Origin of the sequence: Streptomyces sp. NPDC048612 (genome assembly GCF_043199295.1) — a bacterium.
Classification (GTDB): Bacteria; Actinomycetota; Actinomycetes; order Streptomycetales; family Streptomycetaceae; genus Streptomyces.
The window spans coordinates 202,797-259,302 of record NZ_JBICVV010000005.1 but is presented as its reverse complement, the minus strand read 5'-3'; the positions used below and the strand labels follow the sequence as shown (position 1 = coordinate 259,302).

Annotated in this window: 50 protein-coding genes (2 of these 50 only partly in view); 34 read left to right on the top strand and 16 right to left on the bottom strand. The window is 73.4% G+C overall.

Features of this window, described 5'->3' with window-relative positions; genetic code table 11:
• Positions 1-557, bottom strand: partial view of a GDP-mannose 4,6-dehydratase gene (gene gmd, locus ACGFN2_RS11325; protein WP_362609018.1) — the 5' portion only. 457 nt of this gene lie to the left of the window's left edge; the window shows 557 of its 1,014 coding nt (coding positions 1-557); the start codon lies at positions 555-557; the stop codon falls past the left edge of the window.
• 179 nt (positions 558-736) lie between these two features.
• Here gmd and ACGFN2_RS11320 point away from each other — a divergent pair, with 179 nt between their 5' ends.
• Positions 737-1,681 carry a GDP-L-fucose synthase family protein gene (locus ACGFN2_RS11320; protein WP_393359337.1) on the top strand — a complete coding sequence of 315 codons (945 nt, stop codon included), beginning with the start codon at positions 737-739 and terminating at the stop codon, positions 1,679-1,681.
• 70 nt (positions 1,682-1,751) lie between these two features.
• On the opposite strand, the gene ACGFN2_RS11315 is transcribed toward ACGFN2_RS11320, so the two are convergent.
• Positions 1,752-3,254, bottom strand: coding sequence for a sugar transferase (locus ACGFN2_RS11315; protein ID WP_393359335.1), 1,503 nt, complete (start codon positions 3,252-3,254; stop codon positions 1,752-1,754).
• 295 nt (positions 3,255-3,549) lie between these two features.
• On the opposite strand from ACGFN2_RS11315, the gene ACGFN2_RS11310 reads away from it, so the two are divergent.
• Complete coding sequence (locus tag ACGFN2_RS11310; RefSeq protein WP_393359333.1) at positions 3,550-4,227, top strand: AIM24 family protein; 678 nt, start codon at positions 3,550-3,552, stop codon at positions 4,225-4,227.
• 562 nt (positions 4,228-4,789) lie between these two features.
• A complete protein-coding gene (locus ACGFN2_RS11305) occupies positions 4,790-5,521 on the top strand; it encodes an RNase H family protein (protein WP_362609012.1) in 732 nt (243 codons plus the stop codon).
• On the opposite strand, the gene ACGFN2_RS11300 is transcribed toward ACGFN2_RS11305, so the two are convergent.
• Positions 5,518-6,741, bottom strand: a complete 1,224-nt coding sequence (locus ACGFN2_RS11300) for a GDSL-type esterase/lipase family protein (protein WP_393359331.1) — start codon at positions 6,739-6,741, stop codon at positions 5,518-5,520. The genes ACGFN2_RS11305 and ACGFN2_RS11300 overlap by 4 nt on opposite strands.
• Positions 6,742-6,843: 102 nt before the next feature.
• Here ACGFN2_RS11300 and ACGFN2_RS11295 point away from each other — a divergent pair, with 102 nt between their 5' ends.
• Positions 6,844-7,824, top strand: a complete 981-nt coding sequence (locus tag ACGFN2_RS11295; protein ID WP_393359329.1) for an NAD-dependent epimerase/dehydratase family protein — start codon at positions 6,844-6,846, stop codon at positions 7,822-7,824.
• Positions 7,825-7,864: 40 nt separating this feature from the next.
• Here the strand turns inward: ACGFN2_RS11295 and ACGFN2_RS11290 are convergent, their stop codons facing one another.
• Positions 7,865-10,051 carry an FUSC family protein gene (locus tag ACGFN2_RS11290; protein ID WP_393359327.1) on the bottom strand — a complete coding sequence of 729 codons (2,187 nt, stop codon included), beginning with the start codon at positions 10,049-10,051 and terminating at the stop codon, positions 7,865-7,867.
• A 458-nt stretch (positions 10,052-10,509) separates the two neighbouring features.
• On the opposite strand from ACGFN2_RS11290, the gene ACGFN2_RS11285 reads away from it, so the two are divergent.
• Positions 10,510-11,049 carry a DUF4232 domain-containing protein gene (locus tag ACGFN2_RS11285; RefSeq protein WP_393359325.1) on the top strand — a complete coding sequence of 180 codons (540 nt, stop codon included), beginning with the start codon at positions 10,510-10,512 and terminating at the stop codon, positions 11,047-11,049.
• A gap of 84 nt (positions 11,050-11,133) precedes the next feature.
• On the opposite strand, the gene ACGFN2_RS11280 is transcribed toward ACGFN2_RS11285, so the two are convergent.
• Positions 11,134-12,090 carry an NAD-dependent epimerase/dehydratase family protein gene (locus ACGFN2_RS11280; protein ID WP_393359323.1) on the bottom strand — a complete coding sequence of 319 codons (957 nt, stop codon included), beginning with the start codon at positions 12,088-12,090 and terminating at the stop codon, positions 11,134-11,136.
• A 162-nt stretch (positions 12,091-12,252) separates the two neighbouring features.
• Here ACGFN2_RS11280 and ACGFN2_RS11275 point away from each other — a divergent pair, with 162 nt between their 5' ends.
• Complete coding sequence (locus tag ACGFN2_RS11275; protein ID WP_393359321.1) at positions 12,253-12,963, top strand: TetR/AcrR family transcriptional regulator; 711 nt, start codon at positions 12,253-12,255, stop codon at positions 12,961-12,963.
• A 101-nt stretch (positions 12,964-13,064) separates the two neighbouring features.
• Here the strand turns inward: ACGFN2_RS11275 and ACGFN2_RS11270 are convergent, their stop codons facing one another.
• The 4 genes from ACGFN2_RS11270 to ACGFN2_RS11255 are packed head-to-tail and all read right to left on the bottom strand — an operon-like array spanning position 13,065 to position 17,229.
• Positions 13,065-13,736 carry a response regulator transcription factor gene (locus ACGFN2_RS11270; RefSeq protein ID WP_362608998.1) on the bottom strand — a complete coding sequence of 224 codons (672 nt, stop codon included), beginning with the start codon at positions 13,734-13,736 and terminating at the stop codon, positions 13,065-13,067.
• Positions 13,733-15,106 carry a sensor histidine kinase gene (locus ACGFN2_RS11265; protein WP_362609072.1) on the bottom strand — a complete coding sequence of 458 codons (1,374 nt, stop codon included), beginning with the start codon at positions 15,104-15,106 and terminating at the stop codon, positions 13,733-13,735. The genes ACGFN2_RS11270 and ACGFN2_RS11265 overlap by 4 nt, the downstream gene beginning before the upstream one ends.
• Before the next feature lies 1 nt (position 15,107).
• On the bottom strand, positions 15,108-16,268 hold the full coding sequence (locus tag ACGFN2_RS11260; protein WP_393359318.1) for an acyltransferase: 1,161 nt from the start codon (positions 16,266-16,268) through the stop codon (positions 15,108-15,110).
• On the bottom strand, positions 16,261-17,229 hold the full coding sequence (locus ACGFN2_RS11255) for an alpha/beta hydrolase (protein WP_393359316.1): 969 nt from the start codon (positions 17,227-17,229) through the stop codon (positions 16,261-16,263). Before ACGFN2_RS11255 ends, ACGFN2_RS11260 begins: the two co-directional genes overlap by 8 nt.
• A gap of 721 nt (positions 17,230-17,950) precedes the next feature.
• Between ACGFN2_RS11255 and ACGFN2_RS11250 the strand changes: the two genes are divergently transcribed.
• The 14 genes from ACGFN2_RS11250 to ACGFN2_RS11185 all read left to right on the top strand — a co-directional run bounded on the left by ACGFN2_RS11250 (position 17,951) and on the right by ACGFN2_RS11185 (position 35,924).
• Positions 17,951-18,889, top strand: a complete 939-nt coding sequence (locus tag ACGFN2_RS11250; protein ID WP_393359314.1) for a hypothetical protein — start codon at positions 17,951-17,953, stop codon at positions 18,887-18,889.
• Positions 18,890-19,221: 332 nt separating this feature from the next.
• Entirely contained in the window at positions 19,222-20,253 is a 1,032-nt protein-coding gene (locus ACGFN2_RS11245) for a hypothetical protein (RefSeq protein WP_362607085.1), read from the top strand.
• 47 nt (positions 20,254-20,300) lie between these two features.
• Positions 20,301-21,020, top strand: coding sequence for a 4'-phosphopantetheinyl transferase family protein (locus ACGFN2_RS11240; RefSeq protein WP_393359312.1), 720 nt, complete (start codon positions 20,301-20,303; stop codon positions 21,018-21,020).
• A 409-nt stretch (positions 21,021-21,429) separates the two neighbouring features.
• Entirely contained in the window at positions 21,430-22,905 is a 1,476-nt protein-coding gene (locus ACGFN2_RS11235; protein WP_362607089.1) for an MFS transporter, read from the top strand.
• Entirely contained in the window at positions 22,905-25,481 is a 2,577-nt protein-coding gene (locus tag ACGFN2_RS11230; RefSeq protein ID WP_393359310.1) for an AMP-binding protein, read from the top strand. The genes ACGFN2_RS11235 and ACGFN2_RS11230 overlap by 1 nt, the downstream gene beginning before the upstream one ends.
• A 111-nt stretch (positions 25,482-25,592) precedes the next feature.
• A complete protein-coding gene (locus tag ACGFN2_RS11225; RefSeq protein ID WP_362607092.1) occupies positions 25,593-27,005 on the top strand; it encodes an MFS transporter in 1,413 nt (470 codons plus the stop codon).
• A gap of 147 nt (positions 27,006-27,152) precedes the next feature.
• The gene (locus ACGFN2_RS11220) at positions 27,153-27,782 is read left to right on the top strand and encodes a dihydrofolate reductase family protein (RefSeq protein WP_362607094.1); all 630 of its coding nucleotides are present in this window, start codon (positions 27,153-27,155) and stop codon (positions 27,780-27,782) included.
• Positions 27,783-28,115: 333 nt separating this feature from the next.
• On the top strand, positions 28,116-28,904 hold the full coding sequence (locus ACGFN2_RS11215) for a thioesterase II family protein (RefSeq protein WP_393359307.1): 789 nt from the start codon (positions 28,116-28,118) through the stop codon (positions 28,902-28,904).
• A complete protein-coding gene (locus ACGFN2_RS11210) occupies positions 28,901-30,511 on the top strand; it encodes an MFS transporter (protein WP_362607098.1) in 1,611 nt (536 codons plus the stop codon). The genes ACGFN2_RS11215 and ACGFN2_RS11210 overlap by 4 nt, the downstream gene beginning before the upstream one ends.
• 277 nt (positions 30,512-30,788) lie before the next feature.
• Complete coding sequence (locus ACGFN2_RS11205) at positions 30,789-31,052, top strand: acyl carrier protein (RefSeq protein WP_362607099.1); 264 nt, start codon at positions 30,789-30,791, stop codon at positions 31,050-31,052.
• Positions 31,052-32,281: a beta-ketoacyl-[acyl-carrier-protein] synthase family protein gene (locus tag ACGFN2_RS11200; protein ID WP_362607101.1), complete on the top strand. Its 1,230-nt coding sequence runs from the start codon at positions 31,052-31,054 to the stop codon at positions 32,279-32,281. The genes ACGFN2_RS11205 and ACGFN2_RS11200 overlap by 1 nt, the downstream gene beginning before the upstream one ends.
• 111 nt (positions 32,282-32,392) lie before the next feature.
• Positions 32,393-33,928, top strand: a complete 1,536-nt coding sequence (gene crtI / locus ACGFN2_RS11195) for a phytoene desaturase family protein (RefSeq protein WP_393359304.1) — start codon at positions 32,393-32,395, stop codon at positions 33,926-33,928.
• Positions 33,925-34,914, top strand: coding sequence for a phytoene/squalene synthase family protein (locus ACGFN2_RS11190; protein WP_393359302.1), 990 nt, complete (start codon positions 33,925-33,927; stop codon positions 34,912-34,914). The genes crtI and ACGFN2_RS11190 overlap by 4 nt, the downstream gene beginning before the upstream one ends.
• Positions 34,911-35,924 carry a DUF5914 domain-containing protein gene (locus tag ACGFN2_RS11185; RefSeq protein WP_393359300.1) on the top strand — a complete coding sequence of 338 codons (1,014 nt, stop codon included), beginning with the start codon at positions 34,911-34,913 and terminating at the stop codon, positions 35,922-35,924. The genes ACGFN2_RS11190 and ACGFN2_RS11185 overlap by 4 nt, the downstream gene beginning before the upstream one ends.
• 52 nt (positions 35,925-35,976) lie before the next feature.
• Here the strand turns inward: ACGFN2_RS11185 and ACGFN2_RS11180 are convergent, their stop codons facing one another.
• Genes ACGFN2_RS11180 through ACGFN2_RS11170 form a run of 3 tightly spaced genes read right to left on the bottom strand, consistent with a single transcriptional unit; the run spans position 35,977 to position 39,502 of the window.
• On the bottom strand, positions 35,977-37,536 hold the full coding sequence (locus tag ACGFN2_RS11180; protein WP_393359298.1) for an FAD-dependent oxidoreductase: 1,560 nt from the start codon (positions 37,534-37,536) through the stop codon (positions 35,977-35,979).
• A complete protein-coding gene (locus ACGFN2_RS11175) occupies positions 37,533-38,279 on the bottom strand; it encodes a class I SAM-dependent methyltransferase (protein ID WP_393359296.1) in 747 nt (248 codons plus the stop codon). Before ACGFN2_RS11175 ends, ACGFN2_RS11180 begins: the two co-directional genes overlap by 4 nt.
• Before the next feature lie 41 nt (positions 38,280-38,320).
• Complete coding sequence (locus ACGFN2_RS11170) at positions 38,321-39,502, bottom strand: lycopene cyclase family protein (protein WP_362607111.1); 1,182 nt, start codon at positions 39,500-39,502, stop codon at positions 38,321-38,323.
• Between the two features lie 202 nt (positions 39,503-39,704).
• Here ACGFN2_RS11170 and ACGFN2_RS11165 point away from each other — a divergent pair, with 202 nt between their 5' ends.
• The 10 genes from ACGFN2_RS11165 to tgmB all read left to right on the top strand — a co-directional run bounded on the left by ACGFN2_RS11165 (position 39,705) and on the right by tgmB (position 48,775).
• Entirely contained in the window at positions 39,705-40,292 is a 588-nt protein-coding gene (locus tag ACGFN2_RS11165; protein WP_362607113.1) for a sigma-70 family RNA polymerase sigma factor, read from the top strand.
• The gene (locus ACGFN2_RS11160) at positions 40,289-41,035 is read left to right on the top strand and encodes an anti-sigma factor domain-containing protein (protein ID WP_393359293.1); all 747 of its coding nucleotides are present in this window, start codon (positions 40,289-40,291) and stop codon (positions 41,033-41,035) included. Before ACGFN2_RS11165 ends, ACGFN2_RS11160 begins: the two co-directional genes overlap by 4 nt.
• Positions 41,036-41,232: 197 nt before the next feature.
• Entirely contained in the window at positions 41,233-42,504 is a 1,272-nt protein-coding gene (locus ACGFN2_RS11155; RefSeq protein ID WP_362607115.1) for an FAD-dependent oxidoreductase, read from the top strand.
• Positions 42,501-43,256, top strand: coding sequence for a DUF1365 domain-containing protein (locus ACGFN2_RS11150; protein WP_393359291.1), 756 nt, complete (start codon positions 42,501-42,503; stop codon positions 43,254-43,256). The genes ACGFN2_RS11155 and ACGFN2_RS11150 overlap by 4 nt, the downstream gene beginning before the upstream one ends.
• Positions 43,253-44,554, top strand: a complete 1,302-nt coding sequence (locus ACGFN2_RS11145; protein ID WP_393359289.1) for a class I SAM-dependent methyltransferase — start codon at positions 43,253-43,255, stop codon at positions 44,552-44,554. The genes ACGFN2_RS11150 and ACGFN2_RS11145 overlap by 4 nt, the downstream gene beginning before the upstream one ends.
• A complete protein-coding gene (locus ACGFN2_RS11140; protein WP_393359287.1) occupies positions 44,551-45,846 on the top strand; it encodes a class I SAM-dependent methyltransferase in 1,296 nt (431 codons plus the stop codon). The genes ACGFN2_RS11145 and ACGFN2_RS11140 overlap by 4 nt, the downstream gene beginning before the upstream one ends.
• Complete coding sequence (locus tag ACGFN2_RS11135; RefSeq protein WP_393359285.1) at positions 45,843-46,670, top strand: DUF1295 domain-containing protein; 828 nt, start codon at positions 45,843-45,845, stop codon at positions 46,668-46,670. The genes ACGFN2_RS11140 and ACGFN2_RS11135 overlap by 4 nt, the downstream gene beginning before the upstream one ends.
• A complete protein-coding gene (locus tag ACGFN2_RS11130; protein ID WP_393359283.1) occupies positions 46,667-47,377 on the top strand; it encodes an alpha/beta fold hydrolase in 711 nt (236 codons plus the stop codon). The genes ACGFN2_RS11135 and ACGFN2_RS11130 overlap by 4 nt, the downstream gene beginning before the upstream one ends.
• Positions 47,378-47,653: 276 nt before the next feature.
• Positions 47,654-47,845 carry a putative ATP-grasp-modified RiPP gene (tgmA, locus tag ACGFN2_RS11125; RefSeq protein WP_026169961.1) on the top strand — a complete coding sequence of 64 codons (192 nt, stop codon included), beginning with the start codon at positions 47,654-47,656 and terminating at the stop codon, positions 47,843-47,845.
• A 6-nt stretch (positions 47,846-47,851) separates the two neighbouring features.
• Entirely contained in the window at positions 47,852-48,775 is a 924-nt protein-coding gene (gene tgmB, locus ACGFN2_RS11120) for an ATP-grasp ribosomal peptide maturase (protein ID WP_393359280.1), read from the top strand.
• Positions 48,776-48,828: 53 nt separating this feature from the next.
• Here the strand turns inward: tgmB and ACGFN2_RS11115 are convergent, their stop codons facing one another.
• The 3 genes from ACGFN2_RS11115 to ACGFN2_RS11105 all read right to left on the bottom strand — a co-directional run bounded on the left by ACGFN2_RS11115 (position 48,829) and on the right by ACGFN2_RS11105 (position 51,597).
• A complete protein-coding gene (locus ACGFN2_RS11115; protein ID WP_393359460.1) occupies positions 48,829-49,296 on the bottom strand; it encodes a hypothetical protein in 468 nt (155 codons plus the stop codon).
• Between the two features lie 241 nt (positions 49,297-49,537).
• Positions 49,538-50,893 (bottom strand): acyl-CoA dehydrogenase, encoded by a 1,356-nt coding sequence (locus ACGFN2_RS11110; RefSeq protein WP_393359278.1) that lies wholly within the window; start codon positions 50,891-50,893, stop codon positions 49,538-49,540.
• A gap of 245 nt (positions 50,894-51,138) precedes the next feature.
• A complete protein-coding gene (locus tag ACGFN2_RS11105) occupies positions 51,139-51,597 on the bottom strand; it encodes an Rrf2 family transcriptional regulator (RefSeq protein ID WP_362607126.1) in 459 nt (152 codons plus the stop codon).
• 144 nt (positions 51,598-51,741) lie between these two features.
• Here ACGFN2_RS11105 and ACGFN2_RS11100 point away from each other — a divergent pair, with 144 nt between their 5' ends.
• From ACGFN2_RS11100 to ACGFN2_RS11085, 4 genes are read left to right on the top strand one after another with little or no spacing between them, the layout of a single operon-like run.
• Positions 51,742-52,278 carry a (2Fe-2S)-binding protein gene (locus ACGFN2_RS11100; protein WP_393359276.1) on the top strand — a complete coding sequence of 179 codons (537 nt, stop codon included), beginning with the start codon at positions 51,742-51,744 and terminating at the stop codon, positions 52,276-52,278.
• 1 nt (position 52,279) lies between these two features.
• Positions 52,280-53,278: an FAD binding domain-containing protein gene (locus ACGFN2_RS11095; protein ID WP_393359274.1), complete on the top strand. Its 999-nt coding sequence runs from the start codon at positions 52,280-52,282 to the stop codon at positions 53,276-53,278.
• Positions 53,275-55,524, top strand: coding sequence for a xanthine dehydrogenase family protein molybdopterin-binding subunit (locus tag ACGFN2_RS11090; RefSeq protein WP_393359272.1), 2,250 nt, complete (start codon positions 53,275-53,277; stop codon positions 55,522-55,524). The genes ACGFN2_RS11095 and ACGFN2_RS11090 overlap by 4 nt, the downstream gene beginning before the upstream one ends.
• A gap of 36 nt (positions 55,525-55,560) precedes the next feature.
• Positions 55,561-56,220: an NAD(P)H-dependent oxidoreductase gene (locus ACGFN2_RS11085; RefSeq protein ID WP_362607132.1), complete on the top strand. Its 660-nt coding sequence runs from the start codon at positions 55,561-55,563 to the stop codon at positions 56,218-56,220.
• 168 nt (positions 56,221-56,388) lie between these two features.
• Here the strand turns inward: ACGFN2_RS11085 and ACGFN2_RS11080 are convergent, their stop codons facing one another.
• Positions 56,389-56,506: the 3' portion of a WhiB family transcriptional regulator gene (locus ACGFN2_RS11080; protein WP_362607133.1), read on the bottom strand. Its footprint extends 140 nt past the window's final position; the window shows 118 of its 258 coding nt (coding positions 141-258); the start codon falls outside the window, past its right edge; the stop codon is at positions 56,389-56,391.

Sequence of the window (56,506 nt, the reverse complement as noted above, 5' to 3'; positions counted from 1 at the left end):
CTCTCGTGGTTGAAGAGAATCCCGTTCACCCCGAACAGGCCATACGCCTCACGGTAGTTGACCGTGGACCAGTAGGCCATCACCTTGGCGCAGCCGTACGGGCTGCGCGGGTGGAAGGGCGTCGACTCGTTCTGCGGCGGCGGGGTGGCGCCGAACATCTCCGAGGACGAGGCCTGGTAGAGCCGGGTCTGCACCCCGCTGGCGCGGATGGCCTCCAGCAGGCGTACGGCGCCCAGCCCGGTCACGTCGCCGGTGTACAGCGGCGCGTCGAAGGAGACCCGCACATGGGACTGGGCCCCGAGGTTGTAGACCTCGTCGGGCCGCACGTCGCGCAGCAGGTTCACCAGCGCCACCCCGTCCGACAGGTCGACGTGGTGCAGCAGCAGCCGCCGGTCGGGGGTGTGCGGGTCCTGGTAGATGTGGTCGATGCGCTCGGTGTTGAAGCTCGACGAGCGTCTCATCAGCCCGTGCACCTCATAGCCCTTGCCCAGCAGCAATTCGGCGAGATACGACCCGTCCTGACCGGTAATTCCGGTGATGACCGCGGTTTTCGGCATGGCTTCCCCCCACGAGAAGTGATGTGCATCGGGATTGGACTTGCTGAGTTACCCACGCGCCGGCGGACCGCGGGGCGTGGACGCTACCCGCTCCGCCGTCGCCGGTCGAGAGCGTCGGGCGGCAGATATTTCCTGAAATAGCCGGTGGTCGTATCGGGTTGACTGACACAATCCGGCCCATGGATGACTTGCTGCCCACACCCGCCCGTGTCTTCGTCGCGGGCCACCGGGGCCTGGTGGGCTCCGCCGTGGCCCGGCGGCTGACCGACCGGGGCTACGACGTGCTGACCCGTACCCGCGCCGAACTCGACCTGCGGGACGCCGGCGCCACCGAGGAGTACCTGCGCTCGGCGCGGCCCGACGCCGTCGTCCTGGCGGCCGCCAAGGTCGGCGGAATCATGGCCAACAGCACCTACCCCGTGCAGTTCCTGGAGGACAACCTGAGCATCCAGCTCAGCGTCATCGCGGGCGCGCACCGGGCCGGGGTGCGCCGGCTGCTGTTCCTCGGATCGAGCTGTATCTACCCCAAGCACGCCGCCCAGCCCATCACCGAAGAGGCCCTGCTGAGCGGGCCGTTGGAGCCCACCAATGAGGCCTACGCGATAGCCAAGATCGCCGGCCTGGTCCAGATCCGCTCCTACCGCCGGCAGTACGGAGCCTCCTTCATCTCCGCCATGCCGACGAACCTCTACGGGCCGGGCGACAACTTCGACCTGGAGACCTCGCATGTGCTGCCCGCGCTCATCCGCCGCTTCCACGAGGCGAAGGAGCAGGGGCTGCCGGAACTCACCCTCTGGGGCACCGGCACCCCGCTGCGCGAGTTCCTGCACGTCGACGACCTGGCCGCGGCCTGCGAGGTGCTGCTGCGCCGCTATGACGGTGACGACACGGTCAACGTCGGCTGCGGCAGTGACCTGACCATCGCCGACCTGGCCTCCTGTGTCGCCGCCGCGGTCGGGTTCGAGGGCCGGATCGCCTTCGACCCGTCCCGCCCCGACGGCACCCCGCGCAAGCTGCTCGACATCAGCAGGATGCGCGCCCTGGGCTGGTCGCCGACCATTCCGCTGGCCGAGGGCATCGCCCGGACCTATCAGGCGTGGCGTGCGGAGCCCGCTTCCGTGTGACCGTTCCTGAACCGTTCCGTGTGCCCGGCGCCCGCCTCTCGGCGAGGCGCCGGACCCACTCCGCGGACCGCTAGTACGCACCGCGCCCGTCCACGACGGCACGCACGGTACGGACCAGCACCCCTATGTCACGGGCGTAGGACCAGTTGTCCACATAGCTCAGGTCCAGGGCGACGGTCTCGTCCCAGGAGAGGTCGGACCGCCCGCTGACCTGCCAGAGCCCGGTCAGCCCCGGTTTCACCGACAGCCGGCGCAGCTCGGTGCCGTCATACCGCTCCACCTCTTCGGGCAGCGGTGGCCGCGGCCCGACCAGGGACATATGGCCGGCCAGGACGTTGAACAGCTGGGGCAGTTCGTCCAGGGAGAAGCGGCGCAGCAGCCGGCCCACGGGGGTCACCCGTGGATCGCGCCGCATCTTGAACATCGCCCCGTCGTGCTCGTTCGCCGCCTCCAGCGCGGCCCGCATCCGGTCGGCGGTGACGACCATCGTGCGGAACTTCCACATCCGGAACGGCATCAGATCCTGGCCGATCCGGATCTGCCAGTAGAACACCGGCCCGTTGGAGGAGAGCCTTATCGCGGCCGCCACCAAGGCGAACACCGGGGAGAGCAGCAGGAGCAGCAGCAGTGCGCCCAGCCGGTCGGTGATCTGCTTCAGCAGCACCGGCATACCGCGCCGCCTCGCGGGGTCTATGTGCATCACCGTCAGACCCGCCGCCTTCGCGAGCCGGACCCGGTGCTGCGACACATCGAGCAGGCCAGGCAGTATGGCCAGATTCCGCCCCCCGTCGTGCAGAGCCCAGGCGAGCCGCCGCACCCGCGCGGCCGACAACTGACGGCCGGGCGCCACGAAGACGACGTCGGCGTCGACTTCGGCGGCGCAGCCCAGGACGGTCTCGCCGTCCCGTGCCGCTTCGGCCGCGTTCCCGTCGGCAGCGAGCCGGGCGGGTACGGGCACCGCCGTGTCGGTGGTCTCCTCGCCGACGAGACAGCTGCCGACGACGACGTACTCATGGTCGGTGCGGTGCGCCAGCTCGGCGAGCACCGTGTCGACGGCGCCGGCCTCCCCGACGATCAGTACCCGGCGCAGCGCCTGCGCGCGACGCCGGATGGCCAGCAGATAGCGGTGTACGAGCCGGCGCCGGGCCACGCCCAGTGCCAGGCACGGCAGCAGCGCCACGACACAGACCTGGAGCGAGACCTCCAGCCGCGCCACGACGCAGACGACGGCCAGGACGCCCAGCATGGTCAGCCAGTCCCGTAAGACGGGCAGGGCGGCGTCGTCCCCGGCGGGCTCCTTCCGGCTGTAACGATTCTTCGATGCACCCACGGCGAGCCACGCGGCTCCCGCCAGCACCGCGATGAGCAGCGGCTGCGGCTGCCGTGTCAGGGCACAGAGCAGCCCCACCGGCAGCACGGCGGCGCCCGCGTCGACGGCCAACGCCAGCTGCCGCAGCCGCCGTTCGGTCGGCCGGCGCCCTTCCTTCGCCTCGCGTTCCGGTGCGCGATCCACCTTGGCTGTACCGGCAGGTGAGTCGATCACCCGTGTCCCGGCAGCTTCGAACAACCCCATGGCCCCCCACTTGGTCGTCCCCTTCACTTCTGGTGCGGTTGGAGCCCCCCGGCCACACAACCGCCCCCGTGTCGGACGTGACGCTAGAGCACGTTGCGCCCGACTGCTGTGGTTTACCTAATTTGAGTGTTGTTGTGTCTCATTGTTTACAAGCTCGTGAACACGTGATCTGGTTTCGGCCGACGCCCGGCGAGGCGCTCCGGAGGCCGGGCGCGGGCCCCGGCCGCGGCCCGGCAGCACCCGCCGCCGTAGGTTTTCCGGTGTGTCAGGTACACCCCTGGATAGCATGCCGGCCATGCACAGTGACCTCTTCGCCTCGGAGAACATGGCCACCCCGGCCACCGCACCCGGCATGACGCAGCAGAACGCCAAATCGCTCAAGTACGCGCTGGACGGCGAGTGTTACGCCCGGCAGGGCTCGATGGTCGCGTACCGCGGTGACCTGCAGTTCGAGAAGCAGGGGCAGGGCATAGGCAACTTCCTCAAGCGCGCGGTCACCGGTGAGGGGCTGGCGCTGATGGCCGTACGGGGCCGCGGCGAGGTGTGGTTCGCGCACGAGGCCGCCAACTGCTTCATCATCGACTTCGCCGCCGGCGACACCCTCACCGTCAATGGCCGGAATGTGCTGTGTTTCGACCCGTCCCTTTCCTACGAGATCAAGGTTGTCAAGGGTGCCGGAATGGCCGGTGGCGGACTCTTCAACTCCGTCTTCAGCGGCCAGGGCAGGCTCGGCGTGATCTGTGAGGGCAACCCCCTCGTCATCCCGGTGTCCCCGCAGTCCCCGGTCTTCGTCGACACCGACGCCGTGGTCGGCTGGAGCAGCACGCTGCAGACCTCGCTGCAGCGTTCGCAGAGCCTCGGCTCGATGCTCCGCGGCGGCTCCGGTGAGGCCGTCCAACTCCGCCTGGACGGCGAGGGCTTCGTGATCGTACGGCCCAGCGAGCTGCGCCCGGAGGAGGAAGCCGGCAACTGATCCGGATCGGGGTCGGTGATCAGCAGCGGGGTGGTGATCCGGTCCGTCAGGGGCGCGACCGTGTAGGCGGAGACCTCCGTGAGCAGTTCGAAGGGGGAAGCGATGCCGTACGGCTTGGCCCGCCGGCACCACATGGCGCCCAGCGCCGGGGACTTCTCCAGCGCCTCGTTCATGACCCGGTCGAAGGTCTCCCGGTCGCCGGAGTCCCACAACGCCCGCAGCTCCGGGCCGAGATTGTGCCACCAGCTCTCCACGACGTCGACGACGCGGTCTCGGCGTCGCCGTCCGCGATGGCGGAAGCGGCGGTCAGCACCTCGCCGGCATCGGCGCCCTGCCGCCACGCCGACCCCAGGCGAGCAGGATCTCGTGGTTGAACTGCTCGTTCTCGCTGAACCGGTACGTCATGGCGACTCCGGGCACACCGTAGGGACGTCCGCCGGCCCCGGCTCGGGGCACGGGCCTGTGGTCCAGCGTAGGAGCCCCGCGCGGAGGCGCACGCCGGAGCCGGGCGGGTGTTCCGCGGCCCGCGGAGGCGGCTTCGCGCGGCGCGCCGCCGCCTGGCATGATCGCGCTCATGGCTGAACGCGTGATCGCCGCCTGTGACGGCGCCTCGAAAGGAAACCCCGGGCCCGCTGGCTGGGCCTGGGTCCTCGCCGACGGTGCGGGAACCGTCGTCCGGTGGGAGGCCGGGCCGCTGGGCACCGCGACGAACAACGTCGCGGAACTCACGGCACTGGAGCGTCTGCTGACAGCCACCGATCCGGCCGTCCCGATCGAGATCCGGATGGACTCCCAGTACGCGATGAAGGCCGTCACCACCTGGCTGCCCGGCTGGAAGCGCAAGGGCTGGAAGACGGCCGCGGGCAAGCCGGTCGCCAACCAGGAACTGGTCGCCGGTATCGACGCGCTGCTCACCGGCCGCTCCGTGGAGTTCCGGTACGTCCCCGCGCACCAGGTGGACGGCGACCCGCTCAACGACTTCGCCGACCGGGCGGCCAGCCAGGCCGCGCTCGCCCAGGAAGCCGCCGGCAGCGCGCTCGGCTCCCCGGAGCCGCCGCCCGCCCCCGACGCCGTACGGCCCGCCGGCACCCGCCGCGCCACCGGCCCGGCGGCGGCGAAGGCCTCCGCACCGCAGCGGCGCTCCCCGGGGAAGTCGGCCCGGACGCTGAAGGCCAAGTTCCCCGGCCGCTGCCGCTGCGGCCGCTCCTACACGGCGGGCGAACCCATCACCAAGAACCCGGACGGCTGGGGACACCCCGCCTGCCGCGCGGGGGCGGGGGACGGGACGGCCTAACCGCGCCCGCCCGAGAACGGCCCGTCCGCGCCGAAGGCCAGGGCGGCGAAGCGTTCGCCGATGCGGCGGTGGGTGGCGGCGTCCGGGTGGATCTGGTCGGGGAGCGGCAGTTCGGCGAAGTCGGCCTCGCCGTAGAGGGCGCGGCCGTCGAGATGGTGGAGGTTCGGGTCGTCGGCCGACCGCTGCTTCACCAGGCGGGTCAGTTCGTCGCGGATGACGTTGAGCGTCAGCTTCCCGGCGGCCCGTTCCGCGGGGTCGCCGGCGGCCGCGAACCGGAGCCTTCCCGCGCCGAGGTCGCTGAAGTCCGGGACGCTGGGGCCGGGGGTGTCCTCGTGGATGGGGCACAGGACGGGCGAGACGACCAGCAGCGGGGTGGTGGGGTGACCCTCGCGGATGGTGTCCAGGAAGCCGTGCACCGCCGGGGTGAAGGCGCGCAGCCGCATCAGGTCGGTGTTGACCAGATTGATGCCGATCTTGACGCTGATCAGGTCCGCCGGGGTGTCCCGCAGGGCGCGGGCGGTGAACGGGTCGAGCAGGGCGCTGCCGCCCAGGCCCAGGTTGGTCAGTTCCACCCCGCCGAGCGCGGCGGCCAGCGCGGGCCAGGTGGCGCTGGGGCTGGCGGCGTCGGAACCGTGGCTGATCGAACTGCCGTGGTGCAGCCACTTCTTGCGGCCCCCTTCCGGGAGCGGCTCGACGGGGGCATCGGTGCGCAGGGCGATCAGCTCGGTGATCTCGTTGTGCGGCAGCCAGATCTCGACGTCCTTGAGGTGGCCCGGGAGGCCGGTGAAACGGGCGGTGCCGGCCGGGCCGGGAAGGGTCTCCGCGGTCCCGTTGGTCATGTCCACCATCAGCACATTGCCGTCACTCACCCCGGCCTGCCCGGCGAGCCGCCCGTCGACGAACAGGTCGTAGACGCCGTCGGGGCGGGGCGGCGCGCCCCGGTAGGCGGTCTTGGTGCGCAGGGCGTCCAGTTCGACGGTGGTGGCCCGGGTGCGGAACACCAGCCGTACGCCGGAGGGCTGGGCCTCCGCCATGGCCAGCTGCCCGTCGGTGCACTGGGCACGGGCGCGGGCCGGCAGCCGGTGGGGCAGCACCCCGCGCTCGGTGCGCTCCAGGTCGAGCGCGCCGCGCAGCAGGTCCGCGGTAACGGGCGTGGTGGTCCAGTCAGTTGCCCGGGGCGTACCGGCGGAGCATGGGGCGGGGTCAGGCCGAGGGATCATGATCCCAGCCTGTCAACCGGATTCCTGATCCGCACATCATTTTCGGGCCCCTCGCCCGCGCCGTGCCGTCCCGTGTAGTGCGGGCCGGTAGCGTCCAGGACCATGCGGATTCTGGTACTGGGCGGGACGTTGTTCGTGGGCCGCGCCATCGTGGAGGACGCCCTGCGCACCGGCGCCGAGGTGACCCTGTTCGGCAGGGGGAGGACCGGGGCCGGGCTGTTCCCCGGGGTGCCGCGGCTCATCGGTGACCGGGAGACCGGTGACTACGGGGCGCTGCGCGACGGCAGGTGGGACGCGGTCGTGGATGTCAGCGGCTATGTGCCACGGCACGTCGGACAGGCGATGGACGCGCTGGGGGACCGTGCTGGACGGTACCTGTTCGTCTCCAGCCACGCGGTGTACCAGCAGATGGGGGTGGGACCGGGCTCGACCGAGGACACCCCGCGCCGCCCGCCCGTGCGGCACACCGAGGAACTCCGTGAGGACACCTACGGCCCGCTCAAGGTGGCCTGCGAGGACGATGTGGTGGCCCGGTACGGGGCACGGGCCACCCTCGTGCGGCCGGGACGGGTGGCCGGGCCGCACGATGCGCAGGGCGCCTTCACGTACTGGGTGCGCCGGGCCGCGCGCGGCGGGCGGGTGGCGCTGCCCGCCGACCCCGGTCAGCCGGTGCAGGTCATCGACTCGCGTGACCTGGCCCGTCTGGTGGTGCAGTTGCTCGTCGACGCGCGTCCCGGCGCGTTCCACGCGGTGGGGCCGGACGAGCCGACCACGCTCGGCGGGCTCATCGAGACCTGTGCGCGGGTGGCGGGCACGGAGGCCGAGATCGTTCCGGTGCCGCCCGAGGGGCGGCCGCCGGTGTTCCCGCTCGTGCGGACGGAGCGGACGGAGTGGCCGACACAGCAGCGCAGTCGGGCGCGCGCCCGCGCGGCGGGCCTGCCCGCGACCCCGCTGGAGGTGACCGCGGCCGACGTCCTGGCCTGGGACCGCGGGTGCGGCGAGCCGCCGCTGGAGGCCGGCTACTCCCCGGAGGAGGAGCGGGCGCTGCTCGCCCGGTACGACGGCGCGGTTCTCGACGGCTGACCGCACGGGCGCCCGGGGCGCCGGACCACGACCGGCCCGCTCAGCCGGTCTTGCCCGCCTTGGGCCCGGACACCGGCACGTCGAGCGGGCGGGCCAGACCCACCACCCCCTCGTCGAGGCGCTGGAGATGCCGCAGCACGCGGAAGGTGACGGTGCCCGACTGCAGCGCCCCCGAGCCGGCGGCTTCCAGCATCGCGGCGATGCTGAAACCGGAGTCGATCTCGCCCTCGGTGGTCTCCTCCAGCACCCGGGCGACGAGGAGATCGATGTTCTGGCCGATGCGCCGCCCGGCGCGGGCGAGGCGCGGGTCGGCCGCGATGGTCTTGCTGTACGGCACGAGTTCCGCCGTCGCCGCCAGGGAACGGGCGTGATAGGCGCTGGTCTCCAGGAGGGCCACCAGATAGCGGACGGTCCGGCGGCGGCCGCGCAGCGGGGTGATCGGGTGGGTCAACGGCTGGGTGGAGGAGCGCAGTTCGTCCAGCGCGGTGTCCAGATCACGCGCCAGGCCCAGCAGGTCGACGGCGGGCCCGCCACTGAGCTGCTCCATCGCGGCGGACACCACGTCCCGCAGCCGCTCCAGCACGGTGGTCAGCAGCTCGTCCGTACGGCGGTCGGTGTGCACCGGCAGGACCACCACGGCGCCGATGATGCCGCAGGCCGCGCCCAGTGCGGTCTCCTCGATGCGCAGCACCAGCACATCGAGGCTGTAGGTGTTGAGCAGGGTGTAGAGCAGCCCGAGCATCGCGGTGGTGAAGAAGGACATCAGCGCGTACGACAGCGGCGCGGTGAACCACATCCCGAAGATGCAGAGCAGCACCAGGGCGAACGCCGTCCAGGTGTGGTTGCCGACCAGCCCGGCCAGCGCCACACCGGCCACCACGCCGAGGACCGTGCCGACCAGCCGGCGGTAGCCCTTCACCAGGATCTCGCCCGTGGACGCGGTGTTGAGGAAGACCACCCAGCAGGTCAGCACCGCCCAGTACCAGCGCTGGCTGGACAGGAACTCGCCCCCGATGATGGCCAGCGTCGATCCCACCGCGACCTGGAACGCGGCGCGGGTGGTAGGCCGTTCGAGCCCGGTGCGGTCGTCCTCCGGGTCCTCGGACTCGTCGGCCCCGACGATCGAGAGGTCCTCGGCGTCGAACTCCTCACGCGAGCGTGTGGTGGCGGGGGAGTCGTCCGACTCGTCCTGCGGTCCGTCCAGCGCCAGCCGCAGACCCAGGACGGCACGCGCGGTCTCACCGAGCCCGCGGAAGACGTCCTGCACGGCGGCCGAGGCGCGCGGCAGATCGTCCTCCTCCCGGTAGCCGAGCAGCCGGTTGCGCACCAGGGCCAGCGCGGTGCCGCGGTCGTCCGGCGCGCGCCGTGCGACCAGCAGCAGCAGCGCGTTCAGGTCCCGGTGCAGGGCGGCGATCGCCTCGTCCTCGGTGCCGATCCGGTTCCCGGTGGCCGGCACGGGGGCGTCCGGCAGGTGCATGGTGATGGTGTCCGCGCGCTCGGCGCTGCGGGCGTTGAGGATCAGCATCCCGAGCCGTTCGGCGGCTATCTCGGCCTCCGCGACACGGCGTTGCACCAGCCCCGCCGTGGCCGCGTCCCGGGTGCCCTCCTCCAGGTGCCCCTGGACCATCAGTGCCGCTTCGTGCAGCCGGGCGGTGTGCCGCCGCAGGTCGTCCAGGACTTTGTCGAGTTCGTCGGGCCCGGCGTCCAGCAACTCCATCTGGGTCGCCAGCAGCTGGGCCAGCCGGGCCCGGAACGCCTCGCGCAGCCGCCGCAGGGTGCGGATGGGGGTCTCCGGCACGACGGCGAACCGTACGACCGCGCTGCATGCGAAGGCGACGCCCAGCGTCAGATACAGCTCGGGCAGGGTGGGGCCGCTGGCCTGCACGAACAGCGAGACGAAGTAGACCTGGAAGCCGATCAGTCCGAGCGCGGTGCCGCGGTCGCCGAACCGCCGGCAGTAGACGGCGGCGAAGATCAGCAGGACGAAGAACAGGTCGCCGGCGATGATCAGGGAGTGCAGCAGCGCCCCCAGCGACATCGCGGCGAGCGCGACGGGCAGGCCCAGCGCGAGGGTGAGCGCCTGGCCGCGCACCTCCTTCTCCTTGATCGCGAAGGTCGCCACCATGGCGGTCATGGCGCCCGCGACCATCAGCGTCACGCCGGTGTCCAGCAGCACCAGGACGACGAGGGTGAGCACGATGGCCCCGACCGTGCGCAGCCCCGCCATCAGCCGCAATAGCCCTGGGTCGGATGCCGCGAAGCGCTCCCACGCGCGCGTCCCAGTCCGCCGTATCGCTGCCAGCACGCCGCCGTACACCCCATTTTTTGCCATGATCCGGAGTGCTCCAGCATCGCACGCCTGCTCGGACCGGCTTCCGCCGCACCGGCCCGGCCCTCCCGCGCCCCTCCCCACTCCTCTCAACTCCGCGCATTCCACTTCTTCCAGGCATTTGCCGCCCACGCCTCATTCCTGGTGTTCCTGGTGTTAGTGAGGCGTTAGCCGTTCATCAGTGGCGGCTCCCAGGGTGGGGGGTGCGCAAACGAACGAGAGCGCGCCGGTCGGCCGCGAGGCCCGGATCGTCCGCATTCCGACCCCCTTCACGGGGTGCCGACGGAGCCGGGCGGGCGGCCGGTGGTGCGCGAGCGATGTTCTCCGGGTGCCGGAGAAGAGGGAGTTGATGACTGATGACGATGCGTGGTCTGCGTTCCGCCGCCACCGTTGCGGCCGCCGTCGCGCTGGTCGCGGGCGCGGGTGCCGGGATGGCCTCCGCGGCGGATGCCACCGGTTCCGCGGTGGCCGGCGCGTGCCGGCCGGGGACGCTGAAGGTCACGACCACCGACGCGGGTTCGAGTCAGGCCGGGATGAATCACCAGGGCACCTACCTGAAGGTGACCAACACCGGCGGCAGCACCTGCGCGATAAGCGGCTACCCGGGGCTGGCGCTGGAGGGCTCCGGACACACGGCGATCAAGACCACGGCGCAGCACGGTGACACCTACTTCGCCAAGGACCCGGGGAGCCACGGGATCACCCTGAAGCCGGGCAAGAGCGCCTACGCGGACCTGGTCTGGACGCACGCCGGGCCGTCGTCCGCGCAGGCCAAGTACCTCCAGGTCGCGCCGACGGGCAGCAACGCGCACAGCGTCGTGCCGTTCGACCAGGCGGTCGACGGCGGCAAGCTGGCGGTGACCGCCTGGGCGGCGACGCCCCCCGGCGCCTCCTGAGCGCTGCCGGAACACGCCGGGGGCCGACGCACCGTGCGTCGGCCCCCGGCCTCTTTCCGCCCCGCCGCCGCTCGTGCGGCCGGGTCAGCTCCGGGTGCCGGCCAGCAGGGCGCGGTACCACTCCACGGTGTCGTCAAGGGTCGCGTCCAGCGGGGTCGGGCGGACGCCGAAGGCCCGCTCGAAGGCCGTGGAGTCCACGATCTGCGGCTCGGTGTGCTGATAGAACATCTCCGCGTACTCGGCCATGAACTCCGCGTCGAACGGCCCGAAGGGGCGGGGTTCGGTGAGCACCGCCCGCTGCAGCGGGCGGCCCACTCGCGTCTCGATCATCCGGTGGATCTCGCGGGTGGTGACGGCGGGCGTGGTGGGCAGATGCCAGACCCGGCCGTCGCCCTCCGGGTGCGTGCCGAGCGTGGCGAGCCCGGCGGCCACGTCCCGGATGTCCGTGTAGCTGTGCGGCAGATCGATGTCGCCCATGGCGAGGACCTCACCACCGCTGAGCGCGGCCGGGAAGACCGCTCCGCCGAGCGTCGAGTTGAGCACTCCGGGCCCGACGAAGTCGGCCGACCGGCCGAGGACGACCCGGGCGCGTCCGTCACGGTGGGCGGCGAGATACCGCTCGTCCAGCTGCGCCCGCATCCGCCCCTTGCGGCTGGTCGCCCGCCACGGGGTGTCCTCCGTCATCACCGCGCCCTGCGTCGGGCCGTACGGATACAGCGTGTCCAGGACGACCAGCCGCGCACCGACGGCCTCGACGGCGCCCAGCACCGCGCACTGGACCCGGGGCATCACCTCGACCTGACGGTGATAGGCGACATTCACGCAGTGGTAGACGACCGCGGCGCCCGCGACGGCGGCCAGCGCCCCGTCGGCCGTGCTCACATCGGCGGCGAACGGCTGGACGCCCTCGGGGGTGGCCTCCGGTGCCGAGCGGCTGACCAGTCGTACGGCGTAGCCGCGGCGTGCGAGCTCACCGGCGAGCGTGGTGCCTGCGGGGCCGGCGCCCAGGACGACGTGCAGCGGGTGTGCGGCAGCGGACATGGTGATTCCTTCTCTCCGGGCCGACGGCCCTGCGTGTTTCGGTGCCTCGCTTCTGTTAGAGACCATAACTTCAGTGATGTGTGATCGCAAGAGAGCTGTTGGCTAGGATCGGCGATGATGCTTCACGCTTGCTTCAGACCGTCGCGAACGCAGGAGGAGACCATGGCCGCCGAGGCACGCAGCCCCCGGGCGCGCTACCGCGAACAGAACCGCGCGGAGATCAAGGCGGCCGCGCTCCAGCAGCTCGCCGAGGGCGGCATCCAGGCCGTCGCGCTCACCCGTATCGCCAAGGACATGGGGCTGTCAGGACCCGCCCTCTACCGCTACTTCGCCGGCCGGGACGACCTGCTGAGCGAGCTGATCCGGGACGCCTACGACGAGGTGGCGCAGGTCGTCGGGCAGGCCGGTGGCGCGCCCGCGGACGGTCCGCGCGCCGCCCTGCACGCCCTCGCCGACGCCTACCGGGACTGGGCCGTCGACCAGCCGCACCGCTATCTGCTGATCCAGGGCACCCCACTGCCCGGATACGCGGCGCCGCCCGACACCCTGCTGCGTGCCCGGGCCGTCCTGGGGCCGTTCCTGAAGGTGTTCGCCGCGGGGACGCCCGCCGAGGCGCTGCGGCCGCTCGCCGAGGAGATGGCCGCCTGGGTCCGCACGGAGGAGGCCGTCGCCGACTGGCTGGCGGAGCACACCGTGCTGGCTCCGCAGGACGCCGCCGCGGGGACCGCGCTGGCCGGCACGGTGCTGGCCTGGTCGCAGCTGCACGGCACGGTCGGCCTGGAAGTGTCCGGACAGTACGCCGGGATGGGGCACCGGGCGCGCACCCTGCTCACCGCGCAGATCGACACCCTGGCCGACTCCTTCCGGCTGTAGCCGCGGACCGGGACGGACACGGGCCCGGCGGGCAGGGCCACCGGGTCCCGTGCGCGCCGGCGCCCGGACCGGTCAGCGGCGGTGGATCAGCGCCGGGCCGCTCAGTATCCGGACGGGCGGACCAGCCCCGACTCGTAGGCGAAGACGGTGGCCTGGGTCCGGTCGCGGAGGCTCAGCTTGTTCAGAATCCGGCCCACATGGCTCTTCACGGTCTGTTCCGCCAGGAAGAGCCGCTCCGCGATCTCGCCGTTCGTCAGGCCCTGCGCGATCAGGGACAGCACCTCCGTCTCGCGCTCCGTCAGCGTGCCGACCCGGTCCTTGAGCGGGGCGCGCGGCGAGCTGGTGACCCGCGAGAACTCGGCGATCAGACGCTTGGTGACGTTCGGGGCGAGCAGGGCGTCACCGGCCGCCACCACCCGTACGGCCTGGGCGAGTTCGTCCGCCGAGGCGTCCTTCAGCAGGAAGCCGGAGGCGCCCGCGCGCAGCGCCTCGTACACGTACTCATCGAGGTCGAAGGTGGTCAGGACGAGTACCTTGACCTCGGCACCGGCCGGTTCGGTGAGGCGGCGGGTCGCCTCGATACCGCCGAGCCGGGGCATCCGGACGTCCATCAGGACGACGTCCGGGGCGAGCCGGCCGACCTGGGCGACGGCGTCGAGACCGTCGACGGCCTGGCCGACGACCTCGATGCCGGGCTCGGCGTTGAGCAGCACGGAGAACCCCTGACGGACCATCATTTGGTCGTCGGCGATCAGCACACGGATGGTTGTCATGGAACGGGCTCACCGGGATCGGCAGGCGTCGCGGCCTGGGCGGGCAGAATCGCGGTCACTTCGTAACCGCCGTCGGGGGTGGGGCCGGTGGCGAGTTCGCCGCCGAGCATGGTGGTCCGCTCGTGCATGCCCAGCAGGCCGTGGCCGGCACCCGGTGAGGGCGGGGCGGGCCGGTGCGGCGCGGAGTTGGCGACCCGGAGGGCGACCCCGCCAGCCCGGTACCCGATGGTCACCCGCACCTCCGCGCCGGGCGCGTGCCGGATCGCGTTGCTGAGCGCTTCCTGGACGATACGGAACGCCGACAGCTCGACTCCCGGGGACAGCGGGCGCGGCTCCCCGGTGACTTCGGTGCTGACCGTGAGCCCGGCGCCGCGCACCGTGCCGACCAGCTCGTCCAGCCGGCCGAGCGTGGGCTGCGGGGCGTGCCGCACACCGTCCGCCGCGGCGTCCTCCGAGCGCAGCACGCCCAGCACCCGCCGGAGTTCGGTCAGCGCCTCGACCGCGTTCCCCCGGATGCCCGCGAGGTTCTCCCTCAGCTCGTCGCTGGGGTCCTTGACCAGATGCGGGGCGACCTGCGCCTGGATCGAGATCACCGTCATGTGGTGGGCTACCACGTCGTGCAGCTCGCGGGCGATCCGGTTGCGCTCCTCCAGCAGGGTGCGCCGGGCCCGCTCCTCGGCGGTGAGCACCTCCAGCTCGACGAGTTGGACGCGCGCCACCCGGCGGGCGCGCAGTGCGGCGCCCACCACCACCGCCAACGTCAGGGTCACGGCGTCCTGGACGACCGTCACGTCCTGGGCGGAGGACGCCAGGACCGGGGCGGCCGCACCCGGCAGGGTGCTGTGGTCCGGCACCGGCGCCATGAAGGCCAGGGCGGACACCGCCACCAGGAGCGAGAACCCCAGCGCCTCGACCGCGACACGGGGCCGGACCCGCAGCGCGAGCAGGAACAGCACCAGGGCGTGCAGGGCGATGCCCGGGATGCTCCAGGACCACAGCGGGGCGTGGCTGACCTTGAGCGGACCGGCGTCCCTGGCCAGGAAGAGCGCGAGCGTCGAAATCCACCAGGCGGGCACCGGGCGGGACAGCGCGAGCACCACGGCGCCCGACTGGAGCGCCGCGAGCCCCAGGGCGGTCGTCAGCGCGGCCGGCCCGAGATCCCCCTCGTACTGCACCGCGTTGAGCCAGCCCATCAGCACCGCCATGAGCACCACATGGCCATGCGGCAGCCGGCCCAGCCAGCGGAACCGGGGCAGGGGGTCCCGCGCCACGGTCCACAGATCCTGGCGCAGGGTACGCGGAACCACCCGCACGGCCGCCCACAACCGCCGACCCACGCTTCTCCGGCCCCCCTGGCTCACATCGTGCATCCTAAACATGCCCCACCGTCCTGCTCCTGACGGGGCGCCCGGGCCGCAGCGCCTGGGTGCCGCCGCGTCGCCCCTGCTCATACGTGCGGAACGCGGCCCAGCACACCAGCAGCGCCAGCGCGAACACCGGCAGCCAGACCAGCCGGGCGAGGACCCAGCCGGCTCCGTCGGGAACGGTGTGCAGACCGGGCAGGAACCCGCCCGTGAGCAGCCCGATCGCGGTGACCGCCATCATCGCCGTCTGGTGCCACAGGAACAGCGTCATCGCCGAGAGGTTCATCAGCACCACCCCCGCCCGGACCGCGGGGCGGCGCAGCAGCCGCCGCAGCGGGCCGAGCAGCAGCAGCGCCGCCCCGGACTGGGCCAGACCGAAGGTGACGGCCGCGAGGGTGGGCGGGTTGAGGTTGGATATGGCGGCGCCGGGCACCCCGACCATGGCCGCCGGGTAGCCGGCCCACAGGACGAGTACGGCGGTGCTGACGGCGCCGCCGAGCAGCAGCCCCCATCCCGTCGCCCGGCTCCGCAGCCGGTCCCGGGCCCAGGCCGTACCCAGGCAGTACGGAACGAGCCAGCCGGCCGCGACATTGACCCAGCCGAGCCAGGCCGGACCGCCCAGGCCGAACCGGATCACATCGATGTGCAGGACGAGGGCGAGCGGCCACAGCGGATGCAGCCGGGCGACCAGTGGAGTCGCGGCCGTCAGCGCGGCGAAGACCAGCAGGAACCAGAGCGGGGACAGCGCCAGCCGGGCCAGCGTGCCGACGGTCTCCAGACCGGCCCCGGCGACCAGCAGCGCGCCCGCCACCAGACTCCAGACCGCGAGGACGGCCACCACCGGCCGGAACAGCCGGGCCGTGCGGGCGGCGAGCCACCGGCGGTAGGTTCCGCCCCGGGCTCGCGCGCCGGACCAGCTCTTCGCCGCCATCCGGCCGCCCACCAGGAAAAAGACCGCCAGGGTCTGGAAGAGCCAGGAGGCCGGGGTGAGTTGCGGCAGCAGGCCGAGGGGGCTGACGGCGCGCACCGTTCCGCTGTCGGCGACCAGTGCGGTCACCAGCCAGTGTCCGAGCATCACCCCGAGAATGGCGAGCGCGCGCAGCGCGTCGACACCCAGGTCCCGGTCGTCCGGCGTCTTGGCGGCGGTCCGCCGGATCAGCTCACGCATCGTGACTCCCCTCGGAGGGCGCCCGCCCGGAGACGATCCGGGCGAGATTGCGCAGGGACACCGAACCCGGCGCGAGATAGTCGCTGTGGCCTCCGGGACCCGCCGGGAAGACCTTGGCGCCGAACGCGGGCGTGACCGGATCGGCACCCAACCCCAGGGTTCCGAAGGGGAGTTCCATCTGCCCGTGCGGCACGTCGGCGATCCAGTCGTCGTCGCCCCGGCCGGCCCACACGGTCGCAGGGGTGTGCAGCGCGGCGACGTTGTCGGCGCCCGCGCCGGGGCTGCCGAACAGGACGAGGTCCGCGACGTCCAGCCCCGGTGCGGCCCGGCCGCAGACCACGGCCGCGTAGGAATGGCAGAGCACGGAGACCCGGGCGCCGGGACGGAGCCTCGCCAGGTCACCGGCGAAGGCGCGGAGTCCGGGAGCGGCCTGTGCCGCGCGCCCGGGGGTGAGCACATCCGGGCTCACCGTGCCCGGCGTCCGGTACCCGAGCCAGGCGATGACGGCGGAGCGGCCGCCCAGCTCCCGCTGGAGCGCCACGGCGCCGTCCCGGAGACGCTTGTACCGGTCGAGGTTGGTGTCCGAGCCCGGCACCAGCACGGCGATCCGCTCGGCGCGCGCCAGGTCGCCGTAGACCTCGGTGGTGCGGCCGCCGTCACGGCCGTCGAAGAACAGGAACTGCCGTTCCGGGGCGGCCATTGCGCGCAGTGCCGCGGCGCGGGCGCGGTCGCCGTGCGCCTCGGCCATCCGCTCCGCCGCGCGGATGCCCTCGCGGTGGGCGGCGTACCGCTCGGCGAGCGCGCCGGGCCCGGCGTCCCGCAGCGGGGCGAGGACCCTCGGGGCGGGGGCCGGGACGGCCGCGGGACGGGCCGCACCCGACACGGGCACCACCACGGAGGTGACGACGAGAGCGGCGAGCAGAGTGCGCAGCGGACGGCTGCCGCGCGGGCGGGACGCCATAGGGGATGGTCCTTCCGTACGGAAGCCGGTCGTGCTTCCGGTAGTGAAGGTAGGGAGCGGGGTACTTGGTCGACGTCCCGCCGGGGAGCGTACTTCCGGGCTGGCTCTCAGGTATCAGGGGTAGGGGAGGGAGCAGCGCACGGCAGTGCCTGCCTGTTGCCATGTCAGGCCGCTTCCACCGGAGGGGCGTTGCGGGTCACTCGACGCGTCACGCGGCTCCGGGGACCGATGAGGAGAACGCCTTCTCACCATCTGAGAGCGCCCTGTGTTCCTAGATCATGTGTGCTTATGATCAGGGCCCGCTCACCAGCGGATACGCGGCACACAAACCGAGGGTCCGGCCCATTGGTTTCGCGTGCCCGAGGCAGAGCGCCGACCCTGTGCGCACTTCCGGCTTTCCGCGTGGCATATCCCGCCGGCGCGGAATGGTTCGCGGCCTCCCTCCCCACTCCGGGAGGGACGGCCGTACGCGGGAAAGCCACCGGTGATGGCCGTCGTCGGCCGGATTCCCCGAGGACTTCTCCCGCCGGTTTGCGACATTGACCCGCTGGCAGCGGTGCCGGTCGAGAAACCCGCCGCCTGTTCCGGCGGTTCCGGCGGCCGTGACCGCTCCAACACCCCCACTCTGCCGCGCTGTTCGGCTTTACTGCTCGCTACCGTGATCCCGTGCCGGTGTGCCTGCCCACGGTCATGAAGGTCGAGTGGAGGAGTACCACACCCGATGTCCCTTACTACTCAGCCGCCGCTGACCGGTCAGCGGCCGACCCCGCCGGTGCCGCCCCGGACGGCGTCCAACGGCCCGGTGACCCTGAGCATTTCCGCGCAGGAGCTGTCCGGCTGCCGCTTTCTGATCTCGCCGCTGCTGGAGGTGCTGGCGGCCGGCGAGGCCCTGTGCGGGCAGTATCCGGACCTGCTCGGCTGGCGCCGTCGCGTCCTGAAGTGCGCCGCCCGGCACGCGGTCACCTTCTCCCGGGCCGCGGTGCAGCACGGGACGCGGATGGTCGCAGGGCAGTTGCTCCGCCGGCAGGACGGGGCGACCAGCCGTCAGGAGGCCGACTTCTCGGCGCTCGGGCCGCTGGAGGAGGCCGCGCGCGCCTTCTTCCAGGAGTGCCTCGCCGGTGACTGGCCCCGGATCAGGACCGCCCTGGAGTCCGATGTCGCCCTGCGCGCCCACGACCTGGCGGCCTGTGGTGCCCGGCAGGTCGTACGCACCCTGCCCGGCCTCACCCTGCGCGACGTACGCGGTGAGCCGGGCGGCGTCGAGCGCGGGCTGATCCTGGTGCCCTCGGTTTTCCAGCGGACGAGGGTGCTGCTCACGAACGAATTAGGTTCCGTGGTGACCTACCCCGCATCCGGGCACCGCCGGCTGTGGGACGACAACGAGGCGGTGGCCGCCACCCGGCTCGGCGCGCTGCTCGGCCGCGGGCGCGCGGCGGCACTCCTCAACATCGGAGCCGGCTGCGGAACCACCGAACTCGCGGACCGGCTGGGTGTCAGCGCGGGAACCGCCTCGGTGCATGTGACCGCGCTGCGCAACGGTGGCCTGGTGGCGACCCATCGCGTGGGCAAAGCGGTCAAACACGTGCTGACCGCTGTCGGTTCGGCGCTCATCCTCGCGCAATTCACCGCAGAGCCGAACGCCGCCTCTCCGTCATTCTGACGGCTGGGTAAGAAGTGCGCGTCGCTGCGTCCGGCCGGGCCGCAGCGACGCGCACTTCTTCATTGGGTAAAGAAAAAGTCATTTCCGGAACCGGAGGTGTCCGGCCGGCGTCACGGGCGTCAACTTTCGCGGTGGCCAGGCGAGCAGACGACCAGGTGATCCGGCGGGCAACGAGGCGGCTGGCGGAAGATTTTGACTCTGTCTCAAATACATGGACAGTGCGAAATCCGGGGAGTTGACTGCGGTTCGAAGCACAGAACTCGTAATCCGGCTGTGCGTCGAAGGAAAAGAGCTGACTCCGCCATCGGTTGGGATTTCCCACAAGGAGCGTAATGACTGTTGAAGCTGCCATCGGGACCAGCTGGACCATCAGTCCAGAGTTCGTGTTCACGGATGCGGAGCGCGAAGCGCTGGAGGATTCGCTCGACACCGTCACCGCGAATCCCTATCGCCTCTACCACGCCCACCGCTTCCAGGTGAGCCAACTGATAGCCGGTGGTGCGGTACCGGAGCGATTCCGGGCCTATGTCGATGCGCTGGCGACCCGCGACCGTGCCACCGAACCCGTGGTGGTACTGAAGAACGTCCCCTACGACCGCGATGTCCCGGTGTTCGACTTCGACCAGCCGGTGCGCTCCAAGTACGAGTTGAAGAAGACGTTCGTCGCGGAGGGATTCCTCGCGCTGTTCGCCCAGCTGGCGAACACCCCGGCCATCGGGTACGTCAACGTCAATGACGGCGACGTCTTCCAGGACATCTACCCGCAGCGGCATCTGCAGGGCAGCCAGTCACAGAAGGCGCTCCGGCAGATTCACTTCCACAAGGACCTCGCGAACCACTTCGTACGGCCCGACCAGGTCTACATGGTCGGTATGCGCAGCAATCCCGTGAACGAGGTCTACACCTCGTTCGTCCGGAACATCGACGTCATCTCCGCCTTCACCGAGGAGGAACTGGAGCTGCTGCGCTCCCACGAGTTCTACACCCCCTTCGACGACCTGAGCACCATGGGCGGCGGCCGGGTCGAGCTCGGTGACGCGGACAAGCACCCGATCATCGGTGGCCGGGGCCCCGAGGACCTGCGGTTCTTCGAGAACCGGACGGTGGGCGTCACCGAGGCCGCCAAGGCCGTCGTGCCCAAGGTCGCCGCCACCCTGCACGCCCTCAAGCAGCGGGTCTTCATCGAGCCCGGCGATTTCGTGATCACGTACAACAACCACACGATCCACGCCAAGGAGGTCGTCAAGGTCGGTGATCCCGAGGCGCTGCAGAGCCGCTGGATCATCAAGACGGTGAATGTGGACGACATGGCGCCGCACCAGGAGCATCTGGTCCCCGGCACCGACTACCTCATCAACGGCTGACCGGCGGACCGCCGTCGCCGCGCGCGGGATTTTCGTATCCTGCGCGGGTGAGGACTCCCGCGATACGGCCCGCCACACCGCTCAGCACCGCTGCCTGGAACCGTCGTCCGGGTGCGCTGAAAGCCGGTGACCCGGCGCGTCTCTGGCTGACGCACACGGGTGATCTGCTGTCCGCGGCCGAGGAATCGGCCGCCTCGGCGCTGAGTCCGGAAGAGCGGGCCCGTGCGGAGGCATTCCGGCGTGCGGAGGACCGGAACACCTATCTGGTCACCCATGTCGCGCTGCGGATGCTGCTCGGCGGGTTCCTCGGGGCCGAGCCGTCGCGGGTGCCGCTGGAAAGGGACCCCTGCCCCTTGTGCGGTGGCCCGCACGGCCGTCCGGTCGTGCGCGGAAACCCGGTGCACTTCTCCCTCTCCCACACCGGCCATCTCGGCCTGATCGCACTCGCGGCGGTTCCGGTCGGCGCCGACATCGAGGCCGTGCCCGGCCCCGGGTCCGTGCTCGATGTCGCCACCGCCCTGCACCCCGACGAGACCGCGGAGTTGACGGCCTGCCGGGAGGGAGAGCGGGGTGCCGCGTTCGCGCGGGTCTGGGTCCGGAAGGAGGCGTACCTCAAGGGTCTGGGGACCGGCCTCGGCCGTGATCCGTCTCTGGACTACCTGGGGACGGCGGCCCGCGGAGCCGTACAGCCGGACGGCTGGGAGATCGGTGATGTCGAGGTGGGGGAGGGGTACCGGGCGGCCGTGGCCGTCCGTGTCCCGGAGTAGCGGAGCGGCGTGCTTTTCCGGCGCGGTATTGATGCGATACCGCGCCGGTCAATCCCCTTTGCCACAAGGCCGGATGTACGGTCGGTGGCCGGGTCCCGACGTCCTGTGATCCCAGCCACCTGTGATTGATCTTCCTCGCGGCCGACTGCTAGTTTGGGGCCGACAAGCTCAACATTGCTTGCGCGTCGGGGGCACACCAGGTCATCACCGGGAAAGCGACCCCGCACCCTTTCTTTGTCGTGGCACAGCACAACGACAATCCCCCTCTCAGTCGCCCGGCAGCCGCATCAATTCGTCGACGGCACCGCATTCCTGGTCAACGGTTAGCAACCGGCCTCAAGAGAAGATCGAGAACCGAATGTCGCTGGCAGCAAGTCGGCCGAAACCGCTCTCGCGCACCCATAGTGTCGTGGCCACCGCGTACCTGAGCTTGTTCATGGTCTCCGCGGACAATTCCATCATCAACACCGCGGTACCCAGAATCTCGGCGTCCCTCGGGGCCGGTACACCGGCCGTGCAGTTCGCCATCGACGCGTACATGCTGGTGTTCGCCTCGTCGCTGATCATCGCGGGCGGTTTCGTCGACCGTATGGGGGCGCGCCGTTCGTACGCCGTGGGCGTCACCGCGTTCACGGCCGCCTCGCTGCTGGGTGCCTTCGCGCCCTCGGTGCCGGCGCTGGTGCTGTCCCGCGCGGGCATGGGCATCGGCGCGGCGTTCATCGTGCCGAGCATCTTCGGCCTGTTCGCCACGGAACTGTCCGACAGCGGACGGCGTCGCGTACTGGCCCTGTGGCCGGCCGTCGTCGGCCTGGGCGTGGCCGTCGGCCCGGTGCTGGGCGGGCTGCTGCTGACGCGGTTCTGGTACGGATCGATCTTCCTGATCAACGTGCCGGTCGGGGTGATCGCCCTGACCGGCGCCGCCACCCTCATCCGGCGCCGGGAACCGGTACCCACCGCGGCGCGCCCCGACCTCGTCGGCGCGCTGTTGCTGCTGACCGGTGTCGGGGTGTTCGCCTCGGCGATCATCTTCGCGGCCGACGACCGGCTGCCCGGCTGGCTGCGGGGCGGCCTCGGCGCCGTCGGCCTGCTGGCGCTCATCGGGTACACCGTCCATGAACGGCGCACCGACCGGCCGCTGTTCGACCTCGGCTACTTCCGGGTGCGGACCTTCACCGGGGCCGTCGTGGCCATGTCCGGGCTGTTCTTCGCTCTGTTCGGCACGGTGTTCCTGGCCGGCCAGTTCACCCAGTACGGCCTGGGCTGGAGCCCCTTGCAGGCCGGTGCCGGCCTGCTGCCGCTCGCCGTGGGCCTGACCGCCGCCTCCTTGACATGTGCCGCGATCACCGCACGCATCGGCCCTAAGGCCGCCGTCGCAGTCGGCCTCGGCCTGGGCGCCGTCGGCTGTGCGCTCTGCGCCGTGGCCGCCATGGATCTGCGCTATCCGCTGCTCGCGGCGGGCCTGTTGTGCTGCGGGCTCGGCATGGGGCTGTCCGTCGGACCCGCACTGACGCTGATCGTCAGCAGCCTGCGGCCGGACGACGCGGGCGTCGGGTCCTCCGTCAACGCCATGTTCCAGCAGATCTGCGGCGCCGGCGGTGTCGCGGTCATGGGCCTGGTGTTCTCGGCGGGCTACGGGTCCCGGATCGCCTCGGTGCCCGGCCTGCCGGACGCGGCCCGGTCGGTCAGCGCGGGCCATGACCTGCTCGTCCACGGGTCAGGGCGGGCCGCGGCCTGGTTCGCCGACGGCGTCAGCTCCGGCCTGTTCGCCGCCTGGACCACCGGCGCGGTGGTGGCGGCGCTCGCCACGTTCACCGTCCTGGCGGTCCTGCCCGCCCCCACCCCGAGTACCTCCGTGACGTCCCGTCCGCGAAAGGTGAACGCCTGATGACTTCGGAAACCGGCGGCATGCTGTGCGCCGCGATCGCCGCGCATGCGAGCGACCGTCCCGAGAAGACCGCGCTGTCCCGTGGCGACCACCGCCTGACCTACCGTGAACTCGCCGCTGCTGTGGACACGTTGGCCGCCCGGCTGGGTGAACTCGGTGTCGCGGCCGAGGACGTGGTGGTCATCGACCTGCCGGTCGGCTTCGACACCGTCGTCGCGATGGCCGCGGTCAGCCGGGCCGGCGCCGCCTTCACCCTGCTGGAGCCGGATCTGCCGGACCCCCGCAAGCAGCTGATCATCGACGACTGCCGCCCGGCCGCGCTGATCACGGAGGCGGGACCGGCACGTGGCCCGCAGCCGGGACCGCCGCTGGACGAACGGCTGGTCCGCCGCACCTCACCGGCCGCGTACGTCGGCTACACCTCGGGCTCGACCGGGGTTCCCAAGGGTGCCGTCATCGAGCGCGCCGCCCTGGAGAACCACGTCCGGCGCACCATCGACTGGTACGGCCTGACCTCGGACGACACCCGGCTGCTCTTCTCCTCCATCGCCTTCGACCTCGCGCTGGAGCAGATCTGCACCACGCTGGCCGTCGGCGGCGAACTCGTCTTCCGGGACGAGGCGTTCGTGTACGGCGGAGCCGAGGACTTCCTCCACCACTGCCACCGGCTCGGCATCACCGTGCTGAGCCTGCCGACCGGCGTGTTCAACCGCTTCGGCGCCGAACTGGCCGGATCGGCCGGGCACATCGCCCCCGGCCTGCGGCTGGTGATGGCCGGCGGTGAAGCGCCGACCCAGGGCGCGGTGACCTCCTGGGCGAACGTCGCGCCGGGCGGCACCCGGGTGGTGAACGGCTACGGCCCGACCGAGACCGCCGTCGTCGTCTGCTACCGGGACCTGCTGCCCGGCGAGCCCGTCGCGATCGGCGCCCCGATCGACGGTGTCCGGTTCCGGCTGGCGCCGCTCGGCGACGGGGCGGACGCGTCCGAACTCGTCATCCAGGGCGTCGCGGTCGGCCGTGGCTACCTGGGGCGGGCGGCCTCGTCCGCGGCGTTCTGTGTGCGCGACGGCGAGTGGTCCTACCGCACCGGCGACGTGGCCACCGCACGGCCCGACGGCGGCTACGACCTGCACGGCCGCTTCGACGCCCAGGTCAAGGTGCACGGCGGCTTCCGGGTGGAACTCGGCGAGATCGTCTCCCGGCTGCTGGCCGCGGACATCGTCCTCGACGCCGTGGTCGTGCCGTTCGACGGCGCCGGCAGCCGGCTGCTGGCCGCGTTCGTCCGGCTCGACCCCGGGATCGCACCGCCCGAGGACCCCGAAGCGGCGCTCGTGCGGCAGCTCGCGTCCGCGCTGCCCGACTACATGGTGCCCTCGCAGGTCACCGTGGTGGACGAGTTCCCGCTGACCTCCCGCGGCAAGGTCGACCAGGCGGCGCTGGCCGAGCGCGCGCAGAACCGGCCGGGCGGGGACACCGGGGAGGAGGACGGGGCCACGGACGTCACGGCGCAACTGCGGCTGGCCTGGCGGCAGGTGCTGGGCAGCCCGCCCCAGGACGGCACGACGAGCTTCTTCGCGGTGGGCGGCAACTCGGTCCGGGCGATCGAGCTGATCACCCAGGTGCGCAAGCGGCTGGACGTGCAGCTGCGCGCCGCCGAGCTGTACCGGACACCCGGGTTCGACGCACTGGCACGGCTGCTGTCCGACCGCCGGGAGGGCATTCCGACCGCGCACCACACCACCGGCACCACCCTCGTCCGGATGCGCCCGGCCGGCACGGACCGACTGTGGGTCTTCCTTCCGCCGCTGTCCGGCGCGGTCACCCGCTACGCGTCGATGTCCCGGATGCTGCCCGCCGACGACACCGTGTGGGCCATGGAGACCCCGCCCGAACTCTCCGGCAAGGGCATGGCGGCGCTCGCCGACGGGCTCGCCGACGTCCTGCTCGCCCACGACGTCGACCGGTACGGCACCATCTGCGTGTCCGGGTTCTCGCTGGGCGGTGTCTTCGGCTACGAGGTCGCCCGCCGGCTGTACGACCGCTGTGGTGACAAGGTGCGGGCCCTGCTCATCGACCCGCCGGACCCCGGCGCCCACCGCGTGCGGCTGGCCGACGCCTTCGACATCTTCGTCCGCGTCGGCTGGTCGATCCCGGTCCCCGCGGAGCGGTTCGTCGACGCGGACGGCGGGTTCGACCTGGCCGCGGTCACCGCGGCGGCCAAGGACGCGGGGACCCTGGCACGGGACGCCGGCCGGCAGGAGATCGAGGACGCCTGGTCCGTCTACGCCTCGAACGCGCGAGTGCTCGACGACTTCGTGCTGAGCCCGCCCGACGGCCTGCCGGTGCGCATCCTGCAGGGCGACACCGGGGGCGAGATCGACTACGCCCGCCGCGGACCGACCGCCGTCGACGCCGGCGTCGACCAGCCGTGGACGGCCGGGGCCGCTCTCGGCCAGTGGCGGGACATCCTGCCGGACGACGCCGTGGACCGGCTGCCGGTCGACCACTTCGCGCTGCTCGAAGCGCCCAACGACGTGCTGGTCCGGGACTGGCTCGACGCCCGCGCGCAGCGCTGACCCCGGCCGGCGGCACCGGCGCCCGACCTCGCGGACGGGCGCCGGCCGTCCGGCACGCCGCCGGACCGCCCAAGGCACCGGCGGCGCGCGCCGCGGCCCTACGGTGTCGCCATGGTGCGTGCCGACCGGCCCCGGGCCGACCGACCGGACGAGCCTGCGGCACCGGGCCGGTCCTTGGCCCCGCTTCTCGCGGTCTGTGCGGGCTACTTCATGGTCATCCTCGATGTGACCGTGATCAACGTCGCCGTCCCGGTGGTGGGACGGGAGCTGTCCGCCTCGCTCACCGGAATCCAGTGGATCACCGACGGCTACACCCTGGTCTTCGCCGGACTGCTGCTCACCGGCGGCGCGCTGGGCGACCGGCTGGGCAACCGCCGGATCTTCTGTACCGGGGTCGTGGTGTTCACCCTCGCCTCGGGCGCCTGCGGACTGGCTCCGGACACCGGGACCCTGATCGCCGCCCGGCTGCTGGAAGGGCTCGGCGCGGCGCTGATCGTGCCCGGCTCCCTGGCCCTGCTCCAGCAGGCCTACCCCGCCCCCGCCGAGCGCTCCCGGGCGTTCGGCCTGTGGGGCTCCATGGCCGGTATCGCGGCCTCCGCCGGCCCCCTCCTCGGCGGCCTGCTGGTCACCACCGTGGGCTGGCGCTGGGTGTTCTTCGTCAACCTGCCCGTCGGCTGCGCCTGCCTGCTGCTGACGCTGCGTCAGGTGCCTGCTTCGGCCCGGCGCGCCGACCGGCCCGTGGACTGGCCGGCCCAGTGTGCGCTGATCGCGACGGTCGCGGTGCTGATCACCGTCCTCAACGAGGCCGGACGACGGGGCTGGACGGACCCGCTGATCCTCACCGGAGCGGGCCTGTGTCTGCTGACCGCCGCCGGGTTCGTGCTGCGTGAGCGCCTGGCCCGCACCCCGGTGCTGCCGTTGCGGCTGCTGGGCTCCCGTGCGATGGGCGGCGCGGCGGCCATCGGCCTGCTGTTCAACTTCGCCTTCTACGGCATGATCTTCACGGCCAGTCTGTACTTCCAGCACCACCGCGGCCTGACCGCGCTGCGCACCGGGCTCGCCCTGTTCCCGGCGGTGGCCATGACCATGTTCGCCTCCGTGCTGTCCGGGCGGCTGGCCCGCCGTACCGGACACCGCCCGCTCGTGGTCACCGGCATGCTCCTGGGGGCGGCGGGCCTGGCGGGCTGGGCCGCCGCCGGGCCGGACCCGGACTACCTCCTGCTGGTGGGGCCGATGATGGCGGCGGGCTTCGGTACGTCCTTCGCGCTCACCGGATCGACCGCCACGGTGATGTCCGCCGCCCCGGACGCGTACTCCGGCACCGCCTCCGCGCTGTTCAACACCACCCGCCAGATCGGCAGCGCCGCGGGCGTCGCCCTGGGCGGCTCCCTGCTGGCCGCCGCGGAGAGCTTCCCGGCCGGGCTGCGGACCGCCATGGCCATCGGCGCGGGCGCGTACCTGACGGCGGCGGTCCTCGCGTGTCTGTGCATCACGCCGAAGGAGCCCGGCCGGTCCGCCGGCTGAAGCGTGGCGGTCCACGGCGTGCGGCAACGGTGGTGACTTGTCGTGGTATGTACCCAGGACCGGCCGGTCGCGCGGCGGGCGATGAGTTCTCGCCGGCCCGGGAGTCACCCCTGGTACCGGCAGACTCCGCATCCGAAGGGCAGCACCATGAGCACACTGATCGTCACCGCGTTCGTCACCCTGGACGGCGTCATGCAGGCCCCCGGCGGGCCGGACGAGGACGTCGAAGCGGGCTTCGAGCACGGCGGCTGGCAGGTCCCGTACGTCGACGACGACTTCCTGGGCCTGATGACCGGGGTCTTCGAGCGGACCGCCGACCATCTCCTGCTCGGCCGGAAGACCTACGACATCTTCGCCAACTACTGGCCCCGCGTCACCGACGAGAACAACGCGATCGCCGTCAAGCTCAACACCATGCCCAAGTACGTCGCCTCGCGCACCCTCAGCAGCCTGGAGTGGCACAACTCCCATCTGCTGGAGGGGGACGCCGGGGAGGCCGTCGCACGGCTCAAGAAGCAGCTCGACGGCGTGCTCATGACCCAGGGCAGCAGTGACCTCATCGGCACCCTCCAGCGGCACGACCTCGTCGACGAGTACCGGCTGCTGATCAACCCGGTGATCCTGGGCACCGGCAAGCGGCTCTTCGCCGAGGGCGCCGCCCCCACCGCCTGGAAGCTCACGGAGTCCCGCACCACCGGAACGGGCGTCCAGTACTGCGTCTACACCCGCGCGGGCAAGCCCGAGTACGGCACCTTCGAGCTCGACGAGGAGGGGTGAGGAGACCCCGGATACGGCCTCGCGCCGGCCGCGCGGCATGACCGGCCCCGGCTGCCGCCGTTGGTGTCAGAGGGGGGCGGCGCCTTGCGTGGTGTGTGGAGTGCGCGGGCGGGGGAGGGCAGGGTCGGCGTGGGCACCGGTCCGGTGCCCGGCCGGAGGCCTCCGGGCCCCGCCGGCCGGCAGGCGCCGCGGCCGGGACGCCCCGGAACGACGGCCGCGCGGCCCCTGCGGGCGGCGGCCGTGCACGGGCGGAGCCCGGACCGGTGGAGCGCGAGGCGAAGGGCGTGTGTCGTGGGTGTCGGTTTCACGGAACGGTCGAGATCAGGGACGTCGGTGGCGTCGGTGCCGGCGGCGTCGGCGGTGCCGGAGCGGGTCGTGCTGGCGGCCCGTCCCCAGGCGGCGCTGCGCCTGTACTGCGTGCCGCCCGCCGGGGCCGGCCCGGACTGCTATCTGCGCTGGGCGCCGCTGCTGCCGCCCTGGATCGAACCGTGCTCCGTGGCGCTGCCCGGCCGGGGCACCCGCGCCGACGAACCCTCGCTGACCGACCCCGCGTACCTCAGCGCCCGGCTCGCCGCGGTACTCGACGACTGGACCGATCCCCGTCCGTTCGCCGTCTTCGGACACAGCGCGGGCGCACTGCTGGCCTACGAGGCGACCCGCCATCTGCGGCGCACCCACGGCCGGCTGCCCTCGCTGCTGGCGGTGTCCTCGCTGTCGGCGCCGCACCTCGACGCCTACACCGCGGATCTGCCGCCGCGGCTGACCGCCGGGCTGGAGGGCATCCGGGAACTCGTCGGCCCGATCCCCGACCAACTGCTCGCCGACGCCCGCCTGATGGCCGCGGCCTGCACCCCGCTGCTCGCCGACTGCCTGCTGCTCCTGCACTACCGGCACCGCCCCGAACCGCCCCTCGACGTGCCGCTGGCCCTCTACGGCGGCGAGGGCGACCCCGTCACCGGAGTACCGGACCTCCAGGCATGGAACGACCTGGTCACCACACCGGTCCCGGCGCAGCTCTTCCCCGGCGGCCACACCTACCTGCACACCGAGACGAAAGCCCTGGTCGGCCGGCTCACCGGCACCCTGGACGCCACCCTCAACCGCCCCGTGGCCACGGCATGACGGCCGCCGCGCCGGACCGCGCCCCGGCGGTTCCCGGACGCCGGGCGGCAGCGGCCGCCGTGGTGTGTCTCGGCCTGTTCATGCTCGGCCTGGACCTGACGGTCCTCAACGTCGCGGTGCCCGACCTGCAGAGCGGCCTCGACACCTCCACCGCACAGGTCCAGTGGATCGTCGACGGCTACGCCCTGGTCCTGGGCGGCACCGTGCTGGCCGTGGGCGCCTTCACCGACGCCTGGGGAAGGCGGCGTTCCTTCGTCTGCGGCGTGGCGGTCTGCGCGGGCGCCTCGCTGGGCGGCGCACTGGCCGACCAGCCGTGGCAGGTGATCGCCGCGCGCTGCACCATGGGAGCCGGCGCCGCGCTGCTGATGCCGGCGACCCTGGCGGTCCTTCACCACCTCTTCCCCGAGGCCCGGTTGCGCAGCCGGGCCATCGCCGCATGGGCCGCGGTCGGCGGCATCGGCGGGCTGTGCGGTCCGGTCATCGGCGGCTGGCTGGTGGAGCACTTCTCCTGGCGCGCCGCCTTCTGGATCAACCTGCCCCTGGCCGCCGTCCTCATCACCCTGGCCCTGCTCCTGGTACCCGAGTCCCGTGCCCGCCGGCGCGGCGGCTTCGACGTGCCCGGTGCCGCCCTGTCCGCCGCGGGACTGCTGGTCCTGGTGTGGTCGATCACCGAGAGCCCGCACCGTGGCTGGACCAGCCCGGCCGCGCTCACCGGATTCGCCGCCGCCGCGCTGCTGCTGGCCGCCTTCGTCCGCCGCCAGCTGCGCACGCCCGCGCCCATGCTCCCGCTGTCGCTGCTGCGGGTGCCCGCCATCGGGGTGGCCGCCGCGGCCCTGGCGCTGATGTCCTTCGCCATGTTCGGGGCGCTGTTCGTGCTGACCCTCTACCTTCAGGGCGTGCTGGGCTTCAGCCCCTGGCAGGCCGGGCTGCGGACCCTGCCGCTGCCGGCCGGACTGGCGCTCGGCGCGGTGTGCGCGGTGCCGGTACGGGCACGGCTCGGCGGCCGGGTCCCCGTCGTGGGCGGACTGGCCCTGGTCTCGGTCGGCTTCGCCATCCTGGCGACCACCACACCGGACTCCGACTACCCGCACTGCGCGGCCTTCCAGCTGGTGGCGGGCGTCGGCGCCGGACTGGTGGCGGCCGCGGCCACCGAGTCGGTGATGGGCTCGGTCGCCACCGAACGCGCCGGGCTCGGCTCGGCCATCAACGACGCCACCCGCCAGGTCGGCTCGGCCCTCGGCGTCGCGGTCCAGGGCTCCCTGCTCGCGGCGGTCTTCACCTCCCGGCTCTCCGCCTCCCTCACCGATCTGCACGCCCCCGCGCCGGTGGCCGCCGCGGCCCGGCACAGCATGCTGTCCGTGCCCGCACAGGCGATGCGGCTGCCCGGCCCGCTGCGCAGCAGTGTGCTGGCCGCCGCGCGCCGGGCCTTCACGGACGCCATGACCCTCACCGCCCTCGTCGCCGGAGCCGTCACCCTGCTCACCGCCGCGGCCGCCGCCCGCTGGCTCGGCCGGCCAGACCGCCCCCACGGCGTGCCCGGAGACGGCCCCGCCCGGTTCCGCGGACCGCAGCCGGCGCCCAGGGAAGAGGAGCACCCGGCGCTATAGAGCGATAAGTCACTCGTTCAGAGGTGCCTTCAGGTTCCTGGCCCGGGGACGCGGTCGGCGACAGTAGAGCGCGAGCCCGACCCCTGCGCACCGGCCCCCGGTGCCGGCCGCCCCTCCGCCCGCCTGGAGCCACGATGAACGCCCCGTCCGCACCCGCCTGTCCCACGGTGCCCCGGGCTCCTGCCGCGCGGACCCGCGGCGCCCGTCCGCGACGGTCCCTAGGACGGCGCCCCGCCCCCGGCGGCCGGCACCCCCACCCCAATCGAAGGAGTCACCCGTGCCCACCAGTGCAGAGCTGATCACCAGCACTCTCACCGAAACCTTCGACCTCGACCCGGCCGAGGTCACCCCCGAGCGCACCTTCGAGGAGCTGGGCCTGGACTCCCTCGCGCTCGTCGAGATGGGCCTGATGCTCCAGGAGCGCACCGGGATCTCGCTCGACGACGTGCCGATGCGGACGACCATCGGCGAACTCGCCGCGCTGATGGACCGCAGCGAGGCCGACCAGGCCCTGACCGCCGCGCCGAACAGCGGCAGCTGATGCCCGGTCAGTGCCGCGAGGTCGCCGTCACCGGACTGGGCGTCGTCAGCCCGGCCGGGATCGGCGTACGGGCGACCTGGGACGCGCTGCTCACCGGCCGGTCCACCGCCGCCCGGGACCCGGGGCTCGCCGGACTGCCGGTGGACATCTCCTGCCGGGTCCCCGACTTCGACACCGCCCGCCTCGTCGGCCGGAAAGCCGCCTGGCGGCTGGACCGCTTCGTCGCCATGGCCCTCCTCGCCGCCCGGCACGCCGTCGCCGACGCGGACCTCGACCCCACCGCGTGGGACACCGCACGCGTCGGAGTGGTCATGGGCACCGGCACCGGCAGCATGGAGCGCTATGTCGCCGAGTTCGCCAAGCTCGCGGCCGGCCGCCCGCTGGACATCTCGCCCCTCGCCATCACCCGCAGCGTGCCCAACATGGCGGCCGCCGAGATCGCCCTCGACCTGACGGCCACGGGGCCCAACTTCGCCGTCTCCACCGCCTGCGCCTCCGGCACCAGCGCCCTCGGCATCGCCCGCGACCTGCTGCGCGCCGGGACCTGCGACATCGTGCTGGCCGGCGGCGCGGAATCCGCCCGCCACCCCATCCCCGCGGCCTGCTTCCACCGCATGGGCGCGCTGTCCCAGCGCACCGACGACCCCGCGGGCGCCTGCCGCCCCTTCGACGCCGGACGCGACGGCTTCGTCCTCTCCGAAGGCGCCGCCGTCCTGGTCCTGGAGCGCCCGGAGCACGCCCGTGCCCGCGGAGCGAGCCCGCGTGCCCTGCTGGCCGGTTACGGCGCGAGCTGCGACGCCTACCACTACGCCGCCCCCGACCCCGAGGGCCGGGGCGCCGCGGCCGCCCTCACCGCGGCGCTGGCCGACGCCGGCCTGACGCCCCGGGACATCGACCACGTCAACGCGCACGGCACCGGAACCCGCCTGAACGACCTGGCCGAGGCCCGCGCCCTGCACGCCGTCTTCCCCGAGCCGCCCGCCGTCACCTCCCTCAAGGGCGCGCTCGGCCACGCCATCGGCGCGGCGGGTGCCATCGAGGCGGCCCTCACGGTCATGAGCCTCCAGCAGAACACCATCCCGCCCACCGCCAACCACGAGGACCCCGACCTCGACATCGACCTGGACATCGTGGCCAAGGCCCCGCGCAGCACGCCGCTGTCCGCCGCCGCCAGCACCTCCTTCGGCTTCGGCGGCCAGAACGCCGCCCTCGTCCTCAGGTCCGCCTGACCCGCTGACCAGGGCGCACGGCCCTCCGCTCCACCCCGTCGCACCGCCCCAACGGGCCGACGGCACCACCTCGTTCCTCACCGCCAGGGCGGCCGAAAGGGGCAGCACCGTATGCGAACCGTCAAGGGCCGCACCGACCACGTGGTGGTGGTCGGCGCCGGCCTCTCCGGTCTGTCCGCCACGCTCCATCTGCTCGGCGCGGGACGACGGGTGACGGTCGTCGAGCGGGCGGCGCTGCCCGGCGGCCGAGCCGGCCGGATCGAGAGCGGCGGCTACCACCTCGACACCGGCCCGACCGTGCTGACCATGCCGGACCTCGTCGAGGAGGCGTTCGCGGCGGTCGGCGAACGGCTCACCGACCGGCTGGAGCTGCTGGCCCTGCACCCCGCGTACCGCGCCCGGTTCGCCGACGGCAGCGAACTGGACGTCCACACCGACCCGGAGGCCATGACGGCCGAGGTCGAACGGTTCGCCGGGCCCCGGGCCGCCGACGGCTACCGCCGGCTGCGCCACTGGCTCCGGCAGCTGTACGAGGTCCAGCGCCACCGTTTCATCGACACCAACTTCGACTCCCCGCTGCAGCTGCTGCACCCGGACCTGGTCCGCCTCGCCGCACTCGGCGGATTCGGCCGGCTCGACGACCGGATCGGCCGCTTCCTGCCCGACGCCCGGCTCCGCCGGGTCTTCTCCTTCCAGGCGCTGTACGCCGGGGTGCCGCCCGCCCGCGCGCTGGCCGCCTACGCCGTCATCGCCTACATGGACACCGTCGCCGGGGTGTACTTCCCCCGCGGCGGGATGTACGCGCTGCCCCGGGCCATGGCGGACGCGGCCGCCGACGCCGGTGCCGCCTTCCGCTACGGGCACCCCGTCACCCGCCTGGAACGCACCGGAGACCGGATCACGGCGGTGTGCACCCCGCACGAGCGCATCCCCTGCGACGCGGTGGTCCTCACCCCCGACCTGCCGGTCGTGCACCGGCTGCTCGGGCGGCGGCCCCGCCGCCCGGTCCGGCTCCGCCACGCGCCGTCCGCGGTGATCCTGCACGCCGGCACCGACCGGACCTGGCCGCGCCTGGCGCACCACACCCTCTCCTTCGGTGCCGCCTGGGAGCAGACCTTCGAGGAACTCACCCGCACCGGCCGGCTGATGAGCGACCCCTCGCTGCTGCTCACCCGCCCCACCGCCTCCGACCCCCAACTCGCCCCGCCAGGACGCCACTTGCACTACATCCTGGCGCCCTGCCCCAACACGGAGACCGGCCCCGGCGCCGGGGCCTGGCACGACCTCGCCCCCCGCTACCGCGACAGTCTGCTCGCCGTCCTCGAACGCCGGGGACTCACCGGCATCGACGCCGCCATCGAGGAGTGCCACCTGGTCACCCCGGCCGACTGGACCGCACAGGGGCTCGCCGCCGGCACGCCGTTCTCCGCCGCCCACACCTTCGCGCAGACCGGCCCCTTCCGCCCCCGCAACCTCGTACGCGGCACGGAGAACGCCGTACTGGCGGGCTGCGGCACCACCCCGGGGGTCGGCGTCCCCACCGTCCTGATCTCCGGCAAGCTCGCCGCGGCACGGATCACCGGACCGCGGCCCCCGCGCTCCGCCGCCGGTCGCTCCCGCCCCGCCATGAGAGGCATCCCGGCATGACCGCACGCGAACTGGACGCCGCCGGCGTCACCGACCCCCGCCTCCGCGAGGCCTACGCCCACTGCCGCCGGCTCAACGCCCGGCACGGCAAGACCTACTTCCTCGCCACCCGGCTGCTGCCCGCCGCCCGCCGACCGGCCGTCCACGCCCTCTACGGCTTCGCCCGCTGGGCCGACGACATCGTCGACGACCCCGCCACCGGCCACACCACCGCGGACCGCGCCCGCGCGCTCGACGCCCTCCACCACCGGCTCGACGACGCGCTGCGGGGCGGCGAGAGCCCCGAACCCGTGGTGCGCGCGCTGGCCCACACCGCCGCCGTGTACGGCATCGACCACCGCCACTTCACGGACTTCATGGCGTCGATGCGCAGCGATCTGACGGTGACGGACTACCCGACCTACGCCGCCCTGCGGCGCTACATGCACGGCTCCGCCGCGGTGATGGGCCTGGAGATGCTGCCGGTGCTCGGCACCGTCGTCCCCCAGGAGGAGGCCGCCCCGCACGCCGCGGCCCTCGGCATCGCCTTCCAGCTCACCAACTTCCTGCGCGATGTCGGCGAGGACCTCGACCGGGGACGCGTCTACCTCCCCGCCGACCTGCTCGCGGCGCACGGCGTGGACCGCGCACTGCTCCGCTGGAGCCGGGACACCGGCCTCCCCGACCCGCGGATCACCACGGCCCTGCGGGCGGCCGCCGAACACACCCGCGGCGTCTACCGCGAGGCGGCCCCCGGCCTCGCCATGCTCGACCCGGTCTCCCGCCCGTGCATCCGCACCGCGTTCGTCCTCTACGGCGCCATCCTCGACGCGGTGCGCGACGACGGATACGCCGTGCTGCACCGCCGCGCCGCGGTCTCCCGCCGACGCCGCGCGGCCACCGCCCTCGGCGGGCTGGCCCGGCTCGCCGCCGTCCGCGTCACCGCCCGGCCGCCCGGTGCGCCGCGCGGCCGGATGCCGCACCACGTGCGGGAGGAGACCCCATGACCCAGGAGGCCCGCCGGCCCCCGCGCCTCCCGCTCCGGCTGCGCCGCGGTCCCCAGCCCTGGGAACGCCAGCGCCCCACCTGGCGCGACGCGAAACCCGCGCGCATCGACGCCGCCGTCAAGGCCGCGCTCGCCCGCCCGTCCGGCAACTGGTACGTCCTCGGCGCGGCCCGCGACATCGGCGCCCGGCGTGCCGTCGGCCGCACCGTCGCCGGGGTCGAGGTGGTCACCTGGCGCGACGCCGGCGGACGCCTGCTCGCCGGGCCCGGCGCCTGCCCGCACCTCGGCGCGCCCCTCGCCCAGGGCCCCGTGCACTGCGGCATCCTCCGCTGCCGGTGGCACGGACTCGCCCTGGACGGCGCCCCGTTCGCCGGGTGGGAGCCGTTCCCCGCCCATGACGACGGGCTGCTGGCCTGGGTGCGGCTCGACGCGGTGGGCGGCGAACCCCCGCTGCCGAGTCCCCTGGTCCCCGCCCGGCCGCGGCCGCCGGGCACCGTCGCCGCCGTCTATACGGGCACCGGCGGATGCGAACCCGAGGACGTGGTGGCCAACCGCCTCGACCCCTGGCACGGCGCCTGGTTCCACCCCTACTCGTTCGTCGACCTCACCGTGGTCGACACCCCCGCGGAGCACGGCGGGGAACGGTCCGGCGGCCTCACCGTCGAGGTCTCGTTCAGGGTCGCCGGGCGGGCGGTGGTGCCGGTCACCGCGCTGTTCACGGCCCCCGGGCCCCGTACGGTCGTGATGCGCATCCTGGAGGGCGAGGGGCAGGGCTCCGTGGTGGAGACCCATGCCACGCCGCTGGGCCCCGACGACCGGGGACGCCCGCGCACCGTCGTCGTCGAAGCGGTCGTCGCCACCTCCCGGCGCCCCGGATTCGCCCTGGCGCGCGCGGCCGCGCCCGCCCTGCGTCCCCTGATGCGCGCCGCCGCGCGACGGCTGTGGCGGGACGACCTGGCCTACGCGGAGCGCCGCTGGGAACTGCGCAGCAGCGGACGCCACCCGGGCTGACCCCGGCCGCCTGACGTCCGCCCCGACGGCCCCGGCCCGCGGCGGGCCCGGGTCACTTCCCGGCCCGTCCGGCCAGCCACCGCAGCGCCGCCGACCGCCCCCTGTCCGGCACGGTCCACAGGGTCTGGCCGCGTACGCCCCAGCGCGCCAGCAGTGCGTTCGCCGCGAGGAACCCGGTCGTCGCGGCCCGCTCCATCAGCGCCACCGGCAACGAGGTGCGCACCGTGTCGCCCGCGACCACCACCCGCGGGTCGGGGGTGTGCACGGTGGGCCGGTCGTCGAAACCGCCCACCGGGAACAGCGGACAGTCCGCGCGCCACTCATCGTGCCGGTCGGTGATCCGGACACCGCGGGTCTCCGGGTAGACCGTGTGCAACTGCTCCACCAGGCGCCGCTGTTCGCGCTCCCGGTCGGCTCCGGGGGCGACGGCGTAGGCGTGCAGTTCGAGCACCGAGCCGCCGGTACGGGCCGACCAGCGGGCCGCCTCGCCCTCCCAGCGCTCCAGCACGCTGACGTTGTCCAGCGACCCGAAACCGCTGGTGCCCAGGAACCCGGGCCGGTCGGCGGACACCCGCCGCTCCAGCCACAGCCGCGACACCAGGAAGGGCGGCGCGGTCCGCAGCCGCCCGATCCGCGCCCGCCAGGCCGCGTCCCCCAACTCGGGCGACGCGGCTACGAGTTCGCGCAGCCCGCCCGGGTCCAGCGCCAGCACCACCGCGTCGAACCGGCCGTCCGCGCCTGCCCCGGCGACCCGCACCCCACCGCCCGCCACCGGCGCGACCCCGGTCACCTCCGTGCCCGTGCACAGCCGGACGCCGTGCCCCGCCAGATACCGGCCGAGGGGCTGCCACAGCGCCTGCGGGAACGGCTCGTCGGGCACATCGAACAGCAGCCCCTCACTGGAGCCGAGGAAGTAGATGTGGAACATCAACACCAGCTCCGCGGCCGACAGTTCCCGCGGGTCGGCGAAGAAGCTCCGGGAGAACACCTCGAACGCGAGATGCCGTGCGGCCTCCGGGAACCGGATACCGGAGAGGAAGTCCCAGGCGCTGACCCGGTCCAGCCGCCGGTAGACCTCCGGCACCCGGACGTCCAGCAGCGGCAGCGCGGCGCCGGGACGCATCCGCGCCAGATCCCGCCAGGTGAAGGTGGGACTGAGCGCCACGAAGCCCAGCGCGCTCCAGGGCGGGGTCCTGGGCACCCGGGCGAAGCTGTCCCGCAGGCCCGAACGGTGGTGCAGCGGATAGTCGGGCAGCCGCCGCAGCATCCGCAGCCCCGGATCGGCCCGGCGCAGCAGCCCCCGCAGGTTGTAGTACTGGGGGAAGAACGCGTGGAACCCGCGGCTCATGGTCGCCGGTGAGCCGTCGGCGAGCCGCACGGGCCAGCCCGCCAGCCGGCCGCCGAGGCCCTCGGCCCGCTCGTACAGCGTCACCCGTACCCCGCGCTCGGCCAGCCCGGTCGCGGCGGCGAGCCCCGCGATCCCGCCGCCGATCACCGCGACCGCCGGACCACCGGCGGCCGCCCGCGCCCGCCCCGGCGGCCCCGGCACCGTCCGGGCCCGGCGGTCGCGTCCGCGCCGCGCGGCCCCGCCGCCGTCGTGCCGCGAGGTCACGCCTCCTCCCCGCGGGCACCGGCCGCCGCGGCGACGAAGGTGTGGGTGATGCCGGTCTGCCAGCCGGGCAGCGGCAGCGCCCGCACCTGCCGGAAGCCCGCCCGGCGCAGCCGCCCGGTGAACTCCGCCGCGGTGTCGAACGCGAGGACGCTGCGCCACAGATGGCGGTAGAGCTCGGCGTCCCCCGCGAGCCGCCCGGCCGGCCGCAGGATGCCGCCGCACACCGCCGTCCACACGGCCCGCGGCACCGCCCCGCCGGACAGGGTGTACTCGTGCACGGCCAGCCGTCCGCCCGGCGCCAGCGCCTCCCGCGCCACCGCGAGCACCGCGTCCGGGTCGGTGACATTGTGGAAGAGGTACGCGGCGAAGACGGCGTCGAAGCCGCCGGGCTCACCGGGACGGCCGGTCACCCCGGCGCCGGCCAGCCGCTCCACCGGCGCGTGCACGAAGGACACCCCGCGCGGCCAGCGTTTGCCGGCGGCGCGCGCCAGCATGCCGGCCGAGGCGTCGACGGCGGTGATCTCGGCGTACGGCGCGACCGCGAGCAGCGCCGCCGTCGAGGCGCCGGTGCCGCACCCCAGATCCAGCACCCGCAGCCCCCGGCCCCGCCTGGGCAGCCCCAACCGCCGTGCGGAGCGCCGCAGATGGCCGTGGTAGCCGGGGTTCACCGCCACCAGCCGGTCGTAGGTACGGGACGCGTGGTCGAAGGCGGCGGACAGCTCGCCGTCGTGCAGCAGTGCCATGGATGTCTCTCCTCCGGTCCGGGGGCGCGAGGCGGGCGGGGTCACCGCACCGCGGCGCGGCGTGGCAGCAACGGGAGTTCGGCGACGGTACGGAGCATGGGCAGCACCGGGGTGCGCAGGCCGATGGCGACGTCCTCCCACAGCCGGGAACGGCCGTCGAGGAAGCGCAGCAGCCGCTCCGTCGGCACCGCGCGGAACAGCCCGGTGAAGAACTCGGCGCCGTCCACCCGGCCGCTGTCCAGCGCCCGCAGCAGCACCGCGTCCATCGCCCGGTGCCGGACGGCGTGCGGGGGAGGCGGGACCGGGGGGCGGCCGGCCCGCAGCGCGGCCGCGATCCGCGCCGTCTGCCGCTGGACGGAGGCGAAGGTGTAGCCGGTCGACGGACGGGTGGCGCCCCCGGCGGTCCCGATGCGGAACACCGCGCGGCCCGCCCGGCGCGGAAAGCGGCCGTCGGTCATCGGGATCGCGCCCTGCTCGACCGCCGTGACCCGGAAGGCGCCCAGCCGCAGCACCTGCCCGGTGTAGTGGCGCAGGGCCCGCTCGTAGCCGGCGGTGTCCAGGGGGCGGCGGGAGAACTCCGTGTACTCCACGAGCGCCGCGCAGTCGCTGACCGGCAGGACGTAGCCGAAGGACAGCCCGTGGCCGGGCTGCGGGGTACGGAAGTCCATCAGCTCCGCTGTCGTGGGGTCGAACGCGGGGCGCCGGGTGCGGACGAACCAGCCCCGGAAGTGCTGCTGGAGGGTGGTCCGCGCCGGGGGGAGCCGCCCGGGACGGGAGTCGAAGGCCCAGCGGGCCCGGAAGGCCACCGGCCGCCCCGCCGCGTCGCGCCCCCGCACCTCGGCCCCGCCGGGGACGTCCCGTACGGACTCCACCGTCGCCTCGGCCCGCACCACGCTGTCCTGTCCGGCGAGCCGGGCGTGCACCACGGACGCGAAGTCGCCCGACCGCAGCATCTTGTACCGGAAGGGCTCGGGCCGTCCCGCCGTCGCCTCACCGCCGGGCCCGTGCACCCGCAGCCGTTCCCAGGACGCCGTCAGGGCGTGGTCGAACGCGCCGCCCGGCGCCTCCCAGTAGCACCAGGTCCGCTCCTGGGGGGTGAGCGGCCCGCGCGGTGCGTCCACCAGCACCACCCGCAGCGGCCGGCCCCCGGGTTCGCACAGCCGGTGGGCCAGCGACAGCCCGGCCGCGCCCGCGCCCACGATGACGGCATCCGCGTCCCGCACGCCCAGTCCTCTCGCCGCCTGATTGCCCCCGCGGCGATCTTTGCGCAGTCCCGGCCCGGGAGGCGGCACGTGACGCGCGGAAATCCAGCGGCGCACCCGGGTGCGCCGCCCGGCGGGGCGTCCGCGAGAATCCTCTCCCGACCAATCCAGGTGTCGCACGGCGCCGAATCACTCGTGACCACGTCACAGTCCGGAGGTGTCCATGCCCGTCGCAGCCCGCGGCGACCGATCCCCAGCGCCGCAGACCGGTGCCCTGGAATCCCTGCTCGACCGCGTCTCCCGCGGCGACCAGCACGCGTTCGAGAGTCTCTACACGGCGGTGGCCGGCTCCGTACTGGGCCTGGTGCGCCGGGTGGTACGGGACCCGGCGCAGTCCGAGGAGGTCGCCCAGGAGGTGCTGATCGAGGTGTGGCGGTCCGCGGCCCGCTTCGACGCGCGGCAGGGCAGCGCGATGGCCTGGATCATGACGATGACCCACCGGCGCGCGGTGGACCGGGTGCGCTCGTCCCAGGCGGCGGCCGACCGCGACCACCGGGCCGGGCTGGGCGCCTACACCGCCCCCTTCGACGAGGTGAGCGAGCAGGTCGAGCGGCGCCTGGAGCGCGAGCAGGTGCGCCGCTGCCTGGGCCAGCTCACCGACCTGCAGCGGGAATCGGTGACCCTCGCCTACTACCGCGGCTACACCTACCGTGAGACCGCCGACCTGCTGGGGGCGGCGCTGGGCACGGTCAAGACACGACTGCGGGACGGACTCATCCGGCTCCGCGACTGCCTGGGGGTGTCGGCATGAGCACCATCGATCTGCACACACTGACCGGCGCCTACGCACTGGGCGCGCTGTCCGAGCAGGAGTCCGCCGCCTTCACCCGCCACCTGGCGGAGTGCCCGGCCTGCACCCAGGAGGTGCGGGAGCTGCAGGAGACCGCGGCCCGGCTCGCGCTGGCCGTGGCCGAGGTGCCCCCGGCCGGTCTGCGCACGCGGGTGATGGCCGCGCTGCCCGAGGTCAGGCAGGTGCCGCCGAGGGGCCGCCACGCGACCGTGGTCCCGCTGCGCCGGGGCATGCGGCACCGGCTGCCCTACCTCGCGGCCGCCGCCTGTCTGGTCGTCGCCGCGCTCGCCGGCGGGCTGGCCGTCAACGCCAGGAACGAGGCCGACCAGCAGCGGGACCGCACCGTCCGCGCCGAGCAGCAGACGGCCGCGATCAGCGCGCTGATGGCCGCCCCGGACGCCACCTTCCACACCACCGCGCTCAAGGGCGGCGGCCGCGGCACGGTCGTCGCCTCCCAGCAGAGGGGACAGACCGCGTTCCTCTACCACGGTCTCCCGGCGCTCTCCGGGAAGCGGGTGTACGAGCTCTGGTACAGCCGCAATGGCGCCATGGAGCCCGCCGGACTCGTGCAGACCGGCAGCTCCTCCGGCGCGATGCTGCTGACCGGCGGCCCCCAGGGCGCGGACGGCGTCGGCGTCACGGCGGAACCCCCGGGCGGCTCCAGCCGGCCCACCACCCCGCCGCTGGCCGTCCTGCGCGTCTGACAACCGGCTGAGCCGCACCGGCCGCCCGCCCCCGACGGGCCGGCGGCCGGCTCGGCATGCCCGGGGCCGTAGTCCCCCGCCCGCCGCGTCTTGCGGTTCGGAACATCCCCACCAATCCGCACCGCCCCGGGCACCGAATCCCCCGATGAGTGGGCCGCCTCCCGAACCTGGCGGCCCGCCGCGAGGCGAGGAGGCAGATGACCGTGGAGCGTCGACGGATCGCCGTGGTCGGCGGCGGGGTGGCGGGACTCACCGCCGCCCACGTGCTGGAGCGGGGCGGCTGTGCGGTGTCGCTGTACGAGGCGGAGGACCGTCTCGGCGGCCACGCCCACACCCACGACCGCACCGTGGCGGACGGCCGGGTGATACGGGTCGACACCGGGTTCATCGTCCACAACGAGCGCACCTATCCGCTGCTGCTGCGGCTGTTCCGCGAACTCGGGGTGGCCACCCAGGACTCCGAGATGAGCATGTCCGTCCGGTGCGAGGGCTGCGGCCTGGAGTACGCCGGCGCCCGCGGCCCGGCCGGGCTGTTCGCCCAGCCGCGCAGCGCCCTGCGGGGCCGCTATCTGCGGATGCTCACCGAGATCCGGGCCTTCCACCGCGCCGCGCGCACCACGCTCGCCACCGACCGCGGCGACACCCTCACCCTCGGCCGGTTCCTCACCCGCTGCGGCTTCTCCCCGTACTTCGTCACCCACTTCGTCACGCCCCTGGTCTCCGCGGTCTGGTCCTGCGCCCCCACGACCGCCATGGACTATCCGGCCGTCTACCTGTTCCGCTTCCTGGCGCACCACGGTCTGCTGTCGGTCGGCGGCTCACCCCGCTGGAAGACCGTCACCGGCGGCTCCGTGGAGTACGTCAGCCGGATCGGCAAGCAGCTCACCACCGTCCACACCGGTACGCCGGTCCGCGCCGTGCACCGCGCACCCGACCGGGCCCGGATCGTCGCCGAGGACGGCACCGAGCGCAGCTATGACGCGGTGGTGGTGGCCGTCCACCCCGACCAGGCACTGCGGATGCTCGCCGACCCCACCGACGACGAACGGCGGCTCCTGGGCGCCTTCCGCTACTCGCGCAACACCACCGTGCTCCACAGTGACACCACCCTGCTGCCCCGGGCCCGCGGGGCACGGGCCTCGTGGAACTACCTGATGGCCTCCTGCACCGCCCCGGCGGACGAGGTGCGGGTCAGCTACCACATGAACCGGCTGCAACGGCTGGACACCGCGGAGGACTTCGTCGTCACCCTCAACGCCGCCGACCGCATCGACAGCGACCGGGTCCTGGCGCGGATGGTGTACGAACACCCCCTCTACACACCGGAGTCGGTCGCCGCCCAGCAGCGGCTGCCCCAGCTGAACACCGCGGTCACCGCCTACGCGGGCGCCTACCACGGCTGGGGCTTCCACGAGGACGGCTGCCGCTCCGGCGTCCACGCGGCCGCCGCCCTGGGGGTGCGCTGGTGACCCCCGCACCGGCCGCACCCGCCCCCGTCACCCCCGCCCTCTACGAGTGCCTGGTCTCCCACGCCCGTACGGCGCCGGTCCGGCACTCCCTGCGGCACCGCACCTACCTGTGGCTGATCGACCTCGACCACCCGCCGCGGCTCCCCGCCGTGCTGCGCCCGCTGGCCCGGTTCGACCCGCGGGACCACTTCGGCGGCACCGCGCCGTCCCTCCGGGCCGGACTGGAACGGTTCCTGACGAGCCGGGGCGTACGACTGGACGGCGGGCGGGTGCTGATGCTCGCGCACGCCCGGGTCCTGGGCCATGTTTTCAACCCGCTGACCCTCTACTGGTGCCACGACCGGCACGGCGCGCCCGTCTGCGTCGTCGCCGAGGTGCACAACACCTACGGCGAGCGGCACTGCTATCTGCTGCGCACCGACGCACAGGGTCGCGCCGATGTCGCCAAGGATTTCTACGTCTCGCCGTTCTTCCCCGTGGACGGCGCCTACCGGATGCGGCTGCCCGCACCGGACGGCCGGCTCGATCTGACGGTGCAACTGCGCCGCGGCGCCGCCCGGCCGTTCACCGCCACCGTGTGCGGCACCCGGCGGCCCGCGACCGCCGGCCGGCTGCTGGCCGCCGCGCTGCGCCACCCCTGGTCCACGGCCGCCGTCTCCGCCGGTATCCGCCGGCACGGCATCGCCCTGTTCCTGCGCGGGCTGCCCGTCAGGCCCCGTCCCCACCACCGTCTCCAGGAAGGCATGAAGTGAAGACCTCCGTCCCGGACCGCACCGCACCCGCTGTCGCCCCCGCGCCGGCCCGTCCCCGGGTGGACGCGGCCAGGTGGCCCGATGTGGCGCGCGGTCCGCGCGGCTCGGCGGCGCGCACCGCGGTGACCCGGCTGCTCGTCCAACGGGCGTTCGCCGCCCTGCCGTTGCGCATCGCTCTCGGCGACGCACCCGTCACCGGCGCCGAGGGGCCCCTGGTGCGGGTGCACGACCCGGAGGCGTTCTTCCGGCGGATCGGTGCCGACGGGCTGATCGGCTTCGGCGAGTCCTACATGGCGGGGGAGTGGGAGGCGGACGACCTGGTCGGCGCGCTGACCGTCCTCGCCTCGCACCTCACCTCGCTGGTACCCGGGCCGCTGCAACGGCTCCGGGGCGCCTGGGCGCGCCGCCGGCCGAGCGGTCAGCGCAACACCCTGGAGGGCGCCCGGCAGAACATCCACCGGCACTACGACCTGTCGAACGACCTGTTCGCGCTCTTCCTGGACCCGACGATGACGTACTCCTCGGCGGTGTTCCGGAAGCGGCCCGCCGGCTGGGACGACCTGGCCGCCGCCCAGCACCGCAAGATCGACCGGCTGCTGGACCTGGCGGGCGTCGGCGACGGCACCCGGCTGCTGGAGATCGGCACCGGCTGGGGAGAACTGGCCCTGCGCGCCGCCGCCCGCGGTGCCCGGGTCGTCTCGGTGACCCTGTCCCAGGAGCAGCGCGACCTCGCCCGGTCACGTCTCGCGCAGGCCGGACTCGCGGACCGGGTCTCGGTCGAGCTGTGCGACTACCGGCAGGTGACCGGCCGTTACGACGCCGTGGTGAGCGTGGAGATGATCGAGGCCGTCGGCGAGGACTACTGGCCCGTCTACTTCGACACCCTCGCCCGCCTGCTGCTGCCGGGCGGCCGGATCGCGCTCCAGGCGATCACCATGCCGCACGCGCGGATGCGCGCCACCCGCACGACCTACACCTGGATTCACAAGTACGTCTTCCCCGGCGGCCTCATCCCCTCCGCCGAGGCCATCGGGCAATGTGCGGCAGCCGCCGGCCTGCGCGTCCGGGAGAACGACGGCTACGGCGGCCACTACGCCGAAACCCTGCGACTGTGGCGCGAACGCTTCACCCAACGGACCGCCGAGGTCGGCGCGTTGGGCTTCGACGCGGTGTTCCGCCGGATGTGGGAGTTCTATCTGGCCTACTCCGAGGCCGGATTCCGCGCCGGCTACCTGGACGTCCGCCAGCTGCTCCTCACCGGCGCCACCACGACGGCGCGGGACGGAGGCCTCCGGTGACGCGGGTCGCGGACCGTCTCGCCGCCCTGCTCGCCGCCCGTTTCGCTGGTGGCCCGCCGGTGCGGCTGCGGGCCTGGGACGGCAGCGAGGCCGGGCCGCCGGACGCGCCGGTGGTGATCGTGCGCTCCCGGCGGGCACTGCGCCGCCTGTTGTGGCAGCCCGGTGAACTCGGGCTGGCGCAGGCCTACATCGCGGGCGACCTCGACCTCGACGGCGATCTGGCCGCCGGGCTGAGCGGCGTGTGGCGGGCGCTGCGCGAGGAAGGCCCGGCCGCCGGCCCACCCGGGCCGCGACAGCTGGCGGAGCTGGCGCTCACCGCGGTGCGGCTCGGTGCGCTGGGCCCCCGCCCGCCCGCACCCGGCGCCCCACGGGCCCGGCTGCGCGGCACCCTCCACAGCAACGCCCGCGACCGGGCCGCCGTCAGCCACCACTACGACCTGTCCAACGACTGGTACGCGCTGCTGCTGGACCCGTCCATGGCCTACTCCTGCGGCTACTGGACCCGCCCCGACGACCCGTCCTACGGGCTCGCCGACGCCCAGCGGGACAAGCTGGCACTGATCTGCCGCAAGCTGGGCCTGCGCCCCGGCGCCCGCCTCCTGGACATCGGCTGCGGCTGGGGAAGCCTGTCGCTGTACGCGGCACGGGAGTTCGGGGCCCGGGTCACCGCGGTCACACTCTCCCGTGAGCAGCACGCCTTCGTCGCCGACCGGATCGAGGAGGAGGGCCTGGGCGATCTGGTCGAGGTCGAACTCCGGCACTACCGGGGCATCCGGGGCGGCGGCTACGACGCGGTGTGCGCGATCGAGATGGGCGAGCACGTGGGCGACGCCGAGTACCCGGCGTTCGCCGCCCGGCTGCACGCGCTGCTGCGCCCCAAGGGGCGCGCGCTGGTCCAGCAGATGTCACGGGGCGCCACCGCGCCCGGCGGCGGTGCGTTCATCGAGGCCTACATCGCGCCCGACATGCACATGCGCCCACTGGGCGAGACGGTCGGCCTGCTGGAGGCCGGCGGGCTGGAGGTACGGTCCGTCGAAGCGCTGCGGGAGCACTACGCCCGGACCATCGCCGCCTGGTACCGCACCCTGGAGGACCGCTGGGAGGAGTGCGTGGCGCTCGCGGGCGAACCGACCGCCCGGGTGTGGCGGCTGTATCTGGCCGGCAGCGGACTGGCGTTCACCGAGCGCCGGATGGGCGTCGACCAGATCCTCGCGGTACGCCCCACACCGGAGGGGGAGTCGGCGATGCCTCCGACGCCGGACGGCTGGACCGCCGGGGGAGCACGGCGGTGACCGGATTCCCCTGGGCGGCGTTCGCCGCCAACCTCGCGGTGGCGGCCGGTGCGGCGTTCACCGTCCTGCTCCTCACCTTCGTGGTGGCCAGGGCCAGGGGTGTGCACCGGCTGGTGGACATCGCCTGGGGAGCCGCGTTCGCCGCGGTGGCCCTGGCCGGCTACGGGATGTCCGCCGGCCACGGGGACGACGGCCGGCGGCTCCTGGTCACCGTGGCGACGGTCCTGTGGGGACTGCGGCTGTCCGTCCATATCGCCTGGCGGGGCCGCGGGCACGGTGAGGACCCCCGCTATGACCGGATGCTCGCCAAGGCGCCCGGCAGCCGCGACGCCTACGCCCTGCGCAAGGTCTACCTGCTGCAGGGCGCCCTGGTGTGGCTGGTCTCCCTGCCGGTGCAGGTGGCGCAGTACGTGCCGGTGCCGCTGGGCGCGAGTGCCGTCGCCGGCGGCCTGCTGTGGGCGGCCGGCCTCACCTTCGAGAGCGTCGGGGACTTCCAGCTCGCCCGCTTCAAGGCCGATCCCTCGCACCACGGCCGGATCATGGACCGCGGACTGTGGGGCTGGACCCGTCACCCCAACTACTTCGGCGACTTCCTCGTCTGGTGGGGACTGTTCCTGCTGGCCTGCGGCACCGTGCAGAGCGCCGCCCTTGCCGTGGTCTCCCCGCTGGTGATGTCCTTGCTGCTGACGTACGGCAGTGGCAAGCGGCTGCTGGAGAACCATCTCGCCGACCGCCCCGGCTACGCCGCGTACCGTGCCCGCACCAGCGGTTTCGTGCCGCTGCCACCCCGTCGACACCCCCGCCCGGAGGACCCACGCGCATGACGACAGGCACGGCCCGGCCCACCGGCCCCGGCAGTGACGGACCGGGCATGCCGCACCGCCCGCTGGTGGTCCACCGCGGTCCGGACACCCCGCGTGCGGCGGTGCTCCTGCTGCACGGCGGGCGCGCCGACGGCCTCGGCCCGCCGCCGCGGCTCAACCTCCCCGCACTGCGGATGCGGCCATTCGGCTCCGCGGTGTCCCGGGCCCTGCGCGGGCGGGAGGTGCTGCTCGCCTCCGTGCGCTACCGCTGCCGGGGCTGGAACGGGCCGCGGGCGGATGCCGCCCGGGACGCCCGCGCGGCACTCGACGAGCTGGCCGCGCGCGCCCCGGACACACCGGTGGTGCTCGTCGGCCACTCCATGGGCGGCCGGGCGGCCCTGCTCACCGGCGGCCATCCGGCGGTCCGCGGCATCGTCGCGCTCGCCCCGTGGTGCCCGCCCGGTGAACCCGTCGCCCATCTGCGGGACCGGACGCTGGTGCTGCTGCACGACGCGGAGGACCGGGTCACCGACGCCGAGGGCTCCTGGCTCCTCGCCGACCGCGCCCGGCGGGCCGGGGCGCGGGCCCACACCATTGCCATGCCACGCGGTGGCCACACCATGCTGCGTGGCGCACATCACTGGCACCGGCTGACCGTGGACCTGGTCGCCGCCCTCCTGGACGGCGGGCCGCTGCCCGGATCGGCCGCCGGGATGAGCCCGGAGTAACCGCCCGCACGACACACCGTTCCCATGACGTGCAGTCAGCCCCGCCCATTCGGGCGGGGCATGGGGCGTTTCCGGGTCCGGTTGCCTACGCGGTGGCACATCACGGAGACAGTGCGTACGCGCTCGCCGCTTTTCAGTCAAGTGGAACGCTGGAAACGAGCAAAAGAGGCAACTAACTGACCAGATTGTCGCGTCTTCCGTGCAGAGTCATAAGGAGGGGCTTTCCACCTCTGCCCCGCGCCCAGGGCTCGGAAACCGGTCTTCGAAGGAGATGTAATGCGACCGTTTGCGTTGAGCTACGCCCGTCCGGCGGCGAAGTCATCGACCAGCACGCCGTACAGCTACGACGCCACGCGGCAACTCAACGTCCTGCCGGACGGACGCCCGGCCACCTGCAGCCGGGCGGTACTGCTGGCCACCGGCACCACCGCCTCCACCGCCGGTTCCAAGACCCACTTCGACGACTGAGCACCGATGACCGTTCTGGTCCTGACCTGTGAAGAAGATTTGACCGCGGACATGGTGGTGTCGACGCTGCTGGACCGCGGGGTCCCGCTCGTCCGCCTCGACCCCGCCGACCTGCCCGGGAGGGTCTCCCTCTCGGCGGAGTATGCGGAGAACGACTTCCACGGATACCTGAAATCCGGGGAACGCATGGTGAGCCTGGACAGCCTGCGCTCCGTATGGGTGCGCCGTCCCGGTGTCCCCGGTGCCCGCACCGCGGAGCAGTCCGCCTGGATCGCGGCCGAAGCCGAGCAGGCGCTGTACGGCATGCTGACCAGCACTCAGGCGCGCTGGATGAACCATCCCGTCGCCGCCGCGCAGGCGCGCTACAAGCCCTGGCAGCTGCGGCTCGCCCACCGGAGCGGCTTCCGGGTGCCCGCCACGCTGCTCACCACCTTCCCGAAGATGGCCCGGCAGTTCGCCGCCACCCACCAGGACCTGGTGGTGAAGTCGGTGAGCGGAAAGCACCCCGGCGATCCGCCGATGGTGCTGCCCACCACGCGCATCAGCCCGGACACCGACTTCTCCGGAGTGGCGGCCGGGCCGACCCTGCTTCAGCAGCACATCCCCAAGGAGGCCGATATCCGGCTGACCTGCGTCGGCGAGCAGCTCTTCGCCGCCCGCAAGAAAGCCGACCCGGAAGAGGTCGACAGCCGCTTCACCCACCACGGCGCCTGGGAACCCGCCGACGTACCCGACGCCGTCCTCCGGGCCGTGAATGCCTATATGAGTACCGCTCAACTTGCCTACGGGGCTTTTGATTTCGCCGAGGACCCGGACGGCTGCTGGTGGTTCCTGGAATGCAACCAGGGCGGCCAGTTCGGCTTCGTCCAGCTGGAGACCGACCAGCCCATCACCCAGGCCATCGCCGCCTGGCTCGCCGTGGAACCCTGATCCCGGGGCGGCGGCGTGGACCGGGAAACCCCCGCGACCCTGCCGCCCTCCGGCTACTTGCTCAGCACGTTCGCGACCACGATCAGCAGACCGATCAGCACATCCACACAACCGACCCGAAAGGACGCCCCCCAGCGCCGCTCCGCCACCCGGGCCGCCCACACCCCCCAGCCGAACAGCGCCACCAGATTGAGGCCGAGCGCGAACTCGATCGCGCTCTCCTCGCCCCACCACTCCAGGTGCGCGCCGAACAGCGCGGCCATGGTGGGCACCATCGCCGCCACCAGCGGCCACTCCGACAGCATCGAACGCACCGCGCTCGCGGTGACCTGTGTGTCATCGCTCGTCCGGTGCGCGATGGAGTGCGCGTAGCCGTGTGCCGCGGCTGACGCCACGGCCGTCAGCGCCACCCACAGCGCGTCGTAGCCGGGGTCCGGCGGCCTGCCCTCATGGCCCAGCGCCGCCGCCAGAGCGCTGGCGAGCACCGAACCGTACACCCCGCCGAACAGGAGCCGCTGCAACGGCTCCCGCCGTCCGGGCGACGGCTGCACGGGTACGCTGCGGCTTTCTGACAAGGCGCCACCTCACAGGACCGACGGGGCTTCCCGCCACGGGATGAACACCCGAGATGTAGCAGCCCCCGCCGCCGATCCGTCCGAAGCTGCGCCGACGGCCCCGGCGAAATACCTCCGCCCGGCGCGCCCGCACCACGCACCTGATGCACCATGCGCCTCGCGCCGCGCCGCGCCGTACGCACAGTGATCAGGCGTGCAGGGTCAGCGGCGGGTGTGTCCCGTTCAGGTAGTGGTCGCCGATGTCGCGGAGCCGGTGGGTGGGGGAGGCCTGCGCCGTCAGCACCCGTGCGTTGCGCCAGAACCTGTCGAAGCCCAAAGGGTCGGCGACGGGGCCGGCGCCCTGGGTCAGCTCCAGGACGCGGGTGGTGAGGCGCACCGCCGAGCGGCTGGTGACGGCCTCGGCGGCGGCGACCAGCACCGCGATGTCGGCACGCTGGTCGACCCCGAGCCCCGGCCCCGCGACGAGCCCCCGCGCCAGGGCCTCCGACGCCGACTCCACCACGGCCGCCGCGGTGTGCGCCTCGGTCGCCAACTCCCCGTACGCGAGCAGCAGATAGGGGTCAGCGCCCGGACGGTCCGGGTACCCGCCCTCGTCCCGCCCGGTGCCCGCCCGGCCGCGCGGTGCGGCCCGGGTGATGTCCCGCGCCTCGGCCAGCGCCCCTTCGGCGACTCCCAGACCGACGTGCACGAGGGCGAGCCGGAGCGCCAGCGGCGCGAGCGTGGCGAACGGGGCGAACGCGTGCTCGTCGTGCGGGACGGCGCCGAGCACCTGGTCGGCGGGGACCGGGACGCCGTCGAATCTGATGCGGCCGGCCGCGGCGAGCCGCTGGCCGAGACGGTCGTTCTCGGGTTCGGCCGCCACGCCCGGGTGAGCCGGGTCGACCCATACGACGAGGGACTCACCGGTGTCGGCGCAGACCGCGCCGAGCACCAGCCGGTCGGCGACGGTCACGCCCGCGGCGAAGGACTGGCACCCGCTGAGGAGGTAGCCGTCTTTGTCCGGGGTGAGGGAGAGGGCCGGCCCGGTGGCCGGCTCCGCGTCCGGGAGGTCGATGCCGCCGCCCCAGAGCCACTGCTCCGCGCTCGCCCGGAGTTCGAGCCCGTCGGCCCGTTCCGGAGTGCTGAAGAACCGTGCGCTCCACGCCAGCACATAGTGCCGCGCCAGCAGTTCGCCGATGGAACCGTCCGCCGCCGCGATCTCCCGGACGACCGCGCAGGCGGTGCGCCAGTCGGTGCCCCGCCGGGCGGGGCCGGGCGGTGTCAGCAGAGCGGGCAGCCCCGCCTCGCGCAGTCGGGCCAGTTCGTCGAACGGGGGCTTGCCGGCCCGGTCCCGGTCGAGGGCGTCGACCGCGAGGTCATCGGCGACCTCCCGGGTGACGCGCAGCCAGATCTCCTCGTCCGTACAGGACTTGACCTGCGGGGAAGAGGGGCGCGCCGAGGGCTTCTCCGGCACCGCGGCCGGCTCCCTCCCGTCGGCCGCGTCGGACGCGGGCGGGCAGACCGGACCAACGGCCGACGGGACGGAACGCATCGGAGCGCGCACGCCCACCTCCTGGCTTCCCTAGTTTTCCCACTGGATTGATAGGGAAAAGGATGCTGCCGGGGCCGCGGACGGATCAAGAGCCGTTCAAGGGGCGGACAAGCTCGTCTTGGCATCCGGACGGCTGGTGCTGGTGCTGGTGCTGGTGCTGATGTTGGTGCCGGGGTCGGCGCCAACAGTCAGGGAACGACCACGGGCGAAGGGCGTCCCATGGGCCCGTGCGCCCGGACCGATCGGAGGGGCGGCCCTTACGGGTTCGCCCAGGAAGCGGGGTTCTCGGTCAGCTCCGCGACCTGTGGTGGCAGCTCGGCGGAGGCGACGTCGGCCAGCGACACACCGTCGAGGATCTCGCGGACGTTCGCCCGCAGCGCGATCCACAGCGGCAGCAGGGAACGGGCGGGCCCGGTGTAGGACAGCTCCGGCGGACGCACCCCGCGCACCGACACCAGCGGCCCGTCCACGACCCGGATGACATCCGCGATGCTGATCGCCTCCGCGGGCTTGGCCAGCCGGTACCCGCCGTTGCCGCCGCGCCGGCTCTGCACCAGCCCGCCGCGCCGCATGTCGTTCAGGATGCCTTCGAGGAACTTGTGCGGAATGTCCTGGGCCTGTGCGATGGCCTCCGCCTTGAGCGGCCCCGCGTCCCGGGCGTCCGCGAGTTGCAGCGCGGCACGCACGGCATAGTCCGCTCTGGCTGAGATCCGCATGCCCCGCATTATCCCGTAAGGGGCCCGGCGCCGGTCCGCCGGGTGCACCGGTTCCCGCCGCCCGGCACACCCCCTCCGCCCGGTTGCGAGTCCGGACGACCGGACGGACGCTCGACGTACGGCATCGACTCCGAGGTGAGTGTCGTGGCAGACAAAGGTGTGCCGATCCCCGTCACCCAGCCCGCCACCCTGGAGACCCGCGGACCGGGCAGCGTGCAAGTGGCCCTCGTCGTCAACGGCGTCTCCCGGATTCTGCACCTGGAACCACGGGTGAGCCTGCTGGACGCACTACGCGAGCAGATGGCTCTGACCGGCTCCAAGAAGGGCTGTGACCAGGGGACCTGCGGGGCCTGCACGGTCTGGGTCGATGGGCGCAGGGTGCTGGCCTGTCTGACCCTGGCCATTACCTGCGAGGGCCGTGAGGTGACCACCATCGAAGGCCTCGCCGAGGGCGACGAGCTGCACCCGATGCAGCGCGCCTTCCTGGAGCACGACGCCTTCCAGTGCGGGTACTGCACGCCCGGACAGATCATGTCGGCCGTCGCGCTGCTGAACGAAGGGCATGCCGGGACCGACGGCGAGATCGCCGAGTGGATGAGCGGCAACATCTGCCGGTGCGCGGCCTATCCCCACATCCGCTCCGCCATTCGCGAGGTGCGGGACCGGAAGACAGGACAGTGATGTGCGTGCCATCAGCTACACCCGCCCCACGGACGTGCACAGCGCCGTCGCGGCGGTGACGAGCGACCCCGGCAGCTCGTTCCTCGCGGGCGGCACCACGGAAGTCGATCTGCTGCGGCTGGACGTGCTGCGCCCGCACCGGCTGGTGGACATCAACCGGCTGCCGCTGACCGGCGTCGAGGAGCGCTCCGGCGGCGGACTGCTGATCGGTGCGCTGGCCCGGATGAGCGAGGTCGCGGAGGACCGGGCCGTCGTGGAGCGTTTCCCGGTGCTGTCCCAGGCTCTTCTGCTCGGCGCCTCCGCCCAGTTGCGGCACATGGCCTCCATGGGCGGCAACCTCATGCAGCGGGTGCGCTGCGCCTACTACCGCGACCCCGAATCCGCGTGCAACAAGCGCGTTCCGGGGAGCGGCTGTTCCGCCCTGGAGGGCATCCACCGCGGTCATGCGATCCTCGGCACGAGCGAGCACTGCATCGCCACCCACCCCTCGGACCTGGCGGTCGCCCTCGTCGCCCTGGACGCCGTGGTGCACGTGGAAGGGATGGACGGCTCCCGCACCATCCCGGCCGACGACTTCTTCCTGCTCCCCGGCGACACACCCGAGCGCGAACATCCGCTCACCCCCGGCGAACTCATCACCGCCATCGAGGTCCCCGCCCTGCCCATGGCGCGCAACTCGCTGTACCTGAAGGTGCGGGACCGCGAGTCGTACGAGTTCGCCCTCGCCTCGGCAGCGGCGGCGCTGGCGCTGGAGGACGGGGTGATCCGCGAGGTCCGGCTCGCGCTCGGCGGGGTGGCGACCAAGCCGTGGCGCGCCCACCGGGCCGAGGACCTCCTCCTCGGGCAGCGCGCCGACGACGAGTTGTTCGCCCGGGCCGCGGACGCCGAGCTGACCCCCGCCGTCACCCGGCCGATGAACGCCTTCAAGGCGGAGCTGGCCCGCCGGACCCTGGTCCGTGCCCTGCAGGTCACCGCCGCGACGGGAGGCGGGACACGATGACCACGGGCGCCCTCCTCGAAGCCGTCGGCCGGCCCGTCGACCGCGTCGACGGCCCCGCCAAGGTCACCGGCCGCGGCCGCTACGCGGCGGAGATCACCCTGCCCAACACCGCGTACGCCGTGCTGGTCGGCGCCCGTACGGCCGCCGGGCGGATCACCGCGATCCGTACCGACGCCGCGGAGCGCGCCGACGGTGTGCTCGCCGTGCTGACCCACCAGAACCTGCCCGCGGTCCCCGGCCGGCCGCATCTGCTGCCGTCCCTGGCCGGTCACGCCGCCCCCGGGGAGAGCTTCTTCCCGATGCAGGACGACACCGTCCACTACTTCGGCCAGCCCGTGGCGATGGTGATCGCCGACTCGGTCGAACGTGCCCACCACGCGGCCCGCCAGCTCCATGTCGACTACGACCGCGGTGCCTCCGTCACCACCCTCGACGAGGGCCGGGACCGCGCCTACGAACCCGAGGCGATCTTCGCCGGGTTCATCCCCGCCCGCAGCGTGCGCGGCGACGTCGAGGCCGGTTTCCGGGCCGCGGCCCACCACCTCGACGTCACCTACCACTTCGCGGCGAACCATCACAACCCCATCGAACCGTCGGCCACCACCGCCGTCTGGGACGGCGACCGGCTCACCCTCTACGACGCCACCCAGGGCATCGCGGCGACCCAGAACACGGTGTCCGCACTGCTGGGCATCCCGCCGTCGAAGGTGCGGGTCCGGGCGTCGTTCGTCGGCGGCGGATTCGGCTGCAAGGCCATGATCTGGCCGCATGTCACCCTGGCGGCCCTGGCCGCCCGCGAGGTGGGCCGGCCGGTCAAACTGACGCTCACCCGGGAGCAGATGTTCACCTCCTGCGGCCACCGCGAGGAGCAGGAACAGCGCATCGAACTCGGCGCGACCGACGACGGCCGGCTCACCGCGCTGCGGCACCACAAGCTCTCACTGACCTCGCCCTTCGACGAGTGGGCCGAACCCTCGCTCAGCATGGCTTCACAGGCCTACGCCTGCCCCCACTACGAGGGCGTCTACCGCCTGGTCCGCGGCAACACCATGACCCCCACCTTCACCCGCGGTCCCGGCGAGACCACGGGCATGTTCGCCCTGGAATGTGTGCTGGACGAACTCGCCCACCGCATCGGCGTCGACCCGGTGCAGCTGCGGCTGCGCAACCACGCCGAGGCCGACCCGAACACCGGCCACCCCTGGTCGAGCGACGGTGCCGCGGAGTGCTACCGCCGCGGCGCGGCCCGCTTCGACTGGCAGTCCCGCAACCCCGAACCCCGCTCCGAACGGGACGGCAACCGGCTCATCGGCAAGGGCATGGCCACCGCCGGCTACCCGGTGTTCTTCCCCATGCAGCCACAGCGCGCCCGCGCCCGGCTCTACGCCGACGGCACCGCGGTGGTGCAGGCCGGCACCCAGGAGTTCGGCACCGGCACGGGCACCGTCATGACCCAGGTCGCCGCCGACGGCCTGGGTGTCGCCCTGCGGAACGTCCGCTTCGAGTACGGCGACACCGACCTGCCGAACGTGTCGGCCGCGGTCGGCTCGGCAGGCGCCGGAATGATCAGCGCCGCGGTCCACACCGCCGCCACCACGCTCCGCGACCAGATGATCGGGCAGGCGGTCACCGACCCCGGCTCCCCGCTGCACCACGCCGACCCCGCCACCGTCGTCGTCCGCGAGGGGCGGATGCAGCTCCGGCACCGGCCCGACACCGGCGAGACCTACCAGGCCCTGATGCGGCGGCACTTCATGACCGACCTGGACGCGCTCGGCAGCTGGACCCCGCCGCCGGGCAACCTCCCGTACGGGCTCGCCACCTTCGGCGCCCAGTTCGCCGAGGTCGCCGTCGACCCCGACCTCGGGACGGTCCGGGTGCGCCGCATGGTCGGCGCCTTCGCCCCCGGCCGGGTCCTCAACGCCAAGACCGCCCACAGCCAGGCCACCGGCGGCATGCTCTGGGGCCTCGGTCAGGCGCTGCTCGAAGGCAGTCTGGTCGACCCCCGCGACGGCCGCTGGGCGAACGCGAGCCTCGGCGAGTACCTGGTGCCGGTCCACGCCGACGCACCCGAGGTCGCCGTCGAGTTCGTGGAGGTGCCGGACACCGTCGTCAACCCGCTGGGCGTCAAGGGCCTCGGCGAGGTCGGCATGGTCGGCGCCGCGGCGGCCATCGCCAACGCCGTCTTCCACGCGACCGGATACCGCGCGCGGGAACTGCCGATCAGGATCGAGCACCTGCTGTAGGAGACCCGGCCCGCCCGGCGACGGAAGGACCCGACCATGCCCACGGATGCGCACCCCGGCCCGCTGCGGGTACTCGTGCTCGGCGCGTCGCTGCGGGCCGGATCGAGCAACGCCCGGCTGGCCTCTCTCGTGGCCCGCATCATGACCGCCGCCGACGCCGCCGTGGACCTCGCCGCCATGCGGGAGTTCGCCATGCCGCTGTACGACGGTGACCTGGAGGAGGCCGAAGGGCTGCCGCACGGTGCGCTGGCACTCCGCGACCGGCTCGAACGGTGCGACGCCTTCGTGCTCGCCTCACCCGAGTACAACGCCTCCGTACCGGGCGTGGTGAAGAACGCGATCGACTGGGTCTCCCGGGTCCGCCCGCAGCCGTTCAAGACCAAGCACGCGCTGCTGGTCTCCGCCTCCCCGTCCCTGGTCGGCGGCAACCGCGGACTGTGGGCGCTGCGGGTCCCGCTGGAACATCTCGGCACCCGGGTCTACCCCGACATGTTCAGCCTCGCCGCGGCCCACCAGGGCTTTGCCGAGGACGGGCAGCTGGCCGATCCCGCGCTGCAACAGCGCCTGGAGGAGACCGTCACGGCCTTCCTGCACCTCGTCGAGGCCGACACCCGTTTCGTCTGCCTGAAGCGCCGGTGGTACGAGTTCCCCGGGGACCTGACCGGCGCCCCGGTCACCCAGCGGGCGGAGGACTGACGGGCCGGGGACGGGCCGGGTGCGGGAGCGGGCGTCCGGCGGCGGCTCGTTGGCCGGGCCGTCGGAAAGGGGCGGTAGCGGAGGTCGTTCCGCTACCGCCCCCGGTGTATGTACGGCGTCGCTGTACCGGTGCGGCACCCGCCGGAACGGGCGCCGGGACGGCTCACCTCAGGCGGAGGCAAGGCGCGCCCGGTGCCGGGCGGCCCGGCGCCGCATGGCACGCCGCTCGTCCTCGCTCATCCCGCCCCAGACACCCGTGTCCTGGCGGGATTCCAGTGCCCACTGG

What these genes read in the sequence shown, in the direction of transcription:
- ACGFN2_RS11320 (WP_393359337.1), top strand. Translation starts at nt 737, where the DNA reads ATGGATGACTTGCTGCCCACACCCGCCCGTGTCTTCGTCGCGGGCCAC.
- ACGFN2_RS11315 (WP_393359335.1), bottom strand. Translation starts at nt 3,254, where the DNA reads ATGGGGTTGTTCGAAGCTGCCGGGACACGGGTGATCGACTCACCTGCC.
- ACGFN2_RS11310 (WP_393359333.1), top strand. Translation starts at nt 3,550, where the DNA reads ATGCACAGTGACCTCTTCGCCTCGGAGAACATGGCCACCCCGGCCACC.
- ACGFN2_RS11305 (WP_362609012.1), top strand. Translation starts at nt 4,790, where the DNA reads ATGATCGCGCTCATGGCTGAACGCGTGATCGCCGCCTGTGACGGCGCC.
- ACGFN2_RS11300 (WP_393359331.1), bottom strand. Translation starts at nt 6,741, where the DNA reads ATGATCCCTCGGCCTGACCCCGCCCCATGCTCCGCCGGTACGCCCCGG.
- ACGFN2_RS11295 (WP_393359329.1), top strand. Translation starts at nt 6,844, where the DNA reads ATGCGGATTCTGGTACTGGGCGGGACGTTGTTCGTGGGCCGCGCCATC.
- ACGFN2_RS11290 (WP_393359327.1), bottom strand. Translation starts at nt 10,051, where the DNA reads ATGGCGGGGCTGCGCACGGTCGGGGCCATCGTGCTCACCCTCGTCGTC.
- ACGFN2_RS11285 (WP_393359325.1), top strand. Translation starts at nt 10,510, where the DNA reads ATGACGATGCGTGGTCTGCGTTCCGCCGCCACCGTTGCGGCCGCCGTC.
- ACGFN2_RS11280 (WP_393359323.1), bottom strand. Translation starts at nt 12,090, where the DNA reads ATGTCCGCTGCCGCACACCCGCTGCACGTCGTCCTGGGCGCCGGCCCC.
- ACGFN2_RS11275 (WP_393359321.1), top strand. Translation starts at nt 12,253, where the DNA reads ATGGCCGCCGAGGCACGCAGCCCCCGGGCGCGCTACCGCGAACAGAAC.
- ACGFN2_RS11270 (WP_362608998.1), bottom strand. Translation starts at nt 13,736, where the DNA reads ATGACAACCATCCGTGTGCTGATCGCCGACGACCAAATGATGGTCCGT.
- ACGFN2_RS11265 (WP_362609072.1), bottom strand. Translation starts at nt 15,106, where the DNA reads ATGCACGATGTGAGCCAGGGGGGCCGGAGAAGCGTGGGTCGGCGGTTG.
- ACGFN2_RS11260 (WP_393359318.1), bottom strand. Translation starts at nt 16,268, where the DNA reads ATGCGTGAGCTGATCCGGCGGACCGCCGCCAAGACGCCGGACGACCGG.
- ACGFN2_RS11255 (WP_393359316.1), bottom strand. Translation starts at nt 17,229, where the DNA reads ATGGCGTCCCGCCCGCGCGGCAGCCGTCCGCTGCGCACTCTGCTCGCC.
- ACGFN2_RS11250 (WP_393359314.1), top strand. Translation starts at nt 17,951, where the DNA reads ATGTCCCTTACTACTCAGCCGCCGCTGACCGGTCAGCGGCCGACCCCG.
- ACGFN2_RS11245 (WP_362607085.1), top strand. Translation starts at nt 19,222, where the DNA reads ATGACTGTTGAAGCTGCCATCGGGACCAGCTGGACCATCAGTCCAGAG.
- ACGFN2_RS11230 (WP_393359310.1), top strand. Translation starts at nt 22,905, where the DNA reads ATGACTTCGGAAACCGGCGGCATGCTGTGCGCCGCGATCGCCGCGCAT.
- ACGFN2_RS11225 (WP_362607092.1), top strand. Translation starts at nt 25,593, where the DNA reads ATGGTGCGTGCCGACCGGCCCCGGGCCGACCGACCGGACGAGCCTGCG.
- ACGFN2_RS11220 (WP_362607094.1), top strand. Translation starts at nt 27,153, where the DNA reads ATGAGCACACTGATCGTCACCGCGTTCGTCACCCTGGACGGCGTCATG.
- ACGFN2_RS11210 (WP_362607098.1), top strand. Translation starts at nt 28,901, where the DNA reads ATGACGGCCGCCGCGCCGGACCGCGCCCCGGCGGTTCCCGGACGCCGG.
- ACGFN2_RS11200 (WP_362607101.1), top strand. Translation starts at nt 31,052, where the DNA reads ATGCCCGGTCAGTGCCGCGAGGTCGCCGTCACCGGACTGGGCGTCGTC.
- crtI (WP_393359304.1), top strand. Translation starts at nt 32,393, where the DNA reads ATGCGAACCGTCAAGGGCCGCACCGACCACGTGGTGGTGGTCGGCGCC.
- ACGFN2_RS11190 (WP_393359302.1), top strand. Translation starts at nt 33,925, where the DNA reads ATGACCGCACGCGAACTGGACGCCGCCGGCGTCACCGACCCCCGCCTC.
- ACGFN2_RS11185 (WP_393359300.1), top strand. Translation starts at nt 34,911, where the DNA reads ATGACCCAGGAGGCCCGCCGGCCCCCGCGCCTCCCGCTCCGGCTGCGC.
- ACGFN2_RS11175 (WP_393359296.1), bottom strand. Translation starts at nt 38,279, where the DNA reads ATGGCACTGCTGCACGACGGCGAGCTGTCCGCCGCCTTCGACCACGCG.
- ACGFN2_RS11165 (WP_362607113.1), top strand. Translation starts at nt 39,705, where the DNA reads ATGCCCGTCGCAGCCCGCGGCGACCGATCCCCAGCGCCGCAGACCGGT.
- ACGFN2_RS11160 (WP_393359293.1), top strand. Translation starts at nt 40,289, where the DNA reads ATGAGCACCATCGATCTGCACACACTGACCGGCGCCTACGCACTGGGC.
- ACGFN2_RS11155 (WP_362607115.1), top strand. Translation starts at nt 41,233, where the DNA reads ATGACCGTGGAGCGTCGACGGATCGCCGTGGTCGGCGGCGGGGTGGCG.
- ACGFN2_RS11130 (WP_393359283.1), top strand. Translation starts at nt 46,667, where the DNA reads ATGACGACAGGCACGGCCCGGCCCACCGGCCCCGGCAGTGACGGACCG.
- tgmA (WP_026169961.1), top strand. Translation starts at nt 47,654, where the DNA reads ATGCGACCGTTTGCGTTGAGCTACGCCCGTCCGGCGGCGAAGTCATCG.
- tgmB (WP_393359280.1), top strand. Translation starts at nt 47,852, where the DNA reads ATGACCGTTCTGGTCCTGACCTGTGAAGAAGATTTGACCGCGGACATG.
- ACGFN2_RS11105 (WP_362607126.1), bottom strand. Translation starts at nt 51,597, where the DNA reads ATGCGGATCTCAGCCAGAGCGGACTATGCCGTGCGTGCCGCGCTGCAA.
- ACGFN2_RS11090 (WP_393359272.1), top strand. Translation starts at nt 53,275, where the DNA reads ATGACCACGGGCGCCCTCCTCGAAGCCGTCGGCCGGCCCGTCGACCGC.
- ACGFN2_RS11085 (WP_362607132.1), top strand. Translation starts at nt 55,561, where the DNA reads ATGCCCACGGATGCGCACCCCGGCCCGCTGCGGGTACTCGTGCTCGGC.